Origin of the sequence: Algoriphagus pacificus, assembly GCF_017254845.1 — a bacterium.
Taxonomy (GTDB): Bacteria; Bacteroidota; Bacteroidia; order Cytophagales; family Cyclobacteriaceae; genus Algoriphagus; species Algoriphagus pacificus.
Genome location: NZ_JAFKCU010000002.1, coordinates 1274640 through 1332310 on the forward strand (window position 1 = coordinate 1274640; position 57671 = coordinate 1332310).

Here is a 57671-nt window from a genome sequence, read left to right on the forward strand (position 1 = left end):
GTCGATCTAATTTGAAAGAAATCAGTGATAAATAGACTGAGAATAGCCAAATAACTAGATCCACCACCAAAGCCAACGGAACTGTAAAATAAAGCGATGATAAAAAAGATGAAGGGTAGGTAGTCTATACTCATAAGATCGATTTCAATTTCAGAGATTGAAATACTGGTTTGGTTTACCTAAGTAAAGAAGAAAACTGCTTTGAACGGCAGATTTTGATAGGTTTTTGTTTTTATAAAAAGGCAAAAAATAAGCTCAAGAAAATCAATTGATTCTCCTGAGCTCAGCGTTAATTTAAATCTATTTACATTCTTAGATTTTCCATTTCCATTAGCTTAGGCTGGAAAGGTTGCTCATATAAGCGCTTTCCCGTCGCTTTGTATAAGGAATTGCCCAAAGCAGCAAAAACAGGAGGGAAGAGAGGCTCACCAAGTCCAGTTGGTGCTTCATTACTTTCCACAAAATGGACCTCGATTTTCTTTGGAGCTTCCCTATGGCGTATCATTCGATAGGTATCAAAATTTGTTTTTGTAGGAGCTCCATTTTCGAAGGCCATTTCTCCGTAGAATGCATTTCCTATTCCATCTACAATTGCTCCTTCACCCATATTCGCAGCAGCATCAGGATTGACTACAATTCCACAATCAACTGCGGCAAATACATTTTCTACCACAGGCTGTTTGTCTTTGATGCTGATATCTACGACTTCAGCCACATAAGAATTATGGCAGAAATAAGCTGAAACACCTCTAGAAATTCCATTTGGCACGTTAGACCAGTTCGATTTATCTCTTACCAACTCCAAAACTCCCGCATAACGTTTCGGATCATAATCATTGTTTTCTCCTACAGGATTGGTTTCAGCTCTTTTCAGCAATTCCAATCTGAATTCAATCGGATCTTTACCCATTTCTTCTGCCAATTCATCTAGGAAGCTTTGCTCTGCTCCGGCGATAAAATTGGATCGCGGTGCACGGAAAGCACCAATGGTAATATTGGATTCAATTTGCCAACCTTCGGCAAGGTAATTATCAATTGCTCCAGCGGGGAATCTATTCGCATGAATCGGAGACTCTGGAATACCTCCTGCTTTCACATGAAGTGCAAGCAGGTTGTTATTTTCATCTAAAGCAGCTCGGTAAGTTGCAGAGTAAGTTGGTCTATAAACTCCAGCAGTCATATCATCTTCACGGGTATAGACCATTTTTACAGGTGCTTGGATTTTCTGAGAAATCAAAGCTGCTTCCGTCATATGGTGACTATAGGCTCTTCTTCCGAAACCACCACCCATTCTGGCCAGATTGATTTGGACATTTTCTTGAGGCATTCCCAATCTTGCGGCAATAGTTTGTCGAATCAGTTCAGGTGCCTGGGTTGGACCATAAATCACTGCTTTATCTCCTTTTACGTCGGCAAAGCAGTTCATCGGTTCCATCGTATTATGCGCCAAGAAAGGAGCCGTATAGGTTCTTTCCATTACCTTGAAAGCCTTTTTGAAAGCTCCTTCAGGATCCCCGTCTTTTCTTAAAATATTACCCGGTTTTTGGATGTACTCTGCCATTTGATTTTTATGGGAACTGCTATTTTCCAATCCAGCTGGCACTTTGATATCTATGTTATTTCCTCCTCTTCCTGCCATTGGAAATGTAGTTTCAGGAGCTTTTTCCCATTCTGCTTTCAGGTTTTTCTTAGCCTGCAAAACTTCCCAAGTTGAATTCCCAACTATTGCAATGATCTCAGGGAAGGTAGTGGTGTCAAAAAAGTTTCTGGCATAGTCGTCTTTGAAGATTTTCACTTCAAATGCGTCTAGAATTCCAGGCATGGATGTCACCGAGCTTTTATCAAATGATTTCAATTTCATACCAAATGCCGGAGGATGAACGATCGCTGCATACTTCATTCCTTCCACCTTATGGTCTATTCCAAACATAGGCTTTCCGGTAACGATCTTCGTACCGTCTACATTCTTTTTGGAATTACCGATAATTTTGAAATCTGAAATTTCTTTGAGTTTAACGGTCTCAGGATCTGGAGCTTCTAAGGTTCCGGCTAAAGAAGCTAATTCCCCATATCCAGCTCTTTTTCCTGAGGCTATGTGTTCTACATATCCAGCCTTTGTTGTGATTTCAGTTGCTGGAACATTCCAGGTTTGGGCTGCAGAATTCACGATCAGTTGTCTGGCAGTTGCCCCAGCAGTTCGCAATGGAGTCCAAGCAGATCTAACTCCTTGGCTTCCTCCAGTGAATTGACGGTCAAATCGCTCAGGATAAAAATCAGCCTGTTCGACGAACACATTTTTCCAATCCACATCTAGCTCTTCTGCCAGAATCATGGGAAGGGAAGTTTTGACATTGGAACCGAATTCCGGATTCGGATTGAAAAGTGTCACAGCACCATTTTCACCAATTTTGATATAACTGTTTAGCTCAAACCATTCCTTAGGCATGGTCAAGACTTCCTCTGGCGTCGGTTTACAACCTGCTAGCCAACTAAAACTCAACATCATTCCACCACCCGCAAGTGTAGAGACTTTCAGAAAGGATCTTCTATCTAATTTTTTCTTTAATATGGTCATGATCTGCTGGTTTAGACGTTTTGAGAAGCTGTTTTGATGGCTGCTTTGATACGGGTGTATGTGCCGCAGCGACAGATATTACCATTCATCGCATTATCAATATCCTCATCACTTGGACTTGGATTATCTTTTAGCAAGGCCACTGCAGACATGATCTGTCCAGCTTGGCAATAGCCGCATTGGGGAACATCATGTTCCAGCCAAGCTTTTTGAACAGGGTGATCGCCTTTTTCAGAAATACCTTCGATAGTTGTGATTTCAGCGCCTTCAGCAGCGGAAACAGGTAGTTGGCATGAGCGGGTTGCCGTGCCGTCCAAATGAATAGTACAAGCACCACATTGCGCAATCCCACAACCGAATTTCGTTCCTACTAAATCCAAATGATCCCGGAGAACCCAAAGCATGGGAGTATTCGGATCTACGTCAACTTGTTTGTTTTGTCCGTTAATCGAGAGGTTAAATATGGCCATATTGCTTTTGGTTTAGAATTAAAGGTAGCCTTTTTTCAATTTTTATCTTAACGAAAATCAAACGAAAACTACTAGATATCAATTAAATAAGCGTTTTCAGCGCTGTTTGTTTGCTCGGTTCAAATAGGAATCCAAGGCTGAATGGTTGATAAAAAAACTTTTTCCAACTGCAACTCATGGAGCATTAGCCTAGGTCGTAAGGAGATCAATAAATTTTGAAAGAAAATGAGAGCAGGGATTTCTTTTGAAAAAATGGTTAACTGGATTTTGATTTGATTGGGCTTAAATTTTAGCTAGCCCATTCCAGTTAAGGGTTGATAATTTAATTTTTCTGGAACTTCTTCAACTCTTTTTTATCCATTTCTTGGGTTATCAAATCCATTGGGTGTGAAATAACGGTGTTTTCTAGTTCTTCAGAACTGATAATTGAACCGTCTTCCGTAAAGATGTTTACAGGAAAATTCACCCATGTCATTCCCTTTTCCCCAAATTCCCATCTACTCTGAACCATCTTCACATGTTGTTTAGATTGGTTGGCATCTAGTTCAGAAGTGGCAATCACTTGGCCGGGATAGACTAGCTCACCCACAGAGACAGTTTCTGAATTTTTCTTTAAACCACTCAATCTACTGAAAGTACCATCTTCATGATAAATCTCAATATAGTTCTCAGAATCAAAATTTGAGGGTCCGGATGTATTTGCCTCTAAATCCATTTTCATTTCAGAAACAATCCCTTTTCTTGGAGAAACTATTGAAGTCTCCTCTTCAAAATAGAAGCCAACTCCTGTGTAAGAATCCTTTTTGGAAGGATCAGAATATTGAACTGATAAAGGACTTATTTTGACCGTTTGATCTGCTTCTCCAGGGATCAAATAGGGCAAGTTGGAGGGAATCGTCTCCTGAAAATTCCCCTTAAATAATTTCGTGTTGTATTGAAATCCTGTTTTTTCGTTGCTATAAATGGATTGAAGCTTGACTAAATCAGTTTTTCCGGGATCTGCAGTAGCTAAAATAATATTGCCTTTCAGAGACTCTAGATTTTCCAGTTTCAGAAATTCTATTTGAATAGTGTAGGGGATTTTTTCTTTGTTGAAAGCAATCAGAGTCAGGTTTCTTTCTTGATCTTGTTCAGCCACTATTTCAACCTGGGCAGATAATTGAATGCTTGAAAGTAAAATGACAGCTAGGATAAAATATTTCATTCTAATTTTTGGATCGGGATTCATAAAATCTGCCTCCAAAATAATGATTCTTTAGTTTATCCCCTTATATAAAAATGATTCATTCATAATTGAAATGAATAATCCTTCAAATCTTCTGAGGATTATCAAAAAGCTTAAATAGTACTGAAATACTTGCTAGGACGAATACGATCTGGAAAATTTCCGTCATGCTTCCTATCACAAATCCAACTCCACAACCCAGGCATAGAAGAATTCCAATCAGAAAGAGTAGTGACTTCATTTGGTTGAGTGTTAATGCTTTCAGCATGAAACCAATCCAAATGCCAGCTTTTTTTAACTTTTTATAAGGTCAAATAGCCTTTTGAAAGGTTAGTTAACCTGTTTTACGTTTTCGAGTTAAAAACCGGGAATTTTCCTTGAGAAATACATTCCTCAGTTTGGGAAGGAAATTGTCCTGTCAATTGAAAGTCTCCGAATTAATTCATCTTTTTTCAATGGTCTATAGATCCTTTAAGACAATCGAATAAAAGAGCCCATTCGGTTTTCTTGTTCATCCAAATGGATTTATCAGGAAGAAAAATAACTTTGCCAAGCTTTTAGTATCATTCCAAACCAAATTTCGATTACCCAATGCAATTCACAACAAGCATCAAATCTTTTTCAGAACTGAGCAACGAGGAACTTTATGCGATCATTCGACTCAGAAATGAGGTCTTTGTTGTGGAGCAAAATTGTGTTTTTCAAGATGCGGACAATAAGGATCAAAAAGCTTTTCACGTGCAGGTGAAAAAAGGAGATGAACTGGCTGCTTATACTCGAATTTTACCCGCAGGAATTTCTTATGAAGAAGTTTCAATTGGGAGAGTCGTCAGTGATATGAAGTTCCGCGGAACGGGAGCAGGAAGGAAAGTGATGCAGGAATCCTTGAATTTTATCAAACAGACGTATGGAAATTGTGTAGTCAGAATTAGTGCACAAACCTATTTATTGAAATTTTATAAATCATTTGATTTTCAAGAAGTTGGAGAGGTTTACTTAGAGGATGACATTGAGCATATTGAAATGGTAGCTCAGCTGTAATTAGACTTTGTACTGTCTTTATTTTCACTTTTTAAGAAGCAATAAAAAAATCCGGGAAAGTATTATCTTGACGGTACTTACTTTGGTTTCTTCGCTTGTCAAAACTTGTTTTGAGAATACTTGTAGCAATTTCACTGGCAGCAGCTAAGTAATAGTACCCTCATTAAATTGCATGCTTTTTTAGTGCTGTCAAGATGAAAAAAAGACTCTTACTAATTGTCATTTATTTGGCATTTATCAGCCTTGGTTTGCCGGATTCTTTGTTGGGTGCTGGTTGGCCGTCCATGTATAAAAGCTTGGGGACTCCCATTCATTTTGCAGGAATCATCTCCATGATCGTAGCTGGTGGAACAGTTATTTCCAGCCTATTCAGTGCAAGATTTATCAATCGCTTTGGTGTTGCTAAAATCACCGCATTCAGTGTCTTCCTGACCGCTATTTCTTTGTTTGGTTTTGCCTATTCTGATCAATTTATTTTCCTCTGCCTTCTGGCTGTTCCTCTCGGTTTGGGAGCAGGATGTGTGGATGTTGCCTTGAATAATTATGTGGCCCTGCATTATCAGGCAAAGCATATGAATTGGCTGCATTGCTTTTGGGGAGTGGGGGCTGCGATTGGCCCAATGCTAATGGCTGGATATCTGGCTCAGGGGAAATCCTGGGAAAGCGGATATCATACGGTGGCTTTGATCCAATTTGGATTGGTTTTGATTTTAGTTTTATCATTCCCGCTATGGATCAAGAAAGAGGAGAATGCCAATGAAGCGAATGAGACTTCCAGCAGCAAATCCTTTAAAAGGATTTTGGCTATTCCAGGGCTTAAATCTGCCTTATTGCTGTTCTTTTGTTATTGTACCATCGAAGCAACTTTTGGACTTTGGGCAGCCAGCTATTTGGTTTTTGTCCGAGAATTTAAAGTTGAAGACGCCGCCCAATTGGTTTCCTTGTATTATGGTGGGATAACTATTGGTCGATTTTTATCTGGATTTATTTCCTTGAAATTGAGTAATCAAAATCTAGTCAAAGCAGGGCAGGGTCTGATTTTACTGGGTTTGGTTTTACTTTTCTTGCCAACAGAATTTACAATAATCCCAGGGATCTTATTGGTTGGATTGGGCTGCGCACCTATTTTCCCAAGTTTATTACATGAGACTCCGAGAAACTTTGGTGAAAAGGATTCAGAATCCATCATGGGAATGCAAATGGCAAGTGCCTATGTGGGAATTACGATTATGCCTCTGATTTTTGGAAAGTTGGCTGGACAGATTGGATTTGAGTCCTTCATTGGCTTCCTCGGATTGATTCTTTTGCTGAAAGTCTTCCTTACTTATGATATGAATGTTCGCGTTTCAAAGCGAAAAAAATCTATTGAAGGAAAATAATTGAAAGGAAAACAAGTCTAAGATTCATGCATAAAACTCAAAAAAGCATTCAGGCAGATCTGATCACAAAAATTCTATTGATTAGCTATTTACTGATTTTGATCTGGATTTTACTTTTTAAATTCGGAGTTCAGTTTTCTTACATGAGTGAAAGAAACATCAATCTTTCTCCTTTCCGCGAGTTTTATACCAGTGCCGAAAATGTAGACCCTCCCCAGATCATTCTAAATATCCTGATCTTTGTCCCGCTCGGCTTATATACTGGGATACTATTTTCAAAGCTTCATTTTTTCACAAAAACAGCCTTGTTTTTTCTGGTGAGTTTCTTCATCGAGCTCTTTCAATACATTCTTAAAATTGGAGCCTTTGACATCACAGACATCATCAATAATACAGCAGGAGGAATCCTCGGATTACTGATTTTAAAATTTCTTATTCTACTTTTTGGTACACATCTCAAGGCCCAAAAAGTTGTCAACTGGCTGGGGATTTTAGGAACTGTATTGATGCTGCTTTTACTGATCCTACTCAAGCTAAATATGCTTCCAATTCGGTATCAATAAACCGATAGTCTCAGCAGTTATTGCTTTTTAACCCTTGGTCAATAAGGCTTCATGAATAAAACAATAAGCCCAATCTTCTCCTAGTTCGGCCGATTTGATTACCGGATGGTTCATCTTTCTGGCATGGGCACTGGCATGTTGGTTTGGTGAGGAATCGCAACAAAGGGTTACTCCGCATTCCTGACAGGTACGCAGATGCACCCATCGATCTCCTGTTTTTACACATTCCTCACATTCATAGGCTTTTGGATCCTTATTCTCATAATTATCCAGATGTTCACAGCTTCCAAATCGCATAATTCTAAGGTGTTTATTCGGTTAAAATGAGGCTAAATATTCATGTACAAATTTGATTGCCATAGAACCTTCACCCACTGCTGAGGCAACTCTGTTCATAGCCCCGGCACGAACGTCTCCTGCTGCAAAAATCCCAGGGATACAGGTTTCCAAAAGCAAAGGATCCCGTTTTAGTTTCCAGCTTTTTTTGAAATTAGGATAGTTGGCTAGGGAAGGACCTGTCTCTACAAAGCCACTTTTATCCTTGATCATATCTATTTTCAGCCAGTCTGTAACAGGCTTGGCACCAATGAAAATAAACAGGGCTGCAGCGGCTCTTGTCTCTTCTTTGTTGATTTTTGAGTTAACGAGAATAATCTCGGAAAGCCTACCATTTCCTTTTACTTCAGTGATTTCGGCTTGGCCTAACACTTCAATGTTTTCAGTAGAAGCTATTTGATCAATCAGATACTGAGACATGCTGCTGCTCAGATCAGGTTTTCTGATGACGATAAATACTTTTCTTGCAAATTTGGAAAGGTACATAGCCGCCTGACCTGCAGAATTCCCACCTCCAACAATATAGATATCTTCATTTTCACAGGCTGTAGCCTCTGTTGTTGCTGCTCCATAATAAATTCCGGCACCAGTAAAATCGTCAATTCCTTTTGCAGGATGCTTTCTGTAATCCACACCAGTAGCGATAATGATGGTTTTGGAATTGATGACTTCTCCATTTTTCAGGCTGATAATCTTATAATTATCTTTTACTTCAATATTCACCACCTCTTGAGGAGAGAGGAATTCAATCCCAAAGCGAGTAGCTTGAGTAATAGCCCTTCTGGAAAGCTCAGCGCCGCTTAGACCATTCGGGAAACCTAAGTAATTTTCAATTCTGGAACTGGTCCCAGCCTGACCTCCAGGGGCTCTTTTTTCAATCAATAAAGTATTCAATCCTTCAGAGCCTCCATACACACTTGCTGCCAATCCAGCTGGACCTGCCCCGATTACCGCCACATCATACATGGCTTGTTTGGCTTTGATGGACATCCCAGATTTTTCGCCTACCTCAGAGGTACTTGGATTGGTTAGATAACTTCCATCATCAAAGAAAACTGCAGGAAGATCCTTCATATCAATGCCATGCAACTCAAGCAATTCTTTTCCCTTTTCGCTGGTCTCGATATTCATCCAATTATAAGGAACCAAGTTGCCGGACAGAAAATCTTTGATTTGATGGGATTTGGGAGACCATTGATGTCCAACTATCCTCAATCCTGTTGCTTCCGGAATATAGCTTCCTTTCCAGTCCTCCAACTGATCATGAAGGATGGGGAAAAGCTTTTCCTCTGGAGGATTCCAAGGTTTCAGAAGATAGTAATCCAATTGTACATCATTGATGGCTTTAATGGCAGCTTCGATATCAGAATAGGCAGTGAGTAAAATCCTTTTGGCCTCTGGATAAAATGCTTTGGCTTTTTCTAGAAAAGTAACGCCAAGCATTTCAGGCATGCGTTGATCTGAGAGGAAAAGGGCAACTGTTTCCCCTTTCTTTTTGAATTCAGGCAAAGCTTCTAAAGCTTCCAAAGCAGATTGGGTCGCGATAATTCGATAATCTTGCCTAAACTCCTCCCTTACATCCCTTTGAACTGACTTCAGAACTGCTGGATCATCATCCAACAGAAATATGATGGGTTTTTTCATGAATTATGCCTCAGTAATTGGTAAGCAAATGGTAAAAATTGTTTTGCCGGGTTCGGATTCTAGATAGACCGCTCCCTTGTGCTGTACTTTTATGATTTGCTGAACAAATTCAAGTCCCAGCCCGGTTCCTTTTCCGATACCTTTGGTGGTAAAGAAAGGATCAAAGATTTTATCCTGGATTTCCTTCGGGATTCCTGTTCCCGAATCTTCGATTTTAATATTCAAAAATTCTCCTTCTTTTTTGGTGGAAATAGTTAACTGTTTTTGTGATTGATCTTCCATGGCATCAATTGCATTGTCAACCAAATTGGTCCAAACCTGATTGAGTGGGCTCGCCAGAATGGATGCTTTTGGTAAATCTTCTGCATAGTTTTTTACAACTTTCACATCTTTCAGCTTATGATTGAGCATGGTCAATGTGTTATTCAGGCCAACATGAATATCCGTTGGGGTTTTCTCAGGAGCCTGATCCATATGGGTATAACTCTTAATGGAGGAAACCAAATCGTTGATTCTCTGAGAGGCATCTTCGATCTCGGAAACAAGCTTTTCTGTTTTGAAAACTTGGTTCAGCCAACTGAAAATCGCGTTTTGCTGAGAATCTGGAATGGCTTCGGAAAAGGATTCTAAATCATCCTCCGTAATCCCAAAATCCACAAAATTGGCAGATAGTTCATCCGCGTCTTCAATTCCATGATCATCTAACCAGTCCATCAATTCATCTTCCAGACTTGACTTTTCAATCAGATTCATCTCTTTGATATTCCCATCTATCTTTTGGAAAAGGGTGGTCGTGATCCTATCTATTTCTTCATCAGAGATCTTGATTTTGATGACATTCTTGAATTTATCAGGACTGATTTTCAAGAGTTTGGACAACTCCTTCGAACTCCTCACTACAGCTGCTGATGGATTATTTAGCTCATGCGCCAAACCCGCAGATAGTTTTCCAAGAGCCATCATTTTATCATCTTGCTGTTCTTGTTTAGTGAATTGGCGGATTCGGGTACTCATGGCATGGACAAATACCGTTGTCAATTCATGATGATCCCGGATCATTTCTTTAAAAAGTGCTTCATCCAAACTGATCACAGAGGAGTCGCTAAGCGCTTCGGCATAAGCACGGGCAGATTGCGCTCTGGAATAGGGGAGCATTCCCGTTATCGTATATTTTTGAAGACGACCTACATTTACAAATTGATTGTTTCTTTTTAATCGAAGGGTGAAATCACCTTCTAAAATGATGAAGAGGCGATTAATAGGATCTCCAGGTGAAAACATGGTTTCCCCTTGCTTGATTTCATGAAACTCGCTGTTGTTGATCAACCAGTTTAATTGCTCCTCAGGAACGTCCTTCAGTTCATCAATTTGCTGTAATGCCGCTAATGTATCCATTGGATTTAATTTAAGAAGAATAGCAGGTTTAAGTTCTATTTCCTCGAGTTTTAATAAACTGAAATCATTTCAATTTAGGTCATTTTAGTCCCCAAATACTTCACTTTTTTTACTTTAAATAGAAAACTGTCGCCTGGAGATTCTATATAGTAATTCCTATTTCAGCTTTTCTAATTCAATATAGGCCTTGATATTCCTTGAATCTGAAAAGACATTGGAACAATAGTTTTCATCTTGCTGGGATATCTTATATTTAATGATGCTGTAGGCTTGGAAGAAGATTTCAATTCCAAGAATAAAGAGTTTTATAATCCAATTAACTCATCTGAATGATCGATTTTCCTCCCCATATCCATGTATATGAAACCAAAAAACTAGCTTGGGAAGCTGCAGGTAGAGATGTTGAAAAATGTATTATTCAACTTCAGGAAAGGCAGGAGGAGATTCGGATGATTTTTGCGGCAGCACCTTCTCAAACCGGCATGCTGGAATACCTGGCCAATTCTATTTCCATTAGATGGGAGAAAGTAATTGCCTTTCATATGGATGAATACATTGGTTTAGAAGAAAATGCCGCTCAATTATTTTCCAAGTACCTTGAGGAGAAGCTATTTTCAAAAGTTCCCTTGAAAGCCATCCATTACATTCAGCCAAAAGGTGATTTATCCTCTGAAATAGACAGATATACTGCTTTGTTGGAATCAGAGCCAATTGATATTGTTTGTCTTGGGATAGGAGAAAACGGGCATATTGCTTTCAACGATCCTCCTGTGGCGGACTTTCAGGATCCACTAACAGTGAAAGTGGTCAGCTTGGATGAGGCTTGTAGGATTCAGCAGGTTAATGATGGTTGTTTTGAAAGCATAGATCAAGTTCCAATGGAGGCTTTGACATTGACAATTCCTGCGCTGATGTCAGGAAAGAACCTTTTTTGTGTGGTATTGGGAGAAAAGAAAAGCGAGGCAGTAAAAAATACTTTGACCGGCCCTATAGAAACAGCTTGTCCCGCTTCAATTTTGACCACCCATCCCCACTGTGAATTTTATTTTGATTTGGCAGCTATAAGTAAGTTGGCGGATTCTAATCTCTCAGATCGATAAAGAGATGGAAACTCTGGACTGGATTATTCTGACCCTTTATTTTGTGATGTTATTGTCCATTGGATTATGGGCCTATTTCAAAGTGAAGAATTCTGAGGATTTCTACACTGCGGGAGGAAAGCTTCCTTGGTGGCTTTCCGGAATTTCCCATCATGTCTCAGGTTACAGTGGTGCAGTATTCGTGGCTTATGCAGGGATCGCCTATACCCATGGATTTACGATTTATGTTTGGTGGGCATTTACTGTGGGGATTTCGGTCTTGGTTGCGGCTTTTTACATTGCGCCAAGATGGGCCAGATTGAGGATACTATCAGGTATTCAATCACCTACTGAATACTTATTGGTTCGATATAATTTACCTACTCAGCAACTTATCGCCTGGGTGGGAACGCTCATTAAAATCTTTGATACGGGCGGGAAGTTGGCTGCAATAGCGCTTTTGCTGAATGTGTTTAGCGGAGCTTCAATCACTTTTGGAGTTCTTTTGGTGGGATTTGTTTCCATGATTTATATCACCATTGGCGGCTTGATGGCGGATGTTTGGAATGATCTGGGCCAATTTGTGATTCAGGTTTTGGCTGGCTTGACCATGTTTGTGGTCATCTTGATCAAATTGGATGATGGTTTGGCTGGAGTTGTTACCCTTTGGGAACGATTACCGCAGGAAAATTCACAATTTTTCCATGATCCTTACACCTTGGGTTTTGCCATCGTGATGCTGGTTATCAATTTTTTCAGTTATAGCGGTGGAACCTGGAATTTAGCTACCCGATTTATTTCAAGCTCCTCTGGGGGAGTAGCGAAGAAAGCAGCAATCCTATCGTCAATGCTTTATCTTATCTGGCCATTGATTTTGTTTTACCCAATGTTTGCCGCTCCTATATTCTTTGAGAATCTAAGTGATCCGACCATTTCTTATGGGAAAATGGTTTTGGAATTTTTGCCTTCTGGATTGGTAGGATTGATTTTGGCTTCTCTTTTTGCCAATACGCTATCTATGACGGCCTCCGATTCCAACACAGTTTCTGCCGTGATAAGTAGAGATATCTTGCCGGTTTTATTCCCTAAGTTAAAGGAGATATCAAAGTCTAATGGATTGAAACTGGCCAGATTAACCACCCTGTGCTTTACCCTATTGACAATTATTACCGCTCTGAATTCTGCTTATTTTGGAGGAGTTATTGGATTGATAATATCTTGGTTTGCAGCACTTTTAGGTCCTATTGCTATACCAATGATTTTGGGTCTTTTACCTGCGTTTAAAGGGAGTAATGGGAGAATTGCAGTCTTATCAATTCTATGTGGTTTGCTCACTTTTATACTACTGAAGCTTTTCCCAGTTTCTTCTTTAGCTATTTCAATTGGTTCTCCAACCCTAGTTTCATTTTTGATTTTTACTGTTTCAGGATTGCTGAATAAAAAAGCTCCAAGTGATGAGGTTGAAATGTTATTAAGCAACTTGAGCAAATCCGGATAAAGCATGGCTATGAAAACAAGTTTGGAAGTTATTCACTATAAAACCCAAAAGCCAATTCAATTAATTTTGGAAGGAGAGAGAATCTCTAAAGTTATTGAATCAGATTCAAATGATAATAATATCTTTCTTTCTCCGGGTTTAGTAGACCTACAAGTAAATGGTTTTCAGGGTATTGATTTTAATGAAGATAAGTTTTCTGAAGAAGATGTCATAACTCTTACTACTCACTTGTGGCAAGTTGGAGTTACATCTTACATGCCCACATTAATCACTGGAAGTGATCAAAAAATCAGCAAAGCTATCAAAACGATTGTCAATGCCTGCTCAATAAATGCTTTAGTTGATCAGTCGATTTTAGGGATTCATCTGGAAGGGCCGTTTATTTCAAAGGAAGAAGGTCCTAGGGGAGCCCATCCTCTGGAATTTGTGCAGGAACCAAATTGGGATTTATTTAAAAGTTGGCAAGAATTAGCTGAAGGAAGAATCAAATTGATCACCTTATCGCCTGAATGGGATAAAGCGGTTGATTTTATTGAACGATGTGCGGAATCTGGTGTGAAAGTGGCTATTGGCCATACTGCAGCCAACAGTTTACAGATTGAAGCAGCTGTGAAAGCTGGTGCAAGTTTATCCACTCATTTAGGAAATGCAGCCCATTTGATGCTAGCTCGACATCCGAATTACATTTGGGATCAATTGGCAGCAGAAGAACTTTGGACCAGTCTTATTGGGGATGGATTTCATCTTCCAAATTCAGTTTTAAAAGTTTTCATGAAAGTAAAGCCCAACAAAACCTTTCTAATCAGTGATTCAACCAAATTTGCGGGTCTTACTCCAGGAAATTATTCAAGCCCCATAGGAGGAGAGATTCAACTTTCCTCATCAGGAAGACTTTCTATGAGACATAATCCAGCTTTGTTAGCTGGTTCAGCTTCCACCTTGCTTCATGGCATCAATTATCTAATTCAAAACGATCTTGCAAGACCAGATGAAGCAATTGATATGGCTTCAGTAAAACCTTTTGAGTATTTGTCAGGAGCTGCTCAAAGCACTTTTACAAAAGGAGAAAAGGCAGATTTTTTAGTTTTTGAAAAGAAAGGATCAAAGATCAAATTGCTGCAAACCATCAAATCTGGAGAAATTGTTTATTCAGTGTAACCTGTTGGTTTAAAGCTTTTATTCTTCCAAAGTATACCATTCAATGTTTTCCAAGGGTTTTCTCCTGCCTCGGAATTCTTCTGGGGCATAATTAGCAGCCAAGTAATCAAGGATAATGGGTTCGTTTGCTCCCAAATCCCAAAGTCCTTGGGTCTCTTGCATCCATTCAATTTTTGATTTCCAGGTTTCCCGGTTGAATCGGTTCTGAAGAATTAATGCACTTGAATGGCATGCTGTACAGTGTGCTTTCACAAGTTCCAATCCCTCATCCACTAGCAATCCGGTTTCTACATCTTTGCCATCTACAATTTCAGAGTTTTCTAAGTCAAGAGGACCATCTGGTATTTCTGTTGTAGAATCAGAATTAAAACTTGAAGTAATTTCTGGTTGGAATATCAGCAGAGTTACTAAGCCGAGAAGTATTACCAAAGCAGCTATTAATCCCAAAATAGATTTTCCTAAGCCTGAAATTAAGGTCAATGATTTTTTATTGCTTGAATTAGAGGATTTGCCTTCAGATGATTTTTTCATAGTTCTCAGCTTACTTTCACGGCGATTCGATGACAGGCATTATTTAAATAGCCCTTCGGATTCCAGCCTGGCATTACCATAGGTTGGGATACTCCTTGAACATCGGTAGCCTTAGCCCAGACTTCATAGTAACCTGGTTCGGGGAAATTTAAGTCGATGGACCATTGCTGCCAAGCAAGTCTGTTGGCCGGTTTTTTTAAAGCGCATTTTTTCCAAGTTGCTCCAAAATCTATGGAAACCTCCATTTCACTTACCTCATTTTCTCCTGCCCATGCATGACCTTGAACTTTCAGTACTTTGTTTTTGTCAAACATCGCCCCGGTTTTAGGATAGGTAATAATTGATTTGATAGGCATGGATTCGATGATTTTCATATCCTCATCAGGGACCTTTTCTCCTGGCGCTACTGGATATTTGGGAACTCGGTAGGCATCGCCCATCATTTTCTCCCCATCATGAACTTTGTTCCTCACCACCAGTTTATGCAACCATTTTCCTGAGGCAGACGCCGGCCAACCTCCACAAACCAATCGAAGCGGGTAGCCATGTTGGATAGGAATATCTTTTCCATTTAAAGCCCAAGCAACTAATGTTTCATCCTGCATGGCTTTTGAAATTGGCACACCTCGAGAGATAACCACCTTGTTTGGATCTCCATTCAGGTGCTTGTCCTTGCCATAATACCCGACATAAACTGCATCCGAATTAATCCCAACATCCGCTAATAGGTCTTTTAGGCGAACTCCAGTCCATTCAGAGCAATAGACGGCTCCCTCTTCCCATTGATTGCCAGAGGCTGGTGGATAAAAACCTGCACGTCCATTTCCTCCACATTCCAAAACCAGCTGATAGGAATATTGCTTGAAATTCTTCTTTAGGTCTTCAAGGGAATAAGTTTTTTCTTGCCTTGCCGATTCACCACCTATCGTAAGTGTCCAGGTCTTGCTATCGAGATCTTCAGGAATGATCCCATTGTTTCGGATAAAAATATTAGGAAAAGGAGTGACGGGATCATTGAGAAGGTGAGGGACAGCTTCCACATTCCAGGGTTTTTCATTTCGCACGATCATGTCCTTGCTTTTACCTTCCATGGGATCAAAATCAGCTACCAAAGCAAGGGGAATATAACCTTCCGGCATAGTTGCCGCATGAATGATATCTGTACCAAGAAATGCGGACAACATGGCTATGCTGCTTTTTTGAAGAAACTCTCTACGCTGCTTTTGGGGTTTATCACTTCCCTTGTATAGATTCTGATTGGATTTAGACATCTGGGTATTGTTTGGCCTATTTTCTGTTTTCAAAAGGTTATCCTTTCCTAAAGAAATTGAAAATAGTCAATAATATTTTTTTCTCTTAGAGTAATAGTAAGAATTACTAATTTCGATAATAGAGTATGTTTGGTATTTAGAATTTGTAAAATAGAATTAATATTGATCAAAAACTTGAGTCAAAAACTTGATGCAAAAAATGTAAAATGGTAATTGAAATTATTAATATCAAAGAACATTATTACAAAAAAACTATCCCATTTTTTCTGATGGTTTGTTGTTTGATTTCATACGGGTTTCCATTCAAATTTCCTCACAATACCTTCAATTGGATTCAGAAATATGGGCTGCCTGAATATTGTTATCCTGCATTTATCGTAATTTTTATCGTTTTTTTCATTTTAATGATTGTGAGCTTTTTTTTAAGCCCAGGTATCGGAATAAATAAAGATGATTTGATTGATGGGGTTATAAATTATAAAGGTTCCTCAATTGAGTTAAGAGAAATAGCAACGTACGAGATAGAAGGACTTTATTGGATAACTTATGAGAATAAAACTGTTTGGAAATTTAGTGGCAAGACTAAAGAGAAATCCTTTTCATTATTTTTATTAATGAATTTTTCACAAAAAATAGAAATTGAAAATTACTTAAGAATTTTAGTAGAGTAAGGTTAAAAGAGATTTCAGGATTTTTTTAATTCTATAATTTTCAATTCTTATTCCTTAAAAGTTGATTTTAGCCGAACAAAGAATCCCGGTTTGTGATGGTATTGAATGCGTCACTATTTTTTACCGCTAAGCCGAAGAGATCGCAGAGTTTCGCAAAGAAGATTGTTATTAGGAATAGCTCCAGAGGAGTGACAAATTTGTACCCATAGGTAAAGATTTAGCCTAAAAATAACCTCTCGCTCTAAATCATCTTTTGAAAACAAATAGAATTGCGGGAGGCTGGCAGTCAAGGTTAGTGGTTTGGAGAAATTCTCATTCTTGAAGACATGAATGGAATCATAGTTTTATAAGTAGAGTAATGGTGAATCGTATGATCGGTTGTTTACCCAAATATTTTTTGAATACTTTTAAAGCAAAACTTTGCCAGCATGAAGAAAATAGCCTTTTCGTTTTTATTCATTATACTAATCACTCAGCTTGGATTTGCTCAGCGAACGCTAATCCATGCCAGTCCCTCTAAACTCGGATTCGATGAAGTTTACATCAATCAAAAGGTGGATTCCATCATGCAAATTGGCATGGACAGTCTGGCTTTTCCAGGTGCGCAAGTGTTAGTTGCAAAGAACGATACGGTGATTTTTCACAAGGCCTACGGATACCATACTTATGACAAGAACCAGCCTGTCGCATTGAATGACCTTTACGATTTGGCTTCAGTGACCAAGATTTCAGGGCCTTTACCTGCACTTATGAAGTTGGTGGAGGATGGGAAACTTGATCTAGACGAGCCTTTCAGTACTTATTGGAAACCTTGGAGAAACAGAAAAGACAAAAAAGACCTCACACTTCGGGAGATTCTGGCGCATCAAGCGGGTTTGGTTCCATACATTGTGTTTTTGAATGAGGTAGTTCGAAAAAACGGGAAGGTCAAAAAACGTTTTGTTCATGATTCATTTGATAAGAGATTTCAGGGACAAGCCTACGATGGGATCTATATCAACGAGCGTTTTAAACGGAAAATGAACCGAATTATTAATCGCTCCGACGTTTCAGATGAAAAGAAATATCTCTATTCGGGACTTACTTTTTTGATTTTCCCAACTCTAATTGAGCAACTCACAAGAAGTGACTATCAGACTTATTTGGAAGAGAATTTCTATCAACCAATTGGCGCAAAGACCTTGGGATATCTGCCTAAGGTGAAAAATTTCGAAAACGAGATTGTTCCCACAGAAGTAGATTCTCTATTTAGAAAAACCTTGGTAAAAGGTTGGGTTCACGATGAAAATGCCGCGCTTAAAGGTGGGGTTTCTGGAAATGCAGGTTTGTTCGCCACGGCTGATGATCTGGCGAAACTGATGTTACTTTATCAGAATTATGGAAACGTAAACGGGCAACAGTTGATTTCTGCTGAAACTGTCAAAGAGTTTACCGAAGTGCAGTTTCCGGAAAATGATAATCGACGGGGTTTGGGTTTTGACAAACCTCTTTTAAACAATTCAGAACTTCCTCTGCCTGATGCTTATCCTTCTCCTTTAGCGAGTCCTGAGAGTTTTGGACATTCTGGTTTTACAGGAACTTTCGTTTGGGCGGATCCAGAAAAAAAGATCACTTACATCTTCCTTTCCAACCGAGTTTATCCGTCCCGAGATCATCAAAAATTATACAGTTTACATATTAGGGAGGCTCTGCAGGATGTTTTCTATAGAGCAGAACAAAGGTGATTTTGAACTTGAATATGTTTTTATTCAACCGCAAAGGACGCAAAGGCAACTAAGAATTTTAATGATCCAGAATCAACTCCCCCTTCACAAGGGGGCTAGGGGGATTAAAATTCCTTTATTTTAACCACCTCCAGAGGAGCAATTGCTTATTCTTAGCTCAAAAAAAATGGCTATCTCTACGATAGCCATTTTTATTATTATTTATGAAAACCAATTACTCCATAGGAGGGAGTAATACCTGATCAATTGCATGGATTACTCCATTGACACCATGGATATTCAATGCCGATGGAATCAAAGAGCTTTCATTGATTTGAAGGTTAGCTAAATCTACTGTAAGTGATTCACCTTCTAGAAGTGTTGGCAAGCTGGCATCTTGTCTCAAATCTTGAGAGAAAGCCCTTGCAGGAACAACATGGTAAAGCAATACATCAGTCAATTGATCCAAAGGAATATCATCTACTCCATTAACTCCTAAAGTTTGATACAAATCCTCAAACGCAGCATCTGTAGGAGCGAAGACCGTCAAATTATCCATTGCATCTCCACTTACATTTTCTACCAATCCTGCTCTAGTCAATGCAGCAACTAGTTGGGTAAACTCGGGTTCAGCCGCAGTGCTACTCGCTACAGCAATTTCTGCAATAGATTCACTAGGTGGAATAATCACTTGGTCCAAAGCATGTATTATCCCATTTGTTGCACCGATATCTGTTGAAATGATTTTAGCATTTCCGTTGATCCAAAGATCTCCGGATGGGTCTTCACTGACATAAAATTGACTTTCATTCAGAGCTGTGTAAGAACCAGCTTCTACATCAAATGAATTTACCTCTCCAGATAGAACATGATAAGTCAAAATGTTTTCTAAATCAGGACTTGCCAATAAATCCCCTGCAGTCAAATCATTTGCAGTTAGAAAATCTTCGAATCCTGCATCCACGGGGGCAAAAACTGTAAATGGACCACTTAAGGATAAGTCATCCTCCAATTCGGCAGCTTGAATTGCCGAGGTTAAAATTTCGAAATTGGGACTTGCAGCGGCTATTTCTACCAAATTTTCCGGTGTCATTGGATTTGGTTCGTTATCGTCGCAAGCAGTAAATGTTAGGGTTGTGCCGAGAGCGATCGCTGTGGCATACATCGCTCGAGACAAAATTTTAATTTTCATCATGATTTTGTTGTTAGTTAATTGAGTTGGTTAAAAAGATATAACACGCTAACAATAGAATTGTTAGGTAATCAACTAAGATTCTTCTTATACCACAATGGATTCTAAAAATAATGAAAGCTTTTAGGGTGAATAAGGATAAAAGCAGGGTTGGAGCTCTTGATTGATAGTGGTATACTAGATTTTTAAAGTTTACGTTAAATCATAATTTTTTTTATTCGATAGATATTGTCTTAATTTAAAAAGACAATAAACCCCTCATTCTGATGAATAACCATTTGCCGACTTCCGATCGTGAAGTGGAAAGGAGTGTGAATATCCAATCCCAAAAACTGACTCCTACTGCCGAGAAGGATCTTTGGGATGTTTTTAGAACTGGAAACAATTCAGCATTTATTACCATCTATGAGAGGTATTTTGATGTGCTGTACAGCTATGGATACAGAATTATTAAGAATGAAGATCTGGTAAAGGATGCAATTCAAGATGTTTTTTTAGACGTTAAAAAGAACTGCTTATCCTTGGGTGAAACTACTTCCATCAAATTTTATTTATTCAAATGCCTGAAAAGGAAGATTTTTAAAGAATTGAAAAACTGGAATAATCTAAAGGAGGAGTTAAATCAAAAGGATTGCTTTGAAATTACTTTTTCACATGAACAAACCCTGATTGACAGGCAGATCGATACCGAAAAGTCCCAGTTAATCAATGAAGCACTTAAAAAGCTTTCTCCCCGAAAAAGAGAGGCAATCTATTACATTTATTTTGAGGGGATGTCCTACCAAGAGGTATCCGATCTGATGGGACTTTCTGATTCAAAATCAGCCAGGGATCTGGTTTACAAAGGCTTGAGAAGTCTCCGTGATACATTAGGCTTTTTGCCTTTGTTTTTTACTGTATATCTTCCATAAACCAATTTTTTAATTGGTTAATTAATCTCTCGTCAGTAGATAATTTGAATTTTTTATAAAAAAAAGGATTTTTTTAGACGTTGTTTTGGCGGTTTTCTCCTTTACCTAGTGTAATAGCTTTTAACACTAGCGTGAATGAGTCAAATAAATGACCTTTTGGAAGACCTGGAATTCATTAGATGGGTAAAAAACCCGGATGATGAATTGACTACTTTTTGGAATAATTGGATGCAAGCCAATCCGGATAGGGTTGAAGACTTGAAATTTGCACGAGAAATTATAAAGGGGATGGAGTTTCCTTCTATTTCCCCTTCAGAACAACTTAAGTCTGAAGTTTTGACGGCTATTTTAAAAGAAACACCTGATGTTTCGGCTAAGCTTAAGACACAGGATATCAATCAAAAATCTTCTTCTGGAACTCGAATAGCTTGGAAACTTCTCCGCATTGCAGCCATGATTTCTGGTATGGTTCTACTTTCTTATGTTATTCTCAATTGGAATAATAATAAGCCTGAACCAAAGGTGGAAAATACTGTAAGATGGATAACTAAGACAACCAATGTTGGCGAAAAGTTGAATTTCAGGCTTCCAGATCAAACCACTGTTTGGCTTAATTCAAATAGTAGCCTCAGTTTCCCTGAATCATTTGATTCTACCGTCAGATTAGTATCACTCAAAGGTGAAGGATTTTTTGAAGTTTCTGAAGATGCTGAGCATCCCTTTAAGGTTTTGTCCGACAGTCTGGTAACAACAGCTTTAGGCACCTCATTTAATATCTCCATTCGTTCTCCTGATGAAATTACCGTCTCTCTGGTAACTGGTAAAGTCATGATTAATTATGAAAATGATACGGCCAGTTACTTTTTATCACCAGGCAAAGAATTGATTTACAAAACATTAAATGGAACAGCTGCAATAGGTTCATTCAATGAGGAATTTGTGACCGGTTGGCGTTTCGGTAAACTTAGTTTTAGAAGGGCATCACTGACTGAGGTTGTCAAGACTTTAGAGGAATGGTACGGAGTAGAGATTAAAATTACGGGTTCAGCAGTCCAAAGCTGGAGTTTTACAGGAAAGTTTGAAAATCAGACACTTGAGGATGTGCTGTTGAGTATGTCTAACATTGAAAATTTTAATTACACTATAAAAAATAAGCAAGTAAACATCCAATTTAACCCATAACCTATGAAATCAGAATTTATAAATGACTCATAAAAAAAGCCAACTGAATTTATTCAGTTGGCTCTAATTACCGGTCCAAAGGATATGAATCTATTGGGGAATAGGAAATCCATGGACCTCGTCTAATGAAATTTTCAATAAACTTCTCAAAAATATGCATTTAAACTTACAAAAGACAATCTATATGTTGTCCAAGTACTTCTTGTATGGCTTTATAGTTCAGATGTTGGTTTTTAACCTGGTGCTTGCAACCACGGCAAAAGGCCAATATAAGTCGATAGATCAGGTTAAAGTAAGGATCAATCAAGAGTCCATTACTCTTGAGGATTTTTTTAAATCCATTGAAAAGCAAACGCCATTCAATTTTTTGTACGATCACAATCAAATCAACTCCGAAATTGTATTTAAGCTCAATGATCAAATCGGAACGGTGGAAAGCTTTTTACGACAGATTTCTTATCAGTCTAATTTACGCTTTAGACAGGTAAATAATGGAATTGATGTAAAAGAGAATTCGGATCTTCCATATGTTTCCATTTCTGAGGAAATCAAAAGATTAGAAATTAAAGGAGTTGTGCTGGATGAATCTGGTGCCCCTCTTCCTGGTGTAACAATTATAGTACAAGGAACCACTCAAGGAACAGTTTCTGATGTGGATGGGAAATTCTCATTTGATGTTCAGGAAGGAGACATTCTCGTTTTTTCATTTATTGGTTTTGAAGAACAAACCGTAGAAGTTCGAAATCAAACTGAGTTTGAAATTAGAATGAAAGAGAATTTATCTTCTCTCGAGGAAGTAGTAGTGATTGGGTATGGCACCCAAAAGAAAAGCGATCTTACCGGTGCTGTATCAACTATTCAAAGTGAGGCACTTGAGCAACGAAATTCTATACAATTGTCTCAAGCCTTGCAAGGTATGGTACCTGGCTTGATGGTAACAAGATCGAATAGTGCCCCTGGGTCCACAGCCACGATTAGAGTAAGAGGTATAACTACAATAGGTGACAGTGATCCATTAATCATTGTAGATGGTGTGCCGATCAGAAGTATCAATGATGTTAACCCAAATGATATAGAGAATATATCCGTGCTAAAAGATGCCGCTTCAGCTTCAATTTATGGTGCAAGAGCAGCAAGTGGAGTAATTGTAATCACGACTAAAAGGGCTAAAGAAGGTCAGTTGCAATTAAACTATTCATTGGAGACCGGCTTTGAAATGCCAACAACGAGTCCAGATTATGTTAGTGCACAACGATATATGGAGTTTTCTAATGAGTTTACTTGGAATGATCTTAAAAACACAGGATCCGAGTATCCAGTATATTCAAAGGATTTAATAGAAAACTATGAGGAACTAAATCGTTCAAATCCTAATCTCTATCCAATTACAGATTGGAGGTCTTTAATGTTTAAAGATAAAGCCCCTAGGCAAAGCCATTTAATAAGCCTTACCGCAGGTGGACCCACTGTCAGAAATAAAACCACTTTAGGTTATGATCAAGTTGATGGCCTTTATCAAGGACTGGATTATAGTCGATTCACAGGTAGGACAAGTACTGATTTTGTAATAAATAAGTACTTAGATGCAACTCTGGATATGTATGTCAGATACAGTATTTCTGATAGACCTAATGTTGACGAAGGTACTATTAATCGTTTCAGTAGGGTTTCTGCACCAATTTATGCAGCTATGTGGGATGATGGGAGAATTGCAGAAGGAAAAGTTGGGGATAATATTTATGCGAGATTGGTAGCAGGTGGAGAGGACAAAACAAAAGCCACTTTTTTAACAGCAAAGGCTGCTATCAATTTTAAACCTACGAAAGACCTGAAATTTACTGCTGTTCTTTCTCCCCAATTATACTCAACAAAAGTAAAAGCCTTTACGAAACAAATTCCTTACTATACTGCTGATGACCCGACAGTCTTAGGAGGTTATATCAGTGGGAATAACCTGACCAATCTTTCCGAAAGTAGGAATGAAAGTGTTCAGATTAATACCCAATTTCTTGCTAATTATTCCAAGTCATTTGATAAACATGATTTTGGATTATTACTGGGATTCGAAAGCTTCTTTTTAAATCAAGAAGGTTTAACCGTAATAAGTGAAAACCTCAGCCTCAATAAATATCCCTATATGGATTTGGCAAATGCCAATATTCTTAGGACTGGAGGGAATGCTTCTGAAAACGCTTATAACTCTTATTTTGGCAGGCTAACCTATGGTTTTAACAACAAATATTTAATACAGGCAAACTTCAGAGCAGATGGCTCATCAAGGTTTGATGAAAAATATAGATGGGGGTCGTTTCCTTCGGTTTCTGTAGGATGGGTGATTACTGAGGAAGAGTTTCTGAAAAACAGTGGGATCTTTTCATTTCTAAAATTACGAGGTTCCTGGGGAAGGTTAGGGAATGAGCGTATCGGGAATTACCCTTACCAGGCTACAATTAGCTTTAACGATGCCTTGTTTAACCAAGGAACAAATATAGTGGCACTTCAGACCGCTGCTCAGACACAATACGCAATAAGAGACATTTCTTGGGAATCTACTGCCTCATATGATATCGGTATAGATATGGCGTTTTTTCAGGATCGGTTAAGTTTTGAGTTTGATTACTACGAAAAAACAACCTCTGATATGTTGCTTCCTTTGGAGATTCCAGATTTTATCGGGTTTGACAATCCAGATCAAAACACTGGTAAAATGTCTACAAAAGGATGGGAAACGCTACTAAGTTATAGAAATAAAGTGGGCCAATTCAACTACTCTATTTCTGCAAACTTGTCTGATTTTAATTCAGTGATGGGTGATCTTGGAGGAATCCAGTTTTTAGGATCTCAGATTAAAAAAGAGGGAAGCGAATTTAATGAATGGTATGGCTACGTTTCTGATGGACTGTTTCAAACTCAAAGTGAGCTTGATGAATCAGCGGTACTAAATTCAAATGTAAAGGTCGGTGACATAAAATATGTAGACATAAGCGGTCCAAATGGTGAACCTGACGGAGTTATTTCACCTGAATATGACAGAGTGTTACTTGGAGGTTCTTTACCTAGATTCATGTATGGAGCCAATTTAAATGTTTCTTATAAGAGCTTTGATTTGGGTATAGTAATCCAAGGCGTAGGAAAACAGAATTCATTGATTACAGAGGATATGGTTCAACCATTTGTAGCAGGATGGGGTAATGTACCTGCTCTATTGGAAGGGAATTATTGGAGTCATTATAATACTGACGAGCAAAACTTAAATGCAAAATACCCATTGGTGTCAAATGCAGGTAGAACAATTAATACCCAGATGTCTGATTACTGGCTTTTTAATGGAAAGTATATGAGGCTTAAGGCATTAACTCTAGGTTATACTTTACCAAGTGTCTTTACTCAAAAAATTAAGATCAGTAATGCGAGACTTTACTCCAGTTTGAACGATCTATTTACAATCAGTAACTATCCAAAGGGTTGGGATCCAGAAGTTTCTTCTACCGGATATCCAATAACTACCTCTGTACTTTTTGGTCTATCTGTTCAATTTTAATCAAGAATAAAATGAAAAATTCACTTATAATATTATTGATAATTTCTCTTTGGAGTTGTTCAGATCTTGATTTAAATCCATTATCAGAGGGTTCTTCTGAGAATTGGTATTCGAATGACACAGAGATTACGATGGCTTTGAATGACTTGTATAGGGATGATTTTTGGATTCTGCTCGAGCAATATGAAAATCCGGATTTCTTTTCAGATGATATGTTTAGCAGGTTTAATTTAACTCCTATCACATCGGGTCAAATAAATGGTGAAACTGGATTTGTAGGTTTAATTTGGAGAAATACTTACAAAGCAATTGCCAGAGCAAATACAGTAATCACTAGCTTGGAAGAAGGAAGAGCAGATGTTGTTGAGGAAAGGTTAGTAAAGTATCTCGCAGAAGCAAGGTTTTTGAGAGCCTGTATGTATTCTAGATTAATTCAATATTATGGAGATGTGCCTTATTACGAAGGAGTTCTTGATATTGATGAAGCTTTTACACTTTCCAGAACACCTAAGTCTGAAATTCTTTCTAGTATCTATGCAGATTTTGATTTTGCAAGTGAAAATTTGCCAGCCTCATATGGCGCATCAGAAACCCAAAGAGCTTCAAAAGGTGCTGCATATGCAATGAAAGCAAGGATAGCCTTGTTTTTTGAAGATTGGGAAGTTTCAGCAGCAGCAGCAAAGGCATGCATGGATCTTGGTATTTATGAACTATATCCAAATTACGGTGAGCTATTTCTTACTAGGACTAAGCATACAAAAGAGGAGGTTTTTGCAATACCGAGATCGGAGGATTTAGGTGTTTTTATTCCATATGGACATAGATATGTGGTTAGAAATGCAGGAGGTACTTCTGAGTTTACTCCATCCTATGATTTATTCTTTTCATACCTATGCACTGATGGTCTTCCTATCGATGAGTCACCTTTGTTTGACCCAAGGGATCCCTTTAAAAATAGAGATCCTAGATGCAACATGTCCATCGTGCCTCATGGCACAGCTCATTTAGGTTTTATATACCAGCCACATCCTGATTCATTGAAAACGCTGAACGTGAATACTGGTTTGTACCAGATTAACAATGATAACCGGGTAAATACGCAGTTTGCTTCCTATGTGGGGCTCGTCACGAAAAAAGGGATAGATGAGGATTTATTGGATAGAAGATTTGATCCGACTTTTATGATAGTAAGATATGCAGATGTATTACTCATGTATGCTGAATCTAAAATAGAATTAAATCAAATCGATAACTCTGTTTTAGATGCTATGAATTCAGTGAGGGCTAGAGCCTATAATGTGGATGGATCTGAAACAGGAAGCTATCCAGCTTTTCAATTTATAAGTCAAGCCCAGTTGAGAAAAGAGCTTCGAATGGAGAGGAGGATGGAATTGGCTTTTGAAGGCTTGAGATATACAGACTTAGTTCGATGGAGGCTAGCTGAAAAGGTCTTGACTAAGAGAAATTATGGGATGTTAGATCCGGATGAATTGAAAGAAAAGATAGTAGATGCAGGTTTATGGTTTTTCCCAGGTGTACCTGAAATTGATGAAGACGGAGCTCCGGATCTAGATCCATTTTTTAATGATGGGCTGATAAAAGTTTTGGCCAATAGAAGCTTCGATAAGTCAAAGAACTATTTATGGCCTATTCCTTCAAGTGAGATTTTAATTAATGAGAATTTAGTTCAAAATCCCAATTACTAAATCCATACTGTAATTGTACCCATGGTCTGTATATCGAATGCAAACCATGGGTTAACAAATCTTTAATCCATGAATAGATTAATATTGAGCTATGCTTTTTGTATAGTTTTCAGCTCCCTTATTGCCTCTTGTGCCGAAAATATTCCAGAAACTACTAATGATTTTAAGGTAGATGTCTGTATTTATGGGGCTACTCCTGCTGGGATTGCCTCTGCAATTTCAGCTTCAAAATTAGATAAGTCAGTAATCCTTATTGAACCTACTGTCCGAATTGGGGGTATGGTGACCAATGGGCTGTCTCACACAGATTTTCATTCTTTTGAAGCTTTATCTGGTACTTTCCTTGATTTTACACAAAGAGTTGAAAAGTACTATTCAAATCAGTATGGAGAAAATTCTAAACAGGTAGAAGATTCATTTAGGGGAACTTTTGGTGAGCCTAAAGTCAACCTCATGATATTTCAGCAGATGCTGGATGAGCATCCAAATATTAAAGTAATAAAAGAGGCAAGCCTTAGTGAAGTTCGGATTTCGAATTCAAAAATTCTAAGCACTGAATTCAAGAGAGGAGAGAATAATCTAAAGCTACAGGCTGAAATCTTCATTGATGCAACCTATGAGGGTGATTTAATGGCGATGGCTGGAGTTTCATACACTGTTGGCCGGGAAGGAAAGGATGTCTACAATGAATCATTGGCACCTGATACTACTGATAATCAATTGCAGGCCTATAATTTCAGATTCTGTGCTACCGAAGACCCAGCTAATCGTGTAGAAGTTAAAAAGCCATACGGATACGATAGAAATGATTTCGTTGAGATTTTACCCATTCTAGAATCTGGAGTTTTTGATAAAGTTTTTGGTTACCCACCCCAAAAAGCCATATATAAGGCACATTTACCAGTTAACCCTAACAATAAATTTGACATAAACGACATGTCGAAAGGGATAGTGAGGCTATCACTTCCTGGCAAAAATCTAGGATGGCCAGATGGATCTCCGGAACAGAGAAAAGAAATTTTTGAGGATCATCTCTATCATAATGTAGGCCTACTTTATTTCTTACAAAATGATTCAGAAGTCCCAGAAAAATACCGCACAGATGCTAAAAATTGGGGCTGGTGCAAAGATGAGTTTGTTGAAAATGATCATTTGCCTTTACAGTTATATGTTAGGGAGGCAAGAAGGATGATTGGACAGCATATTTATATTCAAAAGGATAGCGAGCCAGTAGGTGAAGATTCAAGAGCTGTTTTCCACGAAAGCTCTATTGCTACGGGGGATTATGGCAATAACTGCCATGGTACTCATCATGTGGGACCTTTAATCGGTGGGATGCATGAGGGTGAGTTTTACAACCCCGTACCACCTTACCAGATTCCTTATGGGGTGCTTTTGCCAAAAGAAGTAAATAACCTCCTCGTACCTGTTGCAATTTCATCTTCGCATGTCGGTTTCTGCGCGCTAAGACTTGAGCCTATTTGGACATCTCTTGGACAAGCAGCTGGATTTGCAGCTGCCTTAGCTATTGACTCTAAAAAGAATCCCGATAAAATCGAAGTTGATATTTTACAGGAAACTTTACATGAGGATGGCTCAGCCACTATTTATGTGGGAGATGTTTTACCTAGCGATTCTAATTTTGAAGTTGTGCAATGGTGGGGAGCACAGGGAGGTTTGCATCAGCTTAATACCACATCCAAACCGGGACAAAGAGGTAAAAATATAGTTGGGCAATATTATGAAGCAGCACCTTTACATGATGTCAATCTTGAAAAGACCCTGGAGCCAGAAACGAAGGATCGTTGGATTGTAATTTCCAGAAAAATAGGAATTCAAGATAAGGATTTAAACATTCTTCAGCAGATGGAAAAAAGAGGAGATTTTATTCGTGAAGCATATAATTTAACCCATTAAATATAGTTGTTTTTGTAATGTTAAATATAAATGTTTAAGTGCAATTTATGAATGTGAAATTATCTATATTATTTTCTTTATATATACTATTAATAGGTGTTCCGAAACAAAAGGTTTTTCTTATTGGAGATAGTATTTCGGTACATTATACTCCTTATTTAAAAAAATATCTCAATAATGAATTTGAGTTTGAAAGGAAAGAGGATAATGGATTGGCAGAGGAAAACCTAGATGTACCTCAGGGTGCAAATGGAGGCAATACTAGTATGGTCTTGGAGTATTTAAGGTCCAAATTGAAAGATGAGCATTTTAGACCTGACTACCTGTTGTTAAATGCTGGTTTACATGATATTAAGAGGGATCCTGTCACAAATCAAATAGCAATAAATCAAGAAAAATATAAAGCAAATTTGGCTGAGATTTTTGATTTGTTGGAAGAAAACGAGATTAAACCGATATGGATTAAAACCACACCGGTTGTTGATTCAATTCATAATAAAAAAGGAATGGCATTTTTTAGATTTTCTGAAGATGTTGATCTGTATAATAGTATCGCAGATAGTATATGTTTTAATAGAGATATCCCCATCATTGATTTGTTTTTATTTACTAAAAAACTGGACCTTGGAGAATATGTTGATCATGTTCATTTTTCTGAAGAAGCTAGGGAAAAGCAAGCTATTTTCATAGCTGGGTTTTTAGATGGCTATATACAACAATATATCTATAAGAGAGGAAGTGGGGAGAGTGTATAAATAATAAATTTAATGTTTTGTTTAAGTTATAATTATTAAAAGTAATTCAATTATGAAAGAAGTGAGTAGACGAAAATTTATAGCTACTTCAGGTGTTGCTGCTGTAGGAATGTTTTTAACACATCCTGTTTTGTCAGAAATAATTAAGGAAAAGGGTAAGCTGAGGGTAACCTTGGTTGGAACTGGTGTCAGAGGGATTACATTTTGGGGCAAAAAGCTCCAAGATAATTACAGTGATATCTTAGAATTTGTGGGGTTATGCGATACCAATCCAGGGAGATTAAGCTTTGCCAAGCAATACATTGGAGTTGACTGCAAAACATATCTTGATTTTGACGATATGATTGAAGAATCCAAACCTGACTTGGTAATGGTTACCACCGTGGATGCATTTCATCATGAATACATCATAAAAGGACTAAAGAGTGGGATTAATGTTTTCTCTGAAAAACCAATGACTACTGATGAAGAAAAATGTCAGGCAATTTTAGATGCAGAGAGAGAAAGCGGCAAAAATTTAATTATTGGATTTAATTATCGCTACAATCCACATTATACTAAGCTGAAGGATTTATTAAATAATCAACGAGTAGGAAAGATTACTTCAGTTGATTTTCACTGGTATTTAAACGTTTACCATGGCGCATCTTACTTTAGAAGATGGCATGGATATCGAGAATTTGGAGGTACCCTTTGGGTGCACAAAGCCACACATCACTTTGACCTGCTTAATTGGTGGCTTGACTCGGATCCAGTTGAAGTGACAGCCTATGCTGAATTGGAACATTACGGAAAGAACGGAGAATTCAGAGGAGACAATTGTCGATCATGTAATTACAAGTCAGATTGTAAATTCTACTGGGATATTACAAAAGATCAATTCTCAATGGACTTATATGTGGACAATGAAAAGTATGATGGATACATTAGAGACAATTGTGTTTTTAGTGAAGACATAAATATCTATGATAAGATGTCTGCTCAGATTAAATATGCCAATGGTGTGCTAGTAAACTATTCACTTACCACTTATTCGCCCTATGAAGGTATGAGGATTGCCTTTAATGGAATGAATGGAAGGATTGATGCATGGGATGGGATTCCTTGGAGTAAAGACACAAAACTTTCCCAAGCAGATTTGCATGAACAAGAAATGAGTCAGAGTGATGAAGAGAAGGATTTCGAAGAGATTTATGTAATGGACAACTTTGGTGCATACGAGCAAATTAAAGTATTGAAAGAGAGTGGAGGACATGGAGGTGGAGATAAAAGGTTACAGGATAAAATATTTGCAAATCCACAAGCGCCAGATCCTTTAAAGCATTCGGCTGGTTCCAGAGATGGAGCCATGTCAGTATTGATAGGTATCGCGGCTAGAAAAAGTGTAGAAACAGGGAAACCTGTAAAAATTGCAGATCTTACTGATCTTGAATCACGGCCAAATAGAGTTTAATTACTTGAATTGAACTATTGAATATTTCAAATATCTAATAACAATTAACCTGTAGGAATTACCTTCAGGTTAATTGTTTTTTAGTCAAGCTTCCAACCAAATTTTTTTGAACAGAATATTCCAAAACGGGAGAAATACAACTTACTAGCGGATAGAAGAATACGGTTTATAGGAAAGAATTTTTTACCACCAAGTCGAAGAAAACGCAAAGGTTTCAAAAATAATTTTCAACAAATTCAGCTCCGTAGGAACGATAGCATGGTAAAGGCCTTTATAAACTAAAACCAAAACCTCCCGCACAGAAATACCTTTTGGAATCGGATCCATCATCTCGGGAGGATTCCTCCTAGTTGCTTGGTAAGGGAAAACGTTTTATTGAATTGAATATTCTTTAACCGCAAAGACGCTAAAATCGCAAAAGTTTCGCAGAGAACCTTTTAACAAAAACAGCTCCGTAGGTGCTGCATATTTGTAGCCCCAGCCCCGATAGCTATCGGGGTTAACCTGGGGTTGAAAGTTTCTTTATATATTAACCTCCCGCCCAGAAACATTTTTTGGAATTGTACCCATCATCGCGGGAGGTTTCCTCCTAACTGATTGTTAGGGGAAGTGCTATTAATGGAACGAAAAATTTTTAACCGCAAATACGCAAAAGCCGCAAAGGTCTCAAAGAGATAATCATTGAAACTGAATAAACCTTACTTCCTGATGTACTGGAAAAAGGAGGACTATACAGGGAAGTTTGCGAAATCGGAATCTAACAGTGGTGTAAAAAAGTTTCCCCATTTTCATAATTGTCATTTGGTCCATTCCTTTTTTTGATACAATAAATTGTGTAACCAAACGGTTTCATTTATATTAGTAACCGATTAGTTACATATAATATGAGAAGAGACGTTTTTCAGGCAATTGCAGACCCAGTTAGAAGAGATATTATTGAATTATTAGCAACTGAAAGTTTAAGTGTAAATGAAGTTGCAGAAAGGTTTAAGATCAGTAGACCTGCAATTTCTAAACATTTAAAAATTTTAAATGAATGCGGAATAATTGATTTTAACCAGGTTGGAAGAGAACGGCTATGTTTAATTCAACCACAGAAACTTATTCCTGCTTTTTTATGGATAAATCAATACAACAAATTATGGGAGGACAAAATAGATTCCTTTGAAAATTACATCAATCAAATACAGTCAAAAAACGATAAAAAATGAGTGATTTAGCAAACAGAACTCTAACTATAGAGAAAACATTTAATGCCCCTATTCAAGTAGTCTGGGATGCTTGGACACAATCTGAGCATATTGTGAAATGGTGGGCTCCAAGTGGAATGAACATCAAAGTAATTCAACACGAATTTAAAGTTGGTGGGAAATGGAAATATTCTATGTTAATGCCAGATGGAAATGAATTCATATCGGAAGGAACCTATAAAGAAATTGAAGAATTAAAGAAAATAATTACTTCTGCTGACTTTAAACCCATGACCGAAAATGTAGAGCTACAAACCTATTTTGAGGCAATTGGAGATAAAACTAAGTTTACATTTAGTGTTATTCACGCTACACCCGAATATTGCAAGCAGCAAGAAGAAATGGGGTTTTATAATGGCTGGGGTTCAGCTTTGAACAGATTAGAAGAGGTTTTAAAAGAATCATAATAAAAAAATAAGGCCAAGGGTCATATTGACCTTTTGCCTATTTCTATTATGCTTTCATTTATTTTGTTGGGCAAGGGAAATATTTATTAATCAAAACCAACTCCCCCCTCCCGATAGCTATCGAGGATAAAGGGGGTAGGCGGATTGAAATTTCAATATTTGAATTTTTAATACCAGCTTCAGAGGAGCTATAGCTTGGTAAAAGCTTATATAAACCAAAACCCTCTACCGTGGTTTGTGAAGACACAAACCACTCATTTCTTGAGTAGCGAATCTACATAGCTCTATAGAAATGTGCTGAGAATTTTCGAATTCGACCAATACTGTTCCAATCCGCACATCATTTATTTTAAATATGCCTCTAAATGGCCTGAGAGGGGGATTTAAGTTTGGCATTATTATTTATACATTTAGATAAAATTATTTTTATGAAGGAATTTCAATTGGGTGAGTTTGAAGAACTAGTTCTTCTGACCATAGGAATATTAAACAATGTGGCCTATAGCATCGCTGTCAAAGATGAGATGGAGGATAGGCTAAATAGGCCAGTAAGCTTGGGCGCATTGCATACTGCCTTAAAAAGGATGGAAGGGAAGGGATATTTGAAATCATATTTCGGAGAGTCAAAAGAGGAAAGAGCAGGAAGACCCCGAAAATATTTTGAAATCACCGCAACCGGGAAAAAGGCATTACTCTTTTCAAAGGAAACCAGGGATAGTTTATGGAATGCTATTCCCGCTTCCAATTGGCAATCTAGTCTAAAGGGGATCTGAGCGATGAATACTAATGATAAAAGACCTTCTGGTTTTTTGATACAATTTTTTCGATGGTTTTGCCATGCTGATATGGTTGATTACATCGAAGGGGATCTTCGGGAGGTATATGATCGAAGGTTGAAAACATCCGGAAAGCGTAAAGCTGATTGGGGATTTTTTATCGATGTCCTACTGCTTTTTAGACCCGGAATAATTAGCCCACGAAAACCATTTCAAAACCTAACCAACTACGCAATGCTTAAAAACTATTTTAAAATCGGCTGGAGAAACCTGTCCAGAAACAAAGAGTATTCTCTAATCAATGTCACGGGACTGGCTATGAGTATTACCTGTTGCCTTCTGATTTATGCTTTGGTAAAAATAAATTTCAGCACAGATAATTTCCATGATAGTCCCGATAGAATTTATAGAATAGTCACGGAGATGAAAAGTAATTCATCTTACCACACAAGCGGGGTGCCGACACCCTTGCCAGGTTTGATCCGGGAAAATGAATCCTTCGGAGAAGAAATAGCCCAGATTTATTTGGCCAATAATGTCCTGATTACAAATCGTGAATCTGACGGACTGCAGTTTTACAGGGAAGAAGAAGGGGTTGTATTTGTTCAGCCGGAGTTCTTCTCGATTTTCAATTTTCCATTGATCAGTGGCAGCTATAAAAGCCTGGAAGAAACCCCAAATTCAGTTTTTCTGACAAAGGAGAAAGCCCAAAAGTATTTTGGAGAAGGTGATCCTATCGGCAGATCCCTGTTGTTGGACAAAGAAATTGAATTGACTGTGGCAGGGATTTTACAGGATTTTCCACCTAATACTGATTTCCAGTCAGGTATCTACGTGTCTTATCAAAGCTTTAAATCATACATGCCCTGGTTGGCAAGTGAGAATTTTTGGAGTGGGATTTCTGGAAATATGCAATGTTTTGTTCTTCTCAACAAAGGCTTTTCTTCCCAAGATGCGGAAAAGTCCCTGGCTTCCTATGCGGATAAGTATCCTATCAGCCAGGATACCAAAAGCACCTATTCCCTTCAGCCTCTTTCGGATATCCATTTTAATCCAGTTTATTCAGGCTCTGCAAGTAAATCCAGTCTATGGGTTTTAATTGCCATTGGTTTTTTCCTGCTGTTTACTGCCTGCCTCAATTTCGTAAACCTGGCCACAGCAAGGGCGCTTCGCAGATCCAAGGAAGTAGGATTGAGGAAGGTAATGGGAGGTGTAAGAAGCCAGCTTTTTTGGCAATTCATTGCAGAAACAGGAATCATCGTCACTTTAAGTATCTTTTTGTCATTGATCCTTTCCTATTCATTGATTCCTTTTGTCAATCAATGGTTTGGATGCAACTTGGATGTTACAGTCTATTACAATGTAGAGTTCTTTGGTTTTCTGGGGCTGTTGGACTTGGGGATCACTCTACTGGCAGGGTTTTATCCGGCGTTTATCATGGGAGGCTTCAGTCCGATCCAGGCTCTAAAAGGAAAATCCAGCCACTTAAAAGTGGGGGGATTCAATATCAGGAGAAGTCTGATCATCGCCCAGTTTGTAATCTCCCAGGTCCTTGTACTGGCTCTGGTGGTGATGATGAATCAATTAAAATATGCCACTCAGTCTGATTTGGGTTTTGACAAAGAAGCTGTAGTCATGGTGACCATTGAGAATGATTCTTTGAATTTCAAACAAGCCCTAAAAAATGAATTTTTGAGGATTCCGGGAGTGGTGAATGTATCCTTATGTGAAAGTGCTCCGGTTTCAGGTTCGGGTTGGAGGACCAATATTGGCTTGGGACAGGGAGCAGAGGAAAGCGACTTGTTGACCATCATAAAGATGACAGATGAAAACTACCTGGAAACATTTGGTCTGGAACTGCTCGAGGGTAGAAATCTAAATCCTTCGGATACAGTAAAGGAGTTGCTTGTCAATGAAACTTTATTGAAAAATTTAGGGATAGCCGATCCTCAGGAAGCAATGGGAAGGATTGTTACTGCAAACGGAGGAAATATGGAAGGTGAAATTGTAGGGGTATTCAAGGACTTTCATGACAACTCCTTTCATACCGAAATAAGTCCAATGTTATTGACCACAGATGCAAGATCCTATGGAAGTTTTGCTATCAAGTTAAACGTAGGGGCAGGAGTGGAACCTTTACGAGAAATTGAGGAGGTATGGAAAGACAATTTGCCGGAGCAATATTTCGAATATTCATTTTTGGATGATTCTATTGCACGCTTCTATGAGTCAGAAACCAGAATGCTAAAAGGAATCCAGATCTTTTCTTTTATAGCAATTTTAATAGGCTGTCTTGGATTATATGGACTGGTTTCATTTATGGTAGCCCAAAAAACCAAAGAAATTGGGATACGGAAAGTCTTGGGTGGTGGAGTCTCAAATATCCTATGGATTTTCGGAAAGGAGTTTGGCCGATTGATTTTATTGGCTTTTCTAGTGGCATCTCCAATCGGTTGGTTTTTAATGAAAAATTGGCTGCAGGATTTCAAATTTCAGGTAGACTTAGATTGGTGGTTGTTTATTGTCACTTTAGCCACTTCTGCGGCCATCACGGTGATATCCATAGGCTATCATGTGATCAAAGCGGCATTCCTCAATCCGGCAAACACCCTGCAGACAGAATAGATTTTCCCGATACCATGGCCTGTGCCGGCCCGTCAGCAGATGGGGCCTCGCAGGCCATTTTAATTCTTTTTGATGGAGTCAGCAACTGGGCAGGATTTCATCCAAATAGCACAAATGTATTTGGGAGCTATGCATTTTTTATCTCAATTCTACACTTTTAGAAAAATCGAGAGCCTTTCTTCAGGCAAGGACAATCCTTAAAGAACCAATTCATTGAACTGGTTTAGCTTGGGCCATGTTCTATGGCTTATACACCCCTAATTGTCAATATGCCATTTTTGAAACTCCAACCTATGACATAAGTCAGTTATTCATGAAATGCTTCTCAAGTTTTTAGGAGATTGAGGGAGGTACTTTTGCCAGTGCATACAGTGCAACACCAATACACCATTCCTATGAAAAGTATCCATGTTAACTCCTTTATTATTCTATCTGTGTTACTGTTCATGGTCAGCCCTATCTATGGTCAGCAGTCTTATAAATTGTCTGGAGCGCAAAAACTGACGGTTTCTGGCACTTCCACTATACATGATTGGCAAATGGTAGCTAATGACAATACCAGCGGTACTGCTGAGCTGACTATAGAAAAAGGAAATCTGGTCAGCATCCAATCAATGACAATTAATCTGCCTGTTAAAAGCCTTAAAAGCGGTAAGGGTGGGATGGATAACAATGCTTAAGAAGCCCTGAAAGAAAAGAAGTATCCTTCGGTCAAATTTGTGATGTCTGAATTTATTTCAGTCACAGGAAATTCTGTAAAGGTAAAAGGAAAATTAATAGTTGCAGGGACTGAGAAGTCCATACTTCTGGAAGCCGCCTACGCTGTGAATGGGGATTCAGTCCAATTTAGGGGAGCCCACGAAATAGCATTCACTGATTTTAAAATCGATCCGCCCACAGCAGTCTTTGGTACCATCAAGACCGGAGATATACTGACACTCGGTTTTGAGACAAGCTTTTCTCCAATCAATTAAACTACACCAACATGAAATTATTTACGCTAAACTTTATAGCCAGCTTCTTATTTGGGGCTTTGCTTACCTGCAGTACTGCTTTTGCTCAGGAAAAAACGGAACTACAATATTTCCGACAAAACAGTAAAGAGGGTTTGAATGTGTTTGAATCCCCTAAAGAAAAAGGAGGGGATTTTGACAAAGTCCGTGTCTTTGTAGGGGGAGATTTTGCCCTTCAGTTTCAGTCTATCAACCATTCCAATTCCTTGAATAATCTGGTGCAACTTGGCTCCAATTTCAATTTGCCAAGTGCAAACCTTAACATCAATACCCAACTCGCAGACGGGATGAGATTGCACCTGAGAACTTATCTCTCCTCCAAACATCATAATGAGGCATGGGTAAAAGGAGGGTATGTTCAGATTGACCGATTGGGATTCATCAAAGAAGGTTTTCTTGATGGGGTTATGGATTATACCACTCTGACATTTGGTATGGATGAGTTTAATTATGGGGATGCGCATTTCCGAAGAACAGATAATGCCCGGGCTATCTATAATCCATTTATCCCTTCAGATAAATGATTCTAAAAACTTTTCCTTTCACTATCCTTTCATCCTTTTATAGCCGAATCAAGGGATTTTCTTAAGATTTTAATAGACAGTAATGGGATATAAAAAGCTACTGGGAATTCCCCGACTTTGTAAATTCGTTGGTATAAACAAGGGAAGTCAACTGTAAAAACCAAAGTACCTGAACCGAATTCTTAGAGGAGGATACTTTAAAAAATAAGCTCCAGAGGAGCTATAGCTTGGTGAAAAGCTAATTAATCTAAAATCTAAACCTCCCGCCCAGAAATATCTTTTGGAATCGAACCCACCATCATGGAGGATTCCTCCTAACTGCCGGGTAGGGGAAAACGTTTTATTGAATTGAATATTCTTTCTTGTCCTTTTGCCTTGACGCAAAAGGACCAAAAAGTCAAGACACAGCAAAGCTCCCACCGCACTTGCCGGACGCTGGCCCGCTGCTGTGTCTACCCACCGCGCCAACGCTAAAAATAATTGTGGATATTAAATAGATTGCGACGGGGGTACTATTAAGAACCAGCTCCATAGGAGCTAAATATATATAGCCCCGGCCCTGATAACTATCGGGGTTAACCCGGGGATAAAAAATAAAACAATTTTATATCTCCCGCTCAGAAACACCTTTTGGAATCGAATCCATCATCGCGAGGGGATTCCTCCTAATTGATGAGTAGGAGAAGTGCGATTAATGGATCGAAAATTTTTTACCCGCAAAGCCGCAAAAAACGCAAAAGTTTCGCAGAGAACCTTTTAACAAAACCAGCTCCTTAGGAGCGATAGCTGGGAAGGAGCCTAATAATTGAAAATAAAAACCTACCGCTTTGACAATTGTCTAGACGGGGTAAAATATTTTTTTGCTATTTATTTCAAACCCTCAAATAAATTAAAAGCGAGGGACTTGGTTTAGTTCAAGGCTTGGCAAACATTTTGAACGAACTATTTGAAACTGAGAAAATAATGGCCGAACAAAAATATGGAATAGATAAAATCCTGATCAGGATATTGCTGTGGTTACCATCCGTATTAATCGTTTTGTTCTACATTCCTAATGGACTTGACAAACTAATTTACCACGACCAAACAGGGAAAATCGCAGAAAGTAGTGCTGTGATGATAACCACTGGAATTTTTATTTTAATTGGAGTAGGCCTTTTCTTATATCACAAAACAATACTTATTGGAACATCCATGTTAGTCTTATACATGACATTTACTGTTTTAATTCATATTTATAAAGGAAAACCTGCCGAAATTGCAATTCTAATTGTTTTGGCAACCGTATTTTCCTCATTTATCAGAGAACCAAAATTATTTCAAGGGAAGGTGAAAAATGACTCCTGAATTTATAATTGAATTATCACTTTAAGAAGCGAATGTAAAATGACCATTTTATTGTGGTTTTTATAAATTACAAATAAAAGTGGCACGTATTAAACCTTTTTGCAGCCAAAAGAAATGAAAATGGAATTCAGACGATTAGCTGAAGTGGAGAAAAACGAAATTATTGACTTAATGAAAAATGATTTGGATAGAAAGCATATGCTTTGGAGAAGATCATTGATCCGCTGAAACTATTCTAGAAGTTTTCCCTGAACTTTTAGAAGGTCTTTTTAGTACACCTGTTGATTTTCCTTTGAAAATTCAATGCATTGATAAATAGATAGCTTCTGTTTATTTTGGACAAACATTTTGTAGGCTATGACCCGAAAAAAAGTATTTATTTTAAAGAAATGGATGAAAGATCCACAGAATATTATTGCCTTAGGAGTAACTCTGATAAGTGTCTGTGCATTGTTTGTTTCCATAGCCCAAACCAAGGTTATGATTCGTCAGGGAAATTTGATGGAAGTTCAGGCAAAATCTTCTGTAAGGCCGATTTTAAGGTTGACCGGGACTAGGAATTTCGATCCACAAACGGGTTTATTAAAAGAGTTCTTTATTACGATAAGCAATAGTGGTGTAGGTCCGGCCATGATCGATGATGTGCAGATTTCATATAATGGAATTCCTTTGGAAAACTGGACAGACCTTTTCTATAAATTGGAAATTCCTGACACAATACCAACTTTTGTAGATCGGAAGCAATTAAATCATTCCATAATTCAAGCTGGCGAATCTTATAGGTTTTTAGACCTTTCACAAAATCAGGCTTTGGCTCAAATCAGTTTCGAAAAGATCAGTTCTTTGGATTTTAAATTACTTTATAGCTCGATTTATTCTGATCAGTTTGAATTGAAAAATTCAGAAGATGGGTGGAAAAATGAAGCTGTAAAGGATGGAAATTATCAAAAATACGAGGTGAGCTTTGATAATTAATTGGATTTTTTAAGTGAAAAAGATCAGCCTTTTCCCACCCTTGAAGAACATGATGACTTCGGATCTGTTATAAGCGGTCTTAGCTTTAATTGCCTATTTCATCCTCACCCTAACTCCCGACAACATAGTGGATCAGGAGGCGAGGGTAAAGGTCTAAAAATACCCTGTACTGGGAAAAGAAAAGTGTCAGTTCTAATGCACAGTGCGATATCGGGATATGGAATTAGCCCGTCAACCCAATTACTCCCGACTACTGTACGGGATTGGTAAGGGTATATGGGTAGGACCGAACGTTAATAAACAGTCCTGTGGACTGTTTTAGAGAGGGGCCAGTTTGTAGGGCAGGCAAATCCCGCCCAGTCAAAATGACAATTTGACTACAACTTAGCGGGGAATCGAATTTCACGTGTCAAATGATTTTTTTTTAGTTCTCCAGCCAGTTTTATTTAAAACTAAAAATGCATTTATTGCCTTGAGTTTTTTTTGTTTACAAGCAGCGAATCCAAAAAATGAAAATGAAAAGACTGGTTTTTTTTTACCTATTACTTTTATCAGGTATGGTATATGGTCAAATGCCAAACAAATTGACCAAAGAGGATAAAGTTTATGGGCTTTCTAAATTCTGGCAGGAAGTCAACTATAATTTTGTTTATCTGTATAAAGTGGACCAGTTAAAATGGGATGAGCTCTATAAAGAGTATATTGGCAAGGTTCAGGAAAGCCCAAATGATTACGAATATTATCGATTGATGCAGCGCTTTTGCGCCAGTCTAAAAGATGGCCATACCAATATTTATTTCCCTAAATACATTCAGGAAAACGTCCTGAACACCCATTTCGGAGAATATAGATTCATCCTTTCCAATGTTGGGGGAAAAGCCATAATAACCCAAATCAACAACAGCAAGAAAGACGAACTCCCAATCGGTTCTGAGATAATCAGCGTAAACGGGATTGCTACAGCCGATTATCTGAGAGAATCTATATATCCTTTTATTTCAGCTTCCACAAGCTACACCTTGGAAGACTGGGGGATAAGCAAGATGCTTGAAGGTTATGTGGGGACTTCGTATGATTTACAATTAATACTTCCAAATGGACTTGAAAAGCAATTGACCGTTACCATTGCAAAGTCAGAAGAGAAGGAATTTTTCCCGGGACTCCAAACAAGAGAGCTATTGGAGTTGAAATGGTACTCTAACCAAACGGCTTATATCTCACTCAACTCCTTTTCAGATTGGGAAATAATGGAAATGTTCCGGAAGAAGAATAAGGAATTGAAGCAGGCAAAATCCTTGATCATTGATTTAAGAAATAATGGGGGAGGAAATACCTCTATTGGAAAAGTGATTTTACACTACCTCACCGAGGATACAATTTTTTATGGTTCTAAATCCCAGACAAGGCAGCATATAGCGACATTTAAAGCATGGGGAAAGGATTCTTATTTTTACGACCTTCCTTTTTCCCCTGATACTTTAGGGGCTGGAGATAAGAAACTGCTCAGAAATAAGAGGATTGTGGTTCCTACTGTACTATTGATCGGACATGGAACGGCCTCAGCTGCGGAAGATTTTCTGATTTATGCAGATAAGCAAAAACATATGACCAAAATAGGAGAACCCACTTATGGAAGCACCGGTCAGCCACTGAGTTTTAATCTTCCAGAGGGAGGATTAGCAAGGGTTTGTACTAAGAAAGACACCTATCCTGATGGAAGAGAATTCGTAGGGGTCGGAATCCAGCCTGACATTTTAGTTAGTAAAAGCCTTACTGATTTTTTGGAGAATAGAGATCCGGCTTTGGAAAAGGCTCTTGAATATTTGGAAAAACAGAAATCAGAAAAACTCAAAGTGAATTAAAGACTTCAAAAAAAATCAGATAATACCAGATACTATATTATGCTACGAAAAACACTTACTACATTTTTTATTTTTTCCTCTTTTATCGCATGGGGACAGAAAAAGATTGACAACAATCTAACTGATGATCATAAAAATATTAAAGGGACTAAAATTAGCTTAATTCCTCCAAATGGATTTACTGAAGGGCTGAATTTTCTTGGCTTTCAACAATCAGCAAGTGGTTCCAGTATTATGATTTTAGACATTCCCGGACCCTATGCTGAAACTTCTAAAGGAATAACGAAAGAAAATATGCTTAGCCAAGGAGTTGAAGTGAAGAAAATTGATCAACTGACGATTAATGGCCTTCCTGCGATTTTCGCTACAGGGACACAAAATGCTTATGGAAATATTTATACGAAATACATTTTATTATTCGGGACAGATAATGAAACTGTAATAATTAATGGTGCCTATCCAGAAAACTTAAAAAAAGTCGGTGATGAAATCAAAAAATCTATGTTGACTGCATACTACGAGGCTGATAAAAAAATCAATCCATTTGAAAGTCTTGATTATACAATAGACGTTTCTGAAACCAAATTGAAATTTGGAAAAAGCATGTCAAACTCATTGATTTTTACGGTTGACGGGCAAGTTCCTACGACTTCAAATGATAAAACCAGCCTCATAATTGCCAAGTCATTTTCTGAAGTTAGCACTGAAGACAAAAAACTGTTCTCCTTAAATAGAATAAAGCAAATACCCATTGAAATAGAGGATATTGCTTACACAAATGAAATTACAATTGATGGAATATCTGGCTACGAGATCCTTGCAAAAGGAAAAGGCAAAACATCGAATGAAACAGAAAATATTTATCAGGTGATTTTATTCAGTGATAAGCTTTACTATATCCTTTTTGGAACATCAAATGACGAAACAGATAAGAGCTTAGATGAAATCAAGAAAGCCGTTAAGACATTCAAACGAAAGTAATTTTGAGAGTTAAATCTTCTTTGTAATCAACAGATTTCAAATTTTCCTTCGAGAAATCGATTTAGCTCCTTTTACTACTGACTCTGAAAGGAAAACTGGGAGGGTTTAGGGAAGTGAAAGTCAATGGCAAATGTCTTGAATAGGAGAGGTAATTCCTAAGGATAGGCTTTCCTAATCGCTATTTCTTTAAGCAATTCTAAATTGAGAAATCCTAAATTCTAGTTAGTTTGGAGTTAGAAGAAAATTAAATCATGCATCTAGAAAGATTTTTAAGTGCACTTACCAAGCTTAAAAGAGGCTCAACACCCTATGGACTTGCTCCGCATAAGCCCATATTATTGTTGACGATTCTAGATTTGATGGATAGGGGATATATCACAGAAAACAAAATCTTTATTAATGGAGAACTTGTTTCAGCCTTTCATGAAAGCTGGGATTTGCTAGCTTCAGATGGCTTTGTTGAAGACTTCACTCTTCCATTTTATCACCTACAGAATGATAAAATCTGCGGTGTTGCTTTTTGGTTTTTAAAGACTTTTCCAGGATACAAAATAACCAAACCCATTAGAAGTATTAATACACTCTCAGAAGTAGTGGAATATGCCTGCTTTTCTGATATTATTTTTCAGATTTTTACTCACAAGGAAAATAGAGATGCTGTAAAATTGGAATTAGTCAAAACCTATTTTCCGAACATGATTGAATCATATTTTAGAGCAGATAGGGGACAAGGAAAATACTTGAAAGAAGTTCAGCAATATGTTCTCAATGAAGTTCCTAAAGTTATGCGGTTAAGAGTAGCCGAGCCAGAAATGGAATATGTGAGGAATTGGACTTTTAAAAAGTTGGTACCGAAAGTTTATCAAAGTACTTGTGCTATTTCAGGAATGAAAGTGAGTACAACCAATGGAAGATTTCTGATTGATGCCTGCCATATTGTTCCTTTTTGTAGTACTCAAGATGATCGTGTCAGCAATGGAATTGCCCTTTGCCCAAACCTTCATCGAGCCTTTGATAGCGGACTTGTTTCTATAGATCAAGACTACCGAGTTTTGGTATCAGACCAGGTAATTGAAGACCTAACACATCCTTATGGATTGGCAATATTAAAAGGCAGAAAAATTATTTTACCTAATGAAAAGCACCTATGGCCTAGTCAAGAGAACTTGGAAAGGCACAGAGAGGAGAGATTTTTCGATTGAAGGTGTACATCTATAGCTCTTAAAACAAAAGGCCCCTATAAGGGGGCCAATTCTTTTATCTGATTACGTTCCATTTCTGAAAGAGGCTTGATCAGACCTAACAGTACAAATATACGTGAATTATTTAACTTAGTAACATAATGGTTTGCTTTTCTAAAGAAATGCAAAGTGAAATAATAAATCTGGCTAGGTATTCTAGGAAATCCTAACCTGTTGATTGAGGTTTCTGATTAAGAATGATATACCAAACGAATGAAAACTATTCTTAGAAATAAATACTTATCTAGGGCTAGATATAATAGATACCTATTAGCAACAGGCAATAATCTTGTGGCCGCTAAACGCTTATATCAAGCCAATATGAGATTAGCCCAGGCATTTCATCCCTTGCTAAGTCAGTTTGAGGTGATTTTTCGAAATAGTTTGAATGAAGTCCTTATTTCTAATTTTTCGGATTCAGATTGGATAATAAATCAAAAAACTGGTTTTATGTCAGACACCTCATTGAGAACTTCTCACTTTTTTCTGAAAACTTGTTTAGTGAAAACAGAGAGAAAACTTCACCAAAGAGGGATTCCAATCACATCTGGAAAGATAATTGCTGATCAAACTTTTGGGTTTTGGGTTTCATTTTTTCTTCCTCATCATTATGGCTTGGTGTCAGGCAGTCCCATCCATGTCTTCCCACTTAAGCTAGCTTCTGAGAATAGGGCATCAATCCATGTCAAATTAGAAACCCTAAAGAATTTTCGGAATAGGGTAAACCATTGTGAACCACTTTGTTTTTCAGGTCATTCTATTGACTGTACAGAGGCACTTCAGATTAGGACAGTTTTGTATGATCTTTTAGATTGGATAAATCCGGAGTTACACAAATTTTTCAAAGATTTTGATAATATAACGTCCAATTGTAATAGAATTTCATCCATTTAATTTGCTTTACTCCTCCAACCTCTTCTACGGAGCCCCAGCTGCCACACTCCAAAAAGCCAAAGAGCTGAGGAAATCCATGACCCTAGCCGAAAGAAAGCTTTGGGCCGTTCTTCAAAAAAGTCAACTGGATGGCTATAAGTTTCGTGGACTTCCTCACCCTAGCCCTCTCCTTCAGGAGAGGGAATTTGATCCTGCTTGCATTAAGGTATTTACTTCAAAATCACTTTCTGATTATATTAATTAGTAAATGTCCTACTCATCCAATCTTTTCTACGGAGCTTTAGCTACCACACTCCAAAAAGCCAAAGAGCTGAGAAAATCCATGACCCTAGCCGAAAGAAAGCTTTGAGCCGTTCTTCAAAACAGACAATTAGATGGTTATAAGTTTCGTCGACTTCCTCACCCTAGCCCTCTCCTTCAGGAGAGGGAATTTGATCCTGCTTGCATTATGTTATTTACTTCAAAATCACTTTCTGATTATATTAATTAGTAAATGACCTACTCCTCCAACCTCTTTTATGGAGCCCCAGCTACCACACTCCAAAAAGCCAAAGAGCTAAGGAAACCCATAAAAGCTTTCGAAAGCATTAAGTTAATATTTATATGTCTACTCTATTATTAATAATTTAATCGGATCATCTTTTTGAGGCGGGTGGGAATGTCGCGCCAGCGAGCCCAGCGATGGATTGAGGGCTGAAGCTTTGGCGGCGACAAAGGCTTTTGCCAACTTTTGAAGTTGGGATAGATTAAGTATATCATTTAGTGATTTGTTTTTAGCATAAAGTCATTTTAAAGATAAAGATCTTAACAGAGATCAAGTGATCCAGGAATTTGGTATTCGGATATTAAGAATCAAGAATGAGGAAGTGATGGCGGTCCCGACAACTGTACGGGATAGGAGAGGTGATTAGGCAGATAAAAGGATTTCTGGTTTGAGTCACCTCACCCTAACTCCCGATACGCTGTGCTCCCGAATCGCATTGTTCTCGGGATTGAAATATCGGGACAGGCTCTCTCCTTTAGAGCCTTTCCCGCACACTTGCGGGAAGAGGGCATTTGATCCTTCAAAAAAGAAGGAGTCCGTCCTATTAGCATAATCGTCCTTAGTTGCTCCGTATTTCTGACCTCATTATTCCACTTTTAGAAGAATCGATCGCCTCCTCTTTCAGGGAGAGCCTGTCCCGATAACGCAGTGTATCGGGAAGGAGGGAGGAGGCCCAAAAATACCCAGTACTGGGTATTTTTTTGTATCCAAAATTCCTTTTCTTGCAGATGTCTTTTAGTTATTGAAAACGAAGATCCCGGGAGCTTGGCTAAGAATTGAAGATTCAAGGACATGCGATCTGGGAACGCCCCACCAACGCACTTATTACCCTTGATCTCTCATTTGGAGCAGAGCCGATCTCTCTCTCCTAAAGGAGAGGGAGGGGTGAGGTAGAACACCCTTCCGGGCTTAAATCCGGAATCCACCAAACACCATTTGATACTGATATCTTGATGATAGCACAAACGATGACACTCTCTCCCGACCACTTTACGGGTCAGTATACTCCCAATTGTTCATAGCTGTGTCCGTTAACACTAATTTTTAATCCAAGACAACTAAATAAATTTTAACAAAATGGCAAAATTCAATTTTCAAAACTTAGACAGTAAAACGAGACAATTAATGCTATCAGAAATTAATTCTGATATTGAACAGTACCGCCTTTATTTGAGTGACAGGCTTAATTCAACCGGACGAGATAATTATGTGACATATTTAATTAAGTCCGTCATGGAAGGAGATGAAAGTATGTTAGAAAGTATGTTAGACATTAACACACATTTCAACCCGACATATTTGAGACAAGGCAATCCTGTAAAAATGCCTTCTAATGCATCAACTTTGCTTAGCCAAAGCGAGTTCAATCGTTATTATATCAGGGCAATTTGTTTGAGAGCAGTTAATACTGGCATTGAAGCCGTTCAAATTTACCGTGCTAGAGAATCAAGTTGGACACGACCTGAATCAGAAGCAAAAATCGGAAGTCTCATTTCATCTGCTGAACTACTTGAAGACTTAAGAAATTCAATTGGGACAGAGCCCAAGCTTTTCCCTGATATTAATTCAGGTCTTAGTGTTAAACTTTAAATACGTATCATGACAATTTCAACTTCAAAATGTCCGCACTGCCAAAAATCGGGATTTGAAGCAGTTACAGAAGAGCCTAAAGGTTCAAATTTTAAAATAATTTTCATACGTTGTCAATTGTGTAAGACGGTTGTTGGGACTTTAGAGTATTACAATAGTGGTTCCTTGATACACAAGCTTGCAAAAAAATTGAACATCAATTTAGATTACTAAAAAAGTACTGCTAACAACTAGGTTTTCGTCGCGTGCGTAGCACGAGCGATGAAACTCTTCCAAAAGGAGAGCCTGCCCCGGTAGAGCATCGTATCGGGAAGAAGGCCGGGGATGATGAAGAACAACCAACTCACTTCTTGACCTTCATCTCCATCTGAAGTAGAGCCGATCACCCTCTCTCTTTCAGGAGAGGAAGGGTTGAGGTCAGGGTGGAATTACAAATTCCACCAGGTCCAAAAGACAATTTGACGACTCCCAGAAGTTGAAAAAACATTTTGGTTAAAAAAAAATAAGATAAATGGCAGCACCTCGTAACCATATAAAAGTATTTGTAGCTTCTACAATTTATAACTTCCAACCGGAATTGAATAAGATATATGAATTGTTAGATGGGTTTGGCTATGATGTACACAATTCGCATAAAGGAACATTTTTAATTGACAGTAGCGAATCTAATCTTCAAAACTGCATCGAAAGCGTAAACGAATGTGATGTATTTGTGGGTTTTATAAGACCCGATTATGGTTCGGGAGTTTTAGAAAGAGGTGGTAAATCAATTACTCACCTTGAATTTGAAACGGCCGTAGCAAGAAAAATACCTCGCTTTTTAATGGCAGATTACCGGGTGACCTTTACTCGATCATTGATTCGAAAGGCAACATTAGATATCCCTTCATTAGGAGTTCATTTTAATGTGGAATCTTCTAATATTAATTTCAATGACAACAAGATTATGGATATTCGTTGTGTCCAGCTATATGAAGAAATGATAAAGGATAAAATTCCACCATTAAAAAGAAAAGGTAATTGGGTTCAAGAATACGTGAACCTAGATGATATTAGGCTGCATTTGGATAGTCAATTTAAATATCCAGAGCGTATAAAATCATTAATGGATAAAATCAGCAAGTTATGAACAGAACAGTTTCATTTATAGCTGAATTAATTCAGCAAAAAGAGAGCATACAAATTGAATTTGTAGGAGAATACAAGGTGTCTCAAATTTTGAAAGTGATTTGTTCATTCTTAAATACAGAAGGTGGATGGGTTTTAGTTGGCTATGATGGCAAAGAATTCAGAGGTATTTCCGGAGGCATAGAAAATAAAGTATCGGAGCTCAAAAATTTAATTTTTGACCAGATTTTCCCACAACCATTGGTAGATGTTCGGTTTGAGAAATATAAAAGCCTAGATGTATTGCTTATCAACGTAATCAAAGGCTCTCGACAACCTTACACCTATGAGAAGAAATATTTCGTCAGAAAAGGTAGACAGACACAAGAGGCAACGACGGATGAAATAAGTTTGTTACTAAGAACTTCAAATGAGTATGCCTCAACTTGGGAAAAACAAACTGCTATTGATGCTACTTTAGAAGACTTGGTTCAAAATGAGATTGAACTCACCATAAGCGATGCGAATAAAATTGGGAGAGGAAAAAGTTTGCCAAATGATATGTCTGGCTTTTTAAGCTATTTTCAGCTGGTAGATATGAGTTTAATAAGAAATGGAAGTATTGTATTGTTTGGCAAAGATCCTGTGAAATTCATTTCCCAATGTCAAATTCGTATAACCCTGATGCCCCACGGAAAAACGGGGAGTAGGTTTGACGATACCGTTTTAATTGAAGATAATTTATTTGCGGCTTTTAACCGTATTGAAGAATACTTTACTCGAAATCTGCCAATGATAAGTGAGTTTAAATACGATAAATGGAATAGAAAGAATGAAGAAAAATATCCAATGGATGCATTGCGAGAGGCGGTGCTAAATGCGATGGTTCACAGGGATTATGCTGACATTTCAGGCGATATTACTATCAATATTTATCCTGACAAAATGGAAATCATTAATTCAGGAGAAATACCCCCTGATATTATTTCAGGTAAGAACAATATCAAAGAGCATCATTCTGTGCTTCGCAATCCAACTATTGCACATTTGTTTTATTTAAGGGGTAAGATTGAAAAACTAGGAAGAGGTTTGAGTTTGATTAAAGATAGATTCGTTGAAAATGGGTTGAAAGTTCCTGAATGGACTTCACAAAGCGGATATACTACACTTACTCTTTATGGATTTTCGAAACCCATAGGAGTAAATGACAGAATGTTAACCTTTATGAAAAAACTTAAAGTTGGAGAACAGTTTTCTAGAGAAGATTTTGAACGGTTTTTTGAGAGTAATATTTCTGAAAAAACGGCAAGGAATGACATTGGAAAATTGATGGAAGGTAGGTGGGTGGAAAGAATAGGAGAAGGACCCTCAACCAAATACGTTAGAACTAATAAAGAATTACCGGAAATTACCGGATAACACATTTTCAAATAGAATTATGCTTGATTTTCAATTATTTAAACCCTTTTCACAACCTGACACCATACCGGAAATTACCGGAAAGCTTTAAATAGTTGCCATATGAAATTACCGGACTTACCGGATTTAGAAAAGAAAGAGCCTGATAATGAAATATTTATGGATAGGCGAATTGCCGGGCTTTGCCGGAAGCTAATTTGGAAGTCCCAACTAGCTTCAGACAACATCATTGGTTCTGGAAGGTTACTACGCCGAGTGGAGTGAGGTAATAAAATTAATTACAAATTGTGAAAGGATTTTAGGCTGAAATACAAATCCCACCAAATCAACATGAGTGGGAAATAGCAAAAAAAATAAAATTGCATCCATTAACGGCCGCCAGTAAATATGCGTGATACTAATTTTAAATCTACGGGTATAATAGAAAGATCAGACAGATTAGAGTTACATTATTTTTTTAAAGATGAAAGTCATTCAATTGACTCAATTCTAAGAAATGAATGTGAAAAGGAAATACTTTTCATATTTAAGGAAATCTCTGATACTTTAAAGTTAGATCTAAGATTAGAGACTTCGCCTCCAGAAGATGGTGGTTTTAAAGAAATATGGAATTTTATTGGTAAAAACTCTGCTCAAATATCATTGTTAGTTAGTGTTGCAGCAATAATTATATCTCGCTTTCCGACAGAAAATAGAGAATTAACTAAACTTCAAATCGAGAACTTAAAGCTGGATAATGAGCTAAAAAGCAAAGAATTGGAAAAGCTAAATTTAAAGGCTTTAAAAGAGGAAGATGAATTAATCCAGGATAAATTAATAGGGTCTGTTGAGCTGGTTAATAAAAACTATCGAATCGCATGGCGTAAATCCAATTTTTATAAAAAACTCTTTGGTTATAATAAACTCGATTCTATTGAAATCTTGAGATTTAAAGCCAATGAACCAGTAGGAAAAAAGAGGGAAGTCTTAAGGAATGATTTTAAAAATTATATTTTAGATAGCGATGATTTACCACCATTATCAGTTGAAAAAGCTGTCATTGACGTAATTTCACCAGCGATAAAAAGAGGGAGATTCAAGTGGAAAGGCTTCTATAACAATGAGATAATAAGTTTTGATATGAATGACTCCATATTCAGGCAACAGGTCTTAAAGGGGGATGTTCACTTTTCAAACAAGTTTTCGATTGAGGTAGAGATGACTCAAGAAAGAAAAATAAATCAAGATGGTGGAATAAAAATAACAAACACTTCAATTACTAAAGTTTGGGCTTCTGTCGAGAATGGAAATAGAATTGAATACAAGTAGGATGGAGAGTGTTAGCTAAACTCTGTCCCATTTTTCACCAAAGGTAACCTACAAAAAACCCAAATTAGTATCTTTAAATCTAAACTATAATTGCTTTCCAAAAGCATCTGGTAAGAAATCTGGTTTTAGCGTCTGGCAAATGGTGGAAATGCTCGCCCGTTCTTGGCCGGAAATCACTAAAATTGCGGTAGAAGAGAAGAGACCTTTTGGGTATGAGGTTTTTATTAATGGAAAACTGAGGAAGATTTTTTAGTACTAAATATAGAAATAAAAACAATAGAGATATTATTAAATTTAATGCAAAACTTTAGAGAAAAAGCTGACCTCATTTGGAAAGTTGCTGACTTGCTAAGAGGTGATTACAAACAATCGGACTACGGTAAGGTGATTTTACCAATGACTGTTTTAAGAAGGCTGGATTGTGTCTTAGCCCCCAACAAACAAAAAGTACTTGACTACTTGCCAAAAGTAGCTTCCTTGAAAGAAAGTGCCAGAGATTTAACCCTTAACAAAATAGCAGGCAACAACTTTCACAACAGAAGTAAATTCGACTTTGAAAAGCTAAAAGCGGATTCAGACAATATCGCTGTTAACCTCCGTAACTACATAAACGGCTTCTCAACCAGTGCCAGAGAGATTATAGAATACTTCAACTTCGATGACCAAATCGACCGTTTGGACGACCCAAAAACAGATTTGCTATACAAAGTCGTAAAGGAGTTTGAAGCAATTGATTTAACAGATATGGACACCATGCAAATGGGGTATGTATTTGAAGAGTTGATTAGAAAGTTTGCTGAACAATCCAACGAAACGGCAGGAGAACACTTTACTCCTAGAGAAGTCATTCGTTTGATGGTGAATATCCTTTTCAATGAAGATAAAGAAATACTAACCAAAGACGGTGTTGTAAAAACAGTTTACGACCCTGCATGCGGTACAGGAGGCATGCTCTCCGTTGCTGAAACATATTTGAACGAACTGAACAGCAAAGCCAAACTGGAAGTTTTTGGTCAAGAAATAAACCCTGAGTCTTACGCCATCTGCAAATCAGACATGTTGATTAAAGGACAAAACCCAAGCAACATCAAGTTTGGCAACACTTTTACTGTTGATGGTTTAGAAGAAGAGAAATTTGATTATATGCTCTCTAACCCTCCTTTTGGCGTGGATTGGAAAAAGGCTTCCAAAATCATCAATGACGAGGCTACCAACAAAGGTTTTGCAGGACGTTTTGGTGCAGGTACACCAAGAATCAATGATGGTTCTTTCCTTTTCCTACAACATATGATTTCTAAAATGAAATCAAACGGAAGCCGAATAGGGATTGTCTTCAATGGTTCTCCCCTGTTTTCAGGAGCTGCCGAAAGTGGAGAAAGCAACATCCGAAAATGGATTATAGAAAATGATTGGTTGGAAGCAGTGATTGCCCTGCCTGACCTATTGTTTTATAACACTGGTATTTCCACTTATATCTGGATCGTAACCAACAAGAAAAACGAAGAACGAAAGGGGAAAATCCAACTCATCAACGCCACTGGTGAAAAAGACGAAGAATTGCTTAAAGAGGGAAAAATTAAATTCAACCGCTTTTGGGAGAAAATGCAAAAGAGCTTGGGCAACAAGCGAAAACAAGTTGCCGAAAACGGAAACACAAAAGGCATTGGCTTCATTACCAAACTTTATGGCGACTTTGAAGAAAACGATTTCTGCAAAATTGTACCTAATGAATTCTTTGGCTATTGGAGAGTAACCGTTGAGCAGCCACTCAAAGAAAATGGAGAAACGGTAACTGATAAAAAAGGTAATCCTAAACCTGATACCTCATTGCGTGATTATGAGAACATTCCATTTCTGCAAAAAGATACTGATGGCAAACTCGTGCCTCAAACCATTGAAGAATATATTGACCGTGATGTAAAACCTCATTTACCAGAAGCATGGGTAGATGAAAACAAAACCAAGATTGGTTATGAAATCAATTTCACTAAGTACTTCTATGAGTTCAAATCACTACGCCCATTGAGTGATATCAAAGCTCAGATTTTAGCATTGGAAGAGTCGATTGTGGAAGCTGAAAAAACGGTATTAGACTAATGGAAAGATACTCGGAATATAAAGAAACAGGCATTGAGTGGATAGGAGAAATTCCAAATGATTGGACTGTCAAGAAAATCAAGCATAAGTGTTCGGTAAAAGCTCGTGTTGGTTGGAAAGGTCTAAAATCTGATGAATTTCTTATTAAAGGATATTCATATCTCGTGACAGGTTCTGATTTTAAACGAGACACTGTTGTATGGGAATATTGTTATCAAATAGACCAAGAAAGGTATGAAGAAGACCCTTATATTCAACTACAGGAAGAAGACCTTTTAATTACAAAAGATGGAACAATTGGAAAACTAGCAATTGTAAAAAACCTGGATAAACCAGCCTGTTTGAATAGTGGAATTTTTGTAGTTAGACCCACAGAGGACGATTTTACAACTAAGTATTTGTTTTGGTTACTTAAATCGAAAGCGTTTTCTCAGTTCAATGATTACACATCTTATGGTTCTACAATACAGCATTTATATCAGAATGTATTTGTGGAATTTTGGTTTCCTTTTCCAACATTGGAGGTTCAAACCCAAATCGCCAACTACCTCGATACCAAAACTGCCGAAATAGACAACATCATAGCTGCCAAGAAAAAACTCATTGCACTATATGAAGAAGAAAAAGCAGCCGTCATCAACCATGCGGTAACCAAAGGCATCAACCCAGATGTAAATCTAAAACCATCTGGTGTGGATTGGTTGGGGGATATTCCTGTTAATTGGATTGTAAGCGGGCTAAAATACGTGACTAAAGAAATGATTTCTGGACCTTTTGGCTCCTCATTAAAAAAAGAAACTTATACCAAAACAGGGTATAAGATATATGGTCAAGAACAAGTAATTAAGGGTGATGTCAATTATGGAGATTATTACATCGCTGAAGAGAAGTACCAAGAAATGCTTAGATACAAAGTTTCAGCAAAAGACATTCTGATCAGTTGTGTTGGAACTTTTGGGAAGATTCTTCAGGTTCCTACAAAATTTCAAGAAGGAATTATTAATCCGAGATTAATTAAAATATCTCTTAATGAAGATAGAATTGACCCAGATTATCTTGAAAGAGTTCTGAAAAGCAAGCTCGTATTTGATCAACTAGAAGCGTTAAGTAGAGGAGGAACTATGGGGGTGATTAACCTGGATTTACTAAAGCAATTAGTCATACCACTACCTCCGCTTAAAGAGCAAAAACCTATTTGTGATTTTATCACCCATGAAGAAGGTAGATTAAACAATCTCATTTCAAAAGCGAAACAATTAATTGTATTACTAACCGAATACCGCACCACTCTTATCAGTGAAGTGGTAACTGGTAAAATAAAAGTAACAGCTTAACTATGGGCGATTTATTAAATAGCGACAAAGTGCAGGATTCCTTTTATGCAGTAGCTAGTTTCTTAGAATCTGCCCAAAAGGACAAAATGAATCGAACTGAATTCGTTTGTAATTTTAAGGTACTTCATCCTGCACTACAGCGGTTTCAAGACAAAATTGAGTTTGAGTGTAGAGACTATCTAAATAATCCCTCCTACATTTTATATTCTGACTCATTTAAGGGATTAGGATATCACCGTCCGGTCTGGAGTTCATACTCACTCTTCATTTGGGATGAGAATACGAAAGAATTGTCAGTGAACCTTAACGATAAAACATTCATCATAAAACATCAATAAATGACACTCTGCGTAGCATGGATAAGACAAGTTGAGGATACTGAAGAATTAGTATTTGCAACAGACAGTTGCCTCTCAGGTGGTGAGCGATGGCACTCTGGAGTTAAACTTTTCGAGTTACCCAGAAAAGATTGTTTAATCTGCTTTGCAGGAGAAACTACTAGAACCTATCCACTTATTCTCAATCTAATTTCTTCTATCAAGTTTGATGAGCACCTTTCTAATCCTCATACCGATATTTCTGATGTATTGGAGTATTTGACTAATCTATTTTCTACGCTTTGCAATTCTATATCAGGTTTCGCACCTCAATCTTTTGAAGATGCTTTAGGTGATTTTCACTTCATGTTTGGTGGTTGGTCATGGAAATCAAATGAGTTTAAGGTTTGGAAGCTTTCCTATAATCATGATCTCAAAGCCTTTCTCCCGAATCAAGTAGGTAAGGAAAATATGTTCTTTGATTTCATTGGGGATGAAACAGAAAAAGCAGAAGAATTATTGATTGAGGAAATGTCAAAAAGCAAAAAGGTGCTTTCAAAAATTTTTGACATGGAACCATTCCGAGTATTATTAGAAATGATTCGGAAAAAGGAATATGACTCCATAGATGGAGCCATTCAAATAGCGAAAATCCACCCTCCTGGCATTACCGAGTTTTTTGGTGTGATGTGGCCTTCTATCAAAGGAAAAAAGACGTTTTTAGGAAAAGATGTGAATTTTGATAACAACCCAGCAGTAAAATTTTTAGACCCTGATACTTGTGAAATTATTGGTGATGATATACCTGTAAAAATCGAAGATCCATTGGAGGAGCTTTACGGAATCAACTTCGGCTTTGTAAAAGACTGCTATCCTGAAGGAAAAATAAAAACAGGATTAACCAAGCGTGAAAAACACACCTTGAAAACGATATTTAAAGAAGTGGCTTATGCTCAATTTATTGGAAAAGCTCTTTTGGAAGAACTTGAAAACTCAGAAGAAGCATGAGTATAACAACAGAAAACACATTTGAGTCGGCTATCATCCAAGCATTGGTTGCAAATGGTAGTTATCAAGAAGGGCAAGCGGCACAATACAGTACAGAACTAGGCTTCTTCAAAGAAGACATACTGGCTTTTTTACAAACTACACAGCAAAAAAAATGGGAAAAGTTAGCCACTATACACGGAGCAGAAGTAAACAATAAAATTTTACAACGCCTCTACAAGGAAATGGATTTGAGGGGTAGTTTAGATGTACTCAGAAATGGATTTGTAGATTATGGAGTACGTTTTCAAATGGCATTTTTTAAACCTGCTTCTACGCTAAATCCAGATGCATCTGCTGTGTATGACCAAAACATTTTGAAAGTAGTTCGTCAGGTATATTACACCTCAAAAAACAAGAATTCCGTTGACTTGGTATTGGCTTTAAATGGTATTCCTGTTGCTACTCTAGAGTTAAAAAACCATTTCACTGGTCAATCCATCGAAAATGCTAAACGCCAGTATAACACCACAAGAGATAACAAAGAATTACTTTTTGCTTTCAAAAAGAGAGCTTTAGTACATTTTGCGGTAGATCAAGATGAGGTATTCATGGCAACTAAAATTGATGGCGGTAACACCTATTGGCTTCCATTCAATAAAGGATTTAATAACGGCAAAGGAAACCCTCCAAATGAAGGAGACTACAGAACCGCCTATCTCTGGGAGCGAATCTTGCAAAAAGATAGTTGGTTGGAAATCATTCAACGTTTTGTGCATTTGCAAACCGAAGAAATAGAAGTTGATGGCAGAACATTTAAAAAGGAAAAGCTCATTTTTCCAAGATATCATCAGTTAGATGTAGTCAGAGAGATCACAGCAAATGTTGCCACAGTTGGTGCTGGTCATAATTATTTGATTCAACACTCAGCAGGTTCTGGGAAAAGCAATTCCATTGCATGGTTAGCGTACCGTTTGTCCAGTTTGCATAATGCGGTGGATGAAAAGGTGTTTAATAGTGTTATTGTAGTTACAGATAGAAAAGTCCTTGACCAACAATTACAAAAAACAATTTATCAGTTTGAACATAAAACAGGAGTTGTTCAGAAAATAGATGAAGACAGTACCCAATTAGCTACCGCTATCACTCAGGGTGTAAATATTATCATTACAACCCTTCAAAAATTTCCGTTTGTAATTGACAAAGTTGCCGACTTACCCGAAAGAAAATATGCTGTCATCATAGATGAGGCACACAGTTCACAAGGAGGTGAAGCCAGTAAAAAGATGAAGGAAGTTTTGGCCTCCAAATCGTTAGAAGAAGCGGAACAAGAAGAAGCCGAGACAGACGACTATACTGCGGATGATTTTGTGAGGGAACAAGTTGAAAAATCAGCAGCTTCGAGAGGTCAGCAACCTAACATCTCTTTTTTCGCATTTACAGCAACACCAAAATACAAAACCTTAAAAGTATTTGGTCGGGAAGATGCTGAAGGGAACCCAAGACCTTACCACTTATATTCGATGCGTCAGGCAATCGAAGAAGGTTTTATTCTCAATGTGTTAGAAAACTACACTTCTTATGAGCTGTATTTTAAATTGAATAAAGCGATTGAAGAAGATCCAAAACTGAACAAAAAGAAAGCCTCAAGAGCGATCGGTCGTTTCGTTTCGCTTCATCCATATAACCTCTCTCAAAAAACAGAAATCATCATTGAGCATTTCTGCCAGGTTGTCGCTAAGAAATTGGGAGGAAGAGCCAAAGCAATGGTTGTGACTGGTTCTAGACTACACGCAAAAAGATACTTTGAAGAATTTCAAGAATACATTTTTGAGAAGGGATATAATAAAGAGATTAAAGTTTTAGTCGCCTTCTCT

Annotated in this window: 48 protein-coding genes and 1 pseudogene (2 of these 49 cut by a window edge); 38 read left to right on the forward strand and 11 right to left on the reverse strand. The window is 37.7% G+C overall.

Annotated elements, in window-relative coordinates:
- The 5 genes from J0A69_RS12235 to J0A69_RS12255 all read right to left on the reverse strand — a co-directional run.
- Positions 1 to 134, reverse strand: the 5' portion of a protein-coding gene (locus J0A69_RS12235) for a sulfite exporter TauE/SafE family protein (RefSeq protein ID WP_206586840.1). 622 nt of this gene lie to the left of the window's left edge; the window shows 134 of its 756 coding nt (coding positions 1–134); its start codon is at positions 132 to 134; its stop codon lies off the left edge, out of view.
- Positions 135 to 304: 170 nt separating this feature from the next.
- Positions 305 to 2575, reverse strand: a complete 2271-nt coding sequence (locus J0A69_RS12240) for a xanthine dehydrogenase family protein molybdopterin-binding subunit (protein ID WP_206586841.1) — start codon at positions 2573 to 2575, stop codon at positions 305 to 307.
- An 11-nt stretch (positions 2576 to 2586) separates the two neighbouring features.
- Positions 2587 to 3045, reverse strand: coding sequence for a (2Fe-2S)-binding protein (locus J0A69_RS12245; protein WP_236032819.1), 459 nt, complete (start codon positions 3043 to 3045; stop codon positions 2587 to 2589).
- 322 nt (positions 3046 to 3367) lie between these two features.
- Positions 3368 to 4249, reverse strand: coding sequence for a M23 family metallopeptidase (locus tag J0A69_RS12250; protein ID WP_206586842.1), 882 nt, complete (start codon positions 4247 to 4249; stop codon positions 3368 to 3370).
- A 106-nt stretch (positions 4250 to 4355) separates the two neighbouring features.
- Positions 4356 to 4511, reverse strand: coding sequence for a hypothetical protein (locus J0A69_RS12255; RefSeq protein WP_206586843.1), 156 nt, complete (start codon positions 4509 to 4511; stop codon positions 4356 to 4358).
- 350 nt (positions 4512 to 4861) lie between these two features.
- Between J0A69_RS12255 and J0A69_RS12260 the strand changes: the two genes are divergently transcribed.
- The 3 genes from J0A69_RS12260 (at position 4862) to J0A69_RS12270 (ending at position 7253) form a co-directional block, all read left to right on the forward strand.
- Complete coding sequence (locus J0A69_RS12260; protein WP_206586844.1) at positions 4862 to 5311, forward strand: GNAT family N-acetyltransferase; 450 nt, start codon at positions 4862 to 4864, stop codon at positions 5309 to 5311.
- A gap of 194 nt (positions 5312 to 5505) precedes the next feature.
- Complete coding sequence (locus J0A69_RS12265) at positions 5506 to 6690, forward strand: MFS transporter (RefSeq protein ID WP_206586845.1); 1185 nt, start codon at positions 5506 to 5508, stop codon at positions 6688 to 6690.
- Between the two features lie 26 nt (positions 6691 to 6716).
- Positions 6717 to 7253, forward strand: coding sequence for a VanZ family protein (locus J0A69_RS12270; protein ID WP_206586846.1), 537 nt, complete (start codon positions 6717 to 6719; stop codon positions 7251 to 7253).
- A gap of 27 nt (positions 7254 to 7280) precedes the next feature.
- On the opposite strand, the gene J0A69_RS12275 is transcribed toward J0A69_RS12270, so the two are convergent.
- The 3 genes from J0A69_RS12275 to J0A69_RS12285 are packed head-to-tail and all read right to left on the reverse strand — an operon-like array spanning position 7281 to position 10628.
- On the reverse strand, positions 7281 to 7550 hold the full coding sequence (locus tag J0A69_RS12275) for a UBP-type zinc finger domain-containing protein (protein WP_206586847.1): 270 nt from the start codon (positions 7548 to 7550) through the stop codon (positions 7281 to 7283).
- Between the two features lie 21 nt (positions 7551 to 7571).
- Positions 7572 to 9233 (reverse strand): FAD-dependent oxidoreductase, encoded by a 1662-nt coding sequence (locus tag J0A69_RS12280; protein ID WP_206586848.1) that lies wholly within the window; start codon positions 9231 to 9233, stop codon positions 7572 to 7574.
- Between the two features lie 3 nt (positions 9234 to 9236).
- A complete protein-coding gene (locus J0A69_RS12285) occupies positions 9237 to 10628 on the reverse strand; it encodes an ATP-binding protein (protein ID WP_206586849.1) in 1392 nt (463 codons plus the stop codon).
- Between the two features lie 329 nt (positions 10629 to 10957).
- On the opposite strand from J0A69_RS12285, the gene J0A69_RS12290 reads away from it, so the two are divergent.
- From J0A69_RS12290 to J0A69_RS12300, 3 genes are read left to right on the forward strand one after another with little or no spacing between them, the layout of a single operon-like run.
- On the forward strand, positions 10958 to 11728 hold the full coding sequence (locus J0A69_RS12290; protein WP_206586850.1) for a 6-phosphogluconolactonase: 771 nt from the start codon (positions 10958 to 10960) through the stop codon (positions 11726 to 11728).
- A gap of 4 nt (positions 11729 to 11732) precedes the next feature.
- Entirely contained in the window at positions 11733 to 13205 is a 1473-nt protein-coding gene (locus J0A69_RS12295; RefSeq protein WP_206586851.1) for a sodium:solute symporter family protein, read from the forward strand.
- A gap of 3 nt (positions 13206 to 13208) precedes the next feature.
- Positions 13209 to 14363 carry an N-acetylglucosamine-6-phosphate deacetylase gene (locus tag J0A69_RS12300; RefSeq protein ID WP_236032821.1) on the forward strand — a complete coding sequence of 385 codons (1155 nt, stop codon included), beginning with the start codon at positions 13209 to 13211 and terminating at the stop codon, positions 14361 to 14363.
- A gap of 18 nt (positions 14364 to 14381) precedes the next feature.
- Here J0A69_RS12300 and J0A69_RS12305 read toward each other — a convergent pair whose 3' ends face one another.
- Both J0A69_RS12305 and J0A69_RS12310 read right to left on the reverse strand, forming a co-directional pair.
- The gene (locus tag J0A69_RS12305) at positions 14382 to 14894 is read right to left on the reverse strand and encodes a hypothetical protein (RefSeq protein WP_206586852.1); all 513 of its coding nucleotides are present in this window, start codon (positions 14892 to 14894) and stop codon (positions 14382 to 14384) included.
- A gap of 5 nt (positions 14895 to 14899) precedes the next feature.
- Positions 14900 to 16165, reverse strand: a complete 1266-nt coding sequence (locus tag J0A69_RS12310; RefSeq protein ID WP_206586853.1) for a sulfite oxidase — start codon at positions 16163 to 16165, stop codon at positions 14900 to 14902.
- A gap of 206 nt (positions 16166 to 16371) precedes the next feature.
- Between J0A69_RS12310 and J0A69_RS12315 the strand changes: the two genes are divergently transcribed.
- A complete protein-coding gene (locus J0A69_RS12315) occupies positions 16372 to 16836 on the forward strand; it encodes a hypothetical protein (protein WP_206586854.1) in 465 nt (154 codons plus the stop codon).
- A 428-nt stretch (positions 16837 to 17264) separates the two neighbouring features.
- Positions 17265 to 18560 (forward strand): serine hydrolase domain-containing protein, encoded by a 1296-nt coding sequence (locus tag J0A69_RS12320; protein WP_206586855.1) that lies wholly within the window; start codon positions 17265 to 17267, stop codon positions 18558 to 18560.
- Between the two features lie 214 nt (positions 18561 to 18774).
- Here J0A69_RS12320 and J0A69_RS12325 read toward each other — a convergent pair whose 3' ends face one another.
- Positions 18775 to 19734 carry a fasciclin domain-containing protein gene (locus J0A69_RS12325; protein ID WP_317194869.1) on the reverse strand — a complete coding sequence of 320 codons (960 nt, stop codon included), beginning with the start codon at positions 19732 to 19734 and terminating at the stop codon, positions 18775 to 18777.
- A gap of 263 nt (positions 19735 to 19997) precedes the next feature.
- Here J0A69_RS12325 and J0A69_RS12330 point away from each other — a divergent pair, with 263 nt between their 5' ends.
- The 30 genes and pseudogenes from J0A69_RS12330 to J0A69_RS12470 all read left to right on the forward strand — a co-directional run.
- Positions 19998 to 20642 carry an RNA polymerase sigma factor gene (locus J0A69_RS12330; protein ID WP_206586856.1) on the forward strand — a complete coding sequence of 215 codons (645 nt, stop codon included), beginning with the start codon at positions 19998 to 20000 and terminating at the stop codon, positions 20640 to 20642.
- A gap of 135 nt (positions 20643 to 20777) precedes the next feature.
- Positions 20778 to 21824: a FecR family protein gene (locus J0A69_RS12335; protein ID WP_206586857.1), complete on the forward strand. Its 1047-nt coding sequence runs from the start codon at positions 20778 to 20780 to the stop codon at positions 21822 to 21824.
- A gap of 154 nt (positions 21825 to 21978) precedes the next feature.
- Positions 21979 to 25365: a SusC/RagA family TonB-linked outer membrane protein gene (locus J0A69_RS12340; protein WP_236032823.1), complete on the forward strand. Its 3387-nt coding sequence runs from the start codon at positions 21979 to 21981 to the stop codon at positions 25363 to 25365.
- A gap of 11 nt (positions 25366 to 25376) precedes the next feature.
- Entirely contained in the window at positions 25377 to 27071 is a 1695-nt protein-coding gene (locus tag J0A69_RS12345; protein WP_206586858.1) for a RagB/SusD family nutrient uptake outer membrane protein, read from the forward strand.
- Between the two features lie 69 nt (positions 27072 to 27140).
- Positions 27141 to 28988, forward strand: coding sequence for an FAD-dependent oxidoreductase (locus tag J0A69_RS12350; protein ID WP_206586859.1), 1848 nt, complete (start codon positions 27141 to 27143; stop codon positions 28986 to 28988).
- A 47-nt stretch (positions 28989 to 29035) separates the two neighbouring features.
- Entirely contained in the window at positions 29036 to 29743 is a 708-nt protein-coding gene (locus J0A69_RS12355; RefSeq protein WP_206586860.1) for an SGNH/GDSL hydrolase family protein, read from the forward strand.
- Between the two features lie 52 nt (positions 29744 to 29795).
- Positions 29796 to 31196, forward strand: a complete 1401-nt coding sequence (locus tag J0A69_RS12360) for a Gfo/Idh/MocA family protein (protein ID WP_206586861.1) — start codon at positions 29796 to 29798, stop codon at positions 31194 to 31196.
- 884 nt (positions 31197 to 32080) lie between these two features.
- Positions 32081 to 32407, forward strand: a complete 327-nt coding sequence (locus tag J0A69_RS12365) for an ArsR/SmtB family transcription factor (RefSeq protein ID WP_206586862.1) — start codon at positions 32081 to 32083, stop codon at positions 32405 to 32407.
- The gene (locus J0A69_RS12370) at positions 32404 to 32853 is read left to right on the forward strand and encodes an SRPBCC family protein (protein WP_206586863.1); all 450 of its coding nucleotides are present in this window, start codon (positions 32404 to 32406) and stop codon (positions 32851 to 32853) included. Before J0A69_RS12365 ends, J0A69_RS12370 begins: the two co-directional genes overlap by 4 nt.
- Before the next feature lie 428 nt (positions 32854 to 33281).
- A complete protein-coding gene (locus tag J0A69_RS12375; protein ID WP_206586864.1) occupies positions 33282 to 33626 on the forward strand; it encodes a PadR family transcriptional regulator in 345 nt (114 codons plus the stop codon).
- A gap of 36 nt (positions 33627 to 33662) precedes the next feature.
- Positions 33663 to 36254: an ABC transporter permease gene (locus J0A69_RS12380; protein WP_206586865.1), complete on the forward strand. Its 2592-nt coding sequence runs from the start codon at positions 33663 to 33665 to the stop codon at positions 36252 to 36254.
- A 395-nt stretch (positions 36255 to 36649) separates the two neighbouring features.
- Positions 36650 to 36934, forward strand: coding sequence for a hypothetical protein (locus J0A69_RS12385; RefSeq protein ID WP_206586866.1), 285 nt, complete (start codon positions 36650 to 36652; stop codon positions 36932 to 36934).
- A gap of 6 nt (positions 36935 to 36940) precedes the next feature.
- On the forward strand, positions 36941 to 37228 hold the full coding sequence (locus tag J0A69_RS12390) for a YceI family protein (protein WP_262897720.1): 288 nt from the start codon (positions 36941 to 36943) through the stop codon (positions 37226 to 37228).
- Positions 37229 to 37239: 11 nt separating this feature from the next.
- Complete coding sequence (locus J0A69_RS12395; RefSeq protein ID WP_206586868.1) at positions 37240 to 37791, forward strand: hypothetical protein; 552 nt, start codon at positions 37240 to 37242, stop codon at positions 37789 to 37791.
- Positions 37792 to 38754: 963 nt separating this feature from the next.
- Entirely contained in the window at positions 38755 to 39138 is a 384-nt protein-coding gene (locus tag J0A69_RS12400) for a hypothetical protein (RefSeq protein ID WP_206586869.1), read from the forward strand.
- Between the two features lie 357 nt (positions 39139 to 39495).
- Positions 39496 to 40113, forward strand: a complete 618-nt coding sequence (locus J0A69_RS12405; RefSeq protein WP_206586870.1) for a hypothetical protein — start codon at positions 39496 to 39498, stop codon at positions 40111 to 40113.
- Between the two features lie 509 nt (positions 40114 to 40622).
- Complete coding sequence (locus J0A69_RS12410; protein ID WP_236032825.1) at positions 40623 to 41975, forward strand: S41 family peptidase; 1353 nt, start codon at positions 40623 to 40625, stop codon at positions 41973 to 41975.
- Positions 41976 to 42014: 39 nt separating this feature from the next.
- Positions 42015 to 42956, forward strand: a complete 942-nt coding sequence (locus J0A69_RS12415; RefSeq protein ID WP_206586871.1) for a hypothetical protein — start codon at positions 42015 to 42017, stop codon at positions 42954 to 42956.
- Between the two features lie 251 nt (positions 42957 to 43207).
- On the forward strand, positions 43208 to 44158 hold the full coding sequence (locus J0A69_RS12420; RefSeq protein WP_206586872.1) for an HNH endonuclease: 951 nt from the start codon (positions 43208 to 43210) through the stop codon (positions 44156 to 44158).
- A gap of 934 nt (positions 44159 to 45092) precedes the next feature.
- Positions 45093 to 45335 carry a DUF559 domain-containing protein gene (locus J0A69_RS12425; protein ID WP_262897717.1) on the forward strand — a complete coding sequence of 81 codons (243 nt, stop codon included), beginning with the start codon at positions 45093 to 45095 and terminating at the stop codon, positions 45333 to 45335.
- A gap of 559 nt (positions 45336 to 45894) precedes the next feature.
- Positions 45895 to 46002 (forward strand): annotated as a pseudogene (locus tag J0A69_RS22780) (hypothetical protein); the annotation flags it as partial.
- A gap of 710 nt (positions 46003 to 46712) precedes the next feature.
- Positions 46713 to 47225, forward strand: a complete 513-nt coding sequence (locus J0A69_RS12435; RefSeq protein WP_206586875.1) for a hypothetical protein — start codon at positions 46713 to 46715, stop codon at positions 47223 to 47225.
- 245 nt (positions 47226 to 47470) lie between these two features.
- Entirely contained in the window at positions 47471 to 47596 is a 126-nt protein-coding gene (locus tag J0A69_RS22665; protein WP_262897718.1) for a hypothetical protein, read from the forward strand.
- 140 nt (positions 47597 to 47736) lie between these two features.
- The gene (locus J0A69_RS12440) at positions 47737 to 48354 is read left to right on the forward strand and encodes a DUF4062 domain-containing protein (RefSeq protein ID WP_206586876.1); all 618 of its coding nucleotides are present in this window, start codon (positions 47737 to 47739) and stop codon (positions 48352 to 48354) included.
- Positions 48351 to 49751 (forward strand): RNA-binding domain-containing protein, encoded by a 1401-nt coding sequence (locus J0A69_RS12445; protein WP_206586877.1) that lies wholly within the window; start codon positions 48351 to 48353, stop codon positions 49749 to 49751. Before J0A69_RS12440 ends, J0A69_RS12445 begins: the two co-directional genes overlap by 4 nt.
- A 387-nt stretch (positions 49752 to 50138) precedes the next feature.
- Positions 50139 to 51059: a hypothetical protein gene (locus J0A69_RS12450; protein ID WP_206586878.1), complete on the forward strand. Its 921-nt coding sequence runs from the start codon at positions 50139 to 50141 to the stop codon at positions 51057 to 51059.
- A gap of 297 nt (positions 51060 to 51356) precedes the next feature.
- Positions 51357 to 53156 carry a type I restriction-modification system subunit M gene (locus tag J0A69_RS12455; RefSeq protein WP_206586879.1) on the forward strand — a complete coding sequence of 600 codons (1800 nt, stop codon included), beginning with the start codon at positions 51357 to 51359 and terminating at the stop codon, positions 53154 to 53156.
- The gene (locus J0A69_RS12460) at positions 53156 to 54490 is read left to right on the forward strand and encodes a restriction endonuclease subunit S (protein ID WP_206586880.1); all 1335 of its coding nucleotides are present in this window, start codon (positions 53156 to 53158) and stop codon (positions 54488 to 54490) included. Before J0A69_RS12455 ends, J0A69_RS12460 begins: the two co-directional genes overlap by 1 nt.
- 338 nt (positions 54491 to 54828) lie before the next feature.
- Positions 54829 to 55815: a hypothetical protein gene (locus J0A69_RS12465; protein WP_206586881.1), complete on the forward strand. Its 987-nt coding sequence runs from the start codon at positions 54829 to 54831 to the stop codon at positions 55813 to 55815.
- Positions 55812 to 57671 carry the 5' portion of a type I restriction endonuclease subunit R gene (locus J0A69_RS12470; protein ID WP_206586882.1) on the forward strand. Its footprint extends 1128 nt past the window's final position, so only the first 1860 of its 2988 coding nucleotides appear in the window; it begins with the start codon at positions 55812 to 55814; its stop codon lies beyond the right edge, outside the window. The genes J0A69_RS12465 and J0A69_RS12470 overlap by 4 nt, the downstream gene beginning before the upstream one ends.

Bases quoted from the DNA above. Each gene is read 5' to 3' on its own strand.
- J0A69_RS12325 (WP_317194869.1), bottom strand. From the start codon at position 19,734: ATGATGAAAATTAAAATTTTGTCTCGAGCGATGTATGCCACAGCGATC.
- J0A69_RS12280 (WP_206586848.1), bottom strand. From the start codon at position 9,233: ATGAAAAAACCCATCATATTTCTGTTGGATGATGATCCAGCAGTTCTG.
- J0A69_RS12350 (WP_206586859.1), top strand. From the start codon at position 27,141: ATGAATAGATTAATATTGAGCTATGCTTTTTGTATAGTTTTCAGCTCC.
- J0A69_RS12340 (WP_236032823.1), top strand. From the start codon at position 21,979: ATGCATTTAAACTTACAAAAGACAATCTATATGTTGTCCAAGTACTTC.
- J0A69_RS12385 (WP_206586866.1), top strand. From the start codon at position 36,650: ATGAAAAGTATCCATGTTAACTCCTTTATTATTCTATCTGTGTTACTG.
- J0A69_RS12370 (WP_206586863.1), top strand. From the start codon at position 32,404: ATGAGTGATTTAGCAAACAGAACTCTAACTATAGAGAAAACATTTAAT.
- J0A69_RS12290 (WP_206586850.1), top strand. From the start codon at position 10,958: ATGATCGATTTTCCTCCCCATATCCATGTATATGAAACCAAAAAACTA.
- J0A69_RS12455 (WP_206586879.1), top strand. From the start codon at position 51,357: ATGCAAAACTTTAGAGAAAAAGCTGACCTCATTTGGAAAGTTGCTGAC.
- J0A69_RS12320 (WP_206586855.1), top strand. From the start codon at position 17,265: ATGAAGAAAATAGCCTTTTCGTTTTTATTCATTATACTAATCACTCAG.
- J0A69_RS12330 (WP_206586856.1), top strand. From the start codon at position 19,998: ATGAATAACCATTTGCCGACTTCCGATCGTGAAGTGGAAAGGAGTGTG.
- J0A69_RS12400 (WP_206586869.1), top strand. From the start codon at position 38,755: ATGGCCGAACAAAAATATGGAATAGATAAAATCCTGATCAGGATATTG.
- J0A69_RS12260 (WP_206586844.1), top strand. From the start codon at position 4,862: ATGCAATTCACAACAAGCATCAAATCTTTTTCAGAACTGAGCAACGAG.
- J0A69_RS12245 (WP_236032819.1), bottom strand. From the start codon at position 3,045: ATGGCCATATTTAACCTCTCGATTAACGGACAAAACAAACAAGTTGAC.
- J0A69_RS12300 (WP_236032821.1), top strand. From the start codon at position 13,209: ATGGCTATGAAAACAAGTTTGGAAGTTATTCACTATAAAACCCAAAAG.
- J0A69_RS12435 (WP_206586875.1), top strand. From the start codon at position 46,713: ATGGCAAAATTCAATTTTCAAAACTTAGACAGTAAAACGAGACAATTA.
- J0A69_RS12255 (WP_206586843.1), bottom strand. From the start codon at position 4,511: ATGAAGTCACTACTCTTTCTGATTGGAATTCTTCTATGCCTGGGTTGT.
- J0A69_RS12240 (WP_206586841.1), bottom strand. From the start codon at position 2,575: ATGACCATATTAAAGAAAAAATTAGATAGAAGATCCTTTCTGAAAGTC.
- J0A69_RS12270 (WP_206586846.1), top strand. From the start codon at position 6,717: ATGCATAAAACTCAAAAAAGCATTCAGGCAGATCTGATCACAAAAATT.
- J0A69_RS12310 (WP_206586853.1), bottom strand. From the start codon at position 16,165: ATGTCTAAATCCAATCAGAATCTATACAAGGGAAGTGATAAACCCCAA.
- J0A69_RS12445 (WP_206586877.1), top strand. From the start codon at position 48,351: ATGAACAGAACAGTTTCATTTATAGCTGAATTAATTCAGCAAAAAGAG.
- J0A69_RS12460 (WP_206586880.1), top strand. From the start codon at position 53,156: ATGGAAAGATACTCGGAATATAAAGAAACAGGCATTGAGTGGATAGGA.
- J0A69_RS12335 (WP_206586857.1), top strand. From the start codon at position 20,778: ATGAGTCAAATAAATGACCTTTTGGAAGACCTGGAATTCATTAGATGG.
- J0A69_RS12285 (WP_206586849.1), bottom strand. From the start codon at position 10,628: ATGGATACATTAGCGGCATTACAGCAAATTGATGAACTGAAGGACGTT.
- J0A69_RS12405 (WP_206586870.1), top strand. From the start codon at position 39,496: ATGACCCGAAAAAAAGTATTTATTTTAAAGAAATGGATGAAAGATCCA.
- J0A69_RS12295 (WP_206586851.1), top strand. From the start codon at position 11,733: ATGGAAACTCTGGACTGGATTATTCTGACCCTTTATTTTGTGATGTTA.
- J0A69_RS12305 (WP_206586852.1), bottom strand. From the start codon at position 14,894: ATGAAAAAATCATCTGAAGGCAAATCCTCTAATTCAAGCAATAAAAAA.
- J0A69_RS12440 (WP_206586876.1), top strand. From the start codon at position 47,737: ATGGCAGCACCTCGTAACCATATAAAAGTATTTGTAGCTTCTACAATT.
- J0A69_RS12450 (WP_206586878.1), top strand. From the start codon at position 50,139: ATGCGTGATACTAATTTTAAATCTACGGGTATAATAGAAAGATCAGAC.
- J0A69_RS12360 (WP_206586861.1), top strand. From the start codon at position 29,796: ATGAAAGAAGTGAGTAGACGAAAATTTATAGCTACTTCAGGTGTTGCT.
- J0A69_RS12395 (WP_206586868.1), top strand. From the start codon at position 37,240: ATGAAATTATTTACGCTAAACTTTATAGCCAGCTTCTTATTTGGGGCT.
- J0A69_RS12420 (WP_206586872.1), top strand. From the start codon at position 43,208: ATGCATCTAGAAAGATTTTTAAGTGCACTTACCAAGCTTAAAAGAGGC.
- J0A69_RS12365 (WP_206586862.1), top strand. From the start codon at position 32,081: ATGAGAAGAGACGTTTTTCAGGCAATTGCAGACCCAGTTAGAAGAGAT.
- J0A69_RS12415 (WP_206586871.1), top strand. From the start codon at position 42,015: ATGCTACGAAAAACACTTACTACATTTTTTATTTTTTCCTCTTTTATC.
- J0A69_RS12410 (WP_236032825.1), top strand. From the start codon at position 40,623: ATGAAAATGAAAAGACTGGTTTTTTTTTACCTATTACTTTTATCAGGT.
- J0A69_RS12315 (WP_206586854.1), top strand. From the start codon at position 16,372: ATGGTAATTGAAATTATTAATATCAAAGAACATTATTACAAAAAAACT.
- J0A69_RS12465 (WP_206586881.1), top strand. From the start codon at position 54,829: ATGACACTCTGCGTAGCATGGATAAGACAAGTTGAGGATACTGAAGAA.
- J0A69_RS12265 (WP_206586845.1), top strand. From the start codon at position 5,506: ATGAAAAAAAGACTCTTACTAATTGTCATTTATTTGGCATTTATCAGC.
- J0A69_RS12375 (WP_206586864.1), top strand. From the start codon at position 33,282: ATGAAGGAATTTCAATTGGGTGAGTTTGAAGAACTAGTTCTTCTGACC.
- J0A69_RS12275 (WP_206586847.1), bottom strand. From the start codon at position 7,550: ATGCGATTTGGAAGCTGTGAACATCTGGATAATTATGAGAATAAGGAT.
- J0A69_RS12250 (WP_206586842.1), bottom strand. From the start codon at position 4,249: ATGAAATATTTTATCCTAGCTGTCATTTTACTTTCAAGCATTCAATTA.
- J0A69_RS12355 (WP_206586860.1), top strand. From the start codon at position 29,036: ATGAATGTGAAATTATCTATATTATTTTCTTTATATATACTATTAATA.
- J0A69_RS12345 (WP_206586858.1), top strand. From the start codon at position 25,377: ATGAAAAATTCACTTATAATATTATTGATAATTTCTCTTTGGAGTTGT.